35 protein-coding genes are annotated in these 42,770 nt (G+C 68.4%); 15 read left to right on the top strand and 20 right to left on the bottom strand.

Annotated features, from left to right (window positions below; all coding sequences use genetic code 11):
- Positions 1-485: 485 nt before the first annotated feature.
- Both D7V80_RS18090 and D7V80_RS18085 read right to left on the bottom strand, forming a co-directional pair.
- Positions 486-890 carry a hypothetical protein gene (locus D7V80_RS18090; RefSeq protein ID WP_147447132.1) on the bottom strand — a complete coding sequence of 135 codons (405 nt, stop codon included), beginning with the start codon at positions 888-890 and terminating at the stop codon, positions 486-488.
- Between the two features lie 94 nt (positions 891-984).
- Complete coding sequence (locus D7V80_RS18085) at positions 985-2,958, bottom strand: ATP-binding protein (protein WP_120589350.1); 1,974 nt, start codon at positions 2,956-2,958, stop codon at positions 985-987.
- Positions 2,959-3,232: 274 nt separating this feature from the next.
- Between D7V80_RS18085 and D7V80_RS18080 the strand changes: the two genes are divergently transcribed.
- The 5 genes from D7V80_RS18080 (at position 3,233) to D7V80_RS18060 (ending at position 7,680) form a co-directional block, all read left to right on the top strand.
- Positions 3,233-3,685 (top strand): Fur family transcriptional regulator, encoded by a 453-nt coding sequence (locus D7V80_RS18080; protein ID WP_120589349.1) that lies wholly within the window; start codon positions 3,233-3,235, stop codon positions 3,683-3,685.
- Positions 3,686-3,868: 183 nt separating this feature from the next.
- Positions 3,869-4,246, top strand: a complete 378-nt coding sequence (locus tag D7V80_RS18075; protein WP_014400342.1) for a response regulator transcription factor — start codon at positions 3,869-3,871, stop codon at positions 4,244-4,246.
- A gap of 44 nt (positions 4,247-4,290) precedes the next feature.
- The gene (locus D7V80_RS18070) at positions 4,291-4,776 is read left to right on the top strand and encodes a hypothetical protein (RefSeq protein WP_120589348.1); all 486 of its coding nucleotides are present in this window, start codon (positions 4,291-4,293) and stop codon (positions 4,774-4,776) included.
- A 209-nt stretch (positions 4,777-4,985) separates the two neighbouring features.
- Positions 4,986-6,548: a hypothetical protein gene (locus D7V80_RS18065; protein WP_120589347.1), complete on the top strand. Its 1,563-nt coding sequence runs from the start codon at positions 4,986-4,988 to the stop codon at positions 6,546-6,548.
- A 223-nt stretch (positions 6,549-6,771) separates the two neighbouring features.
- Positions 6,772-7,680: a metallophosphoesterase gene (locus tag D7V80_RS18060; protein WP_120589346.1), complete on the top strand. Its 909-nt coding sequence runs from the start codon at positions 6,772-6,774 to the stop codon at positions 7,678-7,680.
- Positions 7,681-7,707: 27 nt separating this feature from the next.
- Here D7V80_RS18060 and D7V80_RS18055 read toward each other — a convergent pair whose 3' ends face one another.
- On the bottom strand, positions 7,708-8,145 hold the full coding sequence (locus D7V80_RS18055; RefSeq protein ID WP_014400346.1) for a DoxX family protein: 438 nt from the start codon (positions 8,143-8,145) through the stop codon (positions 7,708-7,710).
- Positions 8,146-8,363: 218 nt separating this feature from the next.
- Here D7V80_RS18055 and D7V80_RS18050 point away from each other — a divergent pair, with 218 nt between their 5' ends.
- The 4 genes from D7V80_RS18050 to D7V80_RS18035 all read left to right on the top strand — a co-directional run bounded on the left by D7V80_RS18050 (position 8,364) and on the right by D7V80_RS18035 (position 11,852).
- Positions 8,364-9,254 (top strand): transporter, encoded by an 891-nt coding sequence (locus D7V80_RS18050; RefSeq protein ID WP_120589345.1) that lies wholly within the window; start codon positions 8,364-8,366, stop codon positions 9,252-9,254.
- Between the two features lie 68 nt (positions 9,255-9,322).
- Positions 9,323-9,991, top strand: a complete 669-nt coding sequence (locus tag D7V80_RS18045; RefSeq protein ID WP_233585463.1) for a hypothetical protein — start codon at positions 9,323-9,325, stop codon at positions 9,989-9,991.
- Positions 9,988-11,295, top strand: coding sequence for an ATP-binding protein (locus D7V80_RS18040; RefSeq protein WP_120589343.1), 1,308 nt, complete (start codon positions 9,988-9,990; stop codon positions 11,293-11,295). The genes D7V80_RS18045 and D7V80_RS18040 overlap by 4 nt, the downstream gene beginning before the upstream one ends.
- Complete coding sequence (locus tag D7V80_RS18035; RefSeq protein WP_120589342.1) at positions 11,292-11,852, top strand: response regulator transcription factor; 561 nt, start codon at positions 11,292-11,294, stop codon at positions 11,850-11,852. Before D7V80_RS18040 ends, D7V80_RS18035 begins: the two co-directional genes overlap by 4 nt.
- 10 nt (positions 11,853-11,862) lie before the next feature.
- On the opposite strand, the gene D7V80_RS41450 is transcribed toward D7V80_RS18035, so the two are convergent.
- Positions 11,863-12,375 carry a hypothetical protein gene (locus D7V80_RS41450; protein WP_147447131.1) on the bottom strand — a complete coding sequence of 171 codons (513 nt, stop codon included), beginning with the start codon at positions 12,373-12,375 and terminating at the stop codon, positions 11,863-11,865.
- Positions 12,376-12,531: 156 nt separating this feature from the next.
- On the bottom strand, positions 12,532-13,464 hold the full coding sequence (locus D7V80_RS18030; RefSeq protein ID WP_120589341.1) for an Imm5 family immunity protein: 933 nt from the start codon (positions 13,462-13,464) through the stop codon (positions 12,532-12,534).
- A 584-nt stretch (positions 13,465-14,048) separates the two neighbouring features.
- Between D7V80_RS18030 and D7V80_RS18025 the strand changes: the two genes are divergently transcribed.
- Both D7V80_RS18025 and D7V80_RS18020 read left to right on the top strand, forming a co-directional pair.
- Entirely contained in the window at positions 14,049-14,630 is a 582-nt protein-coding gene (locus D7V80_RS18025) for a type IV toxin-antitoxin system AbiEi family antitoxin domain-containing protein (protein ID WP_120589340.1), read from the top strand.
- On the top strand, positions 14,627-15,532 hold the full coding sequence (locus D7V80_RS18020; protein WP_120589339.1) for a nucleotidyl transferase AbiEii/AbiGii toxin family protein: 906 nt from the start codon (positions 14,627-14,629) through the stop codon (positions 15,530-15,532). Before D7V80_RS18025 ends, D7V80_RS18020 begins: the two co-directional genes overlap by 4 nt.
- Before the next feature lie 189 nt (positions 15,533-15,721).
- Here the strand turns inward: D7V80_RS18020 and D7V80_RS18015 are convergent, their stop codons facing one another.
- The 6 genes from D7V80_RS18015 to D7V80_RS17985 form a co-directional block, all read right to left on the bottom strand.
- On the bottom strand, positions 15,722-15,988 hold the full coding sequence (locus D7V80_RS18015; RefSeq protein ID WP_120589338.1) for a hypothetical protein: 267 nt from the start codon (positions 15,986-15,988) through the stop codon (positions 15,722-15,724).
- Positions 15,966-16,334, bottom strand: a complete 369-nt coding sequence (locus tag D7V80_RS43950) for a cysteine peptidase family C39 domain-containing protein (protein WP_120589337.1) — start codon at positions 16,332-16,334, stop codon at positions 15,966-15,968. The genes D7V80_RS18015 and D7V80_RS43950 overlap by 23 nt, the downstream gene beginning before the upstream one ends.
- 79 nt (positions 16,335-16,413) lie before the next feature.
- A complete protein-coding gene (locus tag D7V80_RS18005; protein ID WP_120589336.1) occupies positions 16,414-16,725 on the bottom strand; it encodes a hypothetical protein in 312 nt (103 codons plus the stop codon).
- A 109-nt stretch (positions 16,726-16,834) separates the two neighbouring features.
- Positions 16,835-17,125 carry a hypothetical protein gene (locus D7V80_RS18000; protein ID WP_120589335.1) on the bottom strand — a complete coding sequence of 97 codons (291 nt, stop codon included), beginning with the start codon at positions 17,123-17,125 and terminating at the stop codon, positions 16,835-16,837.
- A gap of 939 nt (positions 17,126-18,064) precedes the next feature.
- A complete protein-coding gene (locus D7V80_RS17990) occupies positions 18,065-18,346 on the bottom strand; it encodes a transposase (protein WP_370452508.1) in 282 nt (93 codons plus the stop codon).
- A 488-nt stretch (positions 18,347-18,834) separates the two neighbouring features.
- Positions 18,835-27,372, bottom strand: coding sequence for an RHS repeat-associated core domain-containing protein (locus D7V80_RS17985; protein WP_233585461.1), 8,538 nt, complete (start codon positions 27,370-27,372; stop codon positions 18,835-18,837).
- A gap of 1,089 nt (positions 27,373-28,461) precedes the next feature.
- Between D7V80_RS17985 and D7V80_RS17980 the strand changes: the two genes are divergently transcribed.
- The 3 genes from D7V80_RS17980 (at position 28,462) to D7V80_RS17970 (ending at position 30,851) form a co-directional block, all read left to right on the top strand.
- Entirely contained in the window at positions 28,462-29,958 is a 1,497-nt protein-coding gene (locus D7V80_RS17980; RefSeq protein WP_120589332.1) for a hypothetical protein, read from the top strand.
- 89 nt (positions 29,959-30,047) lie between these two features.
- Positions 30,048-30,479, top strand: coding sequence for a VOC family protein (locus D7V80_RS17975; RefSeq protein ID WP_120589331.1), 432 nt, complete (start codon positions 30,048-30,050; stop codon positions 30,477-30,479).
- A 9-nt stretch (positions 30,480-30,488) separates the two neighbouring features.
- Positions 30,489-30,851, top strand: coding sequence for a helix-turn-helix transcriptional regulator (locus D7V80_RS17970; RefSeq protein ID WP_120589330.1), 363 nt, complete (start codon positions 30,489-30,491; stop codon positions 30,849-30,851).
- Between the two features lie 17 nt (positions 30,852-30,868).
- On the opposite strand, the gene D7V80_RS17965 is transcribed toward D7V80_RS17970, so the two are convergent.
- The 3 genes from D7V80_RS17965 to D7V80_RS17955 form a co-directional block, all read right to left on the bottom strand.
- Positions 30,869-31,810 carry a hypothetical protein gene (locus D7V80_RS17965; RefSeq protein ID WP_120589329.1) on the bottom strand — a complete coding sequence of 314 codons (942 nt, stop codon included), beginning with the start codon at positions 31,808-31,810 and terminating at the stop codon, positions 30,869-30,871.
- Positions 31,811-32,003: 193 nt separating this feature from the next.
- Positions 32,004-33,572: an ATP-binding protein gene (locus D7V80_RS43655; RefSeq protein ID WP_158616656.1), complete on the bottom strand. Its 1,569-nt coding sequence runs from the start codon at positions 33,570-33,572 to the stop codon at positions 32,004-32,006.
- A gap of 207 nt (positions 33,573-33,779) precedes the next feature.
- Entirely contained in the window at positions 33,780-36,725 is a 2,946-nt protein-coding gene (locus D7V80_RS17955) for a TonB-dependent receptor domain-containing protein (RefSeq protein WP_120589327.1), read from the bottom strand.
- A gap of 362 nt (positions 36,726-37,087) precedes the next feature.
- Here D7V80_RS17955 and D7V80_RS17950 point away from each other — a divergent pair, with 362 nt between their 5' ends.
- The gene (locus D7V80_RS17950) at positions 37,088-37,507 is read left to right on the top strand and encodes a hypothetical protein (RefSeq protein WP_120589326.1); all 420 of its coding nucleotides are present in this window, start codon (positions 37,088-37,090) and stop codon (positions 37,505-37,507) included.
- A gap of 9 nt (positions 37,508-37,516) precedes the next feature.
- Here D7V80_RS17950 and D7V80_RS17945 read toward each other — a convergent pair whose 3' ends face one another.
- The 6 genes from D7V80_RS17945 to D7V80_RS17920 form a co-directional block, all read right to left on the bottom strand.
- Entirely contained in the window at positions 37,517-37,987 is a 471-nt protein-coding gene (locus D7V80_RS17945) for a helix-turn-helix transcriptional regulator (protein WP_337459953.1), read from the bottom strand.
- A 252-nt stretch (positions 37,988-38,239) separates the two neighbouring features.
- The gene (locus D7V80_RS17940) at positions 38,240-38,848 is read right to left on the bottom strand and encodes a putative glycolipid-binding domain-containing protein (RefSeq protein ID WP_120589324.1); all 609 of its coding nucleotides are present in this window, start codon (positions 38,846-38,848) and stop codon (positions 38,240-38,242) included.
- Between the two features lie 13 nt (positions 38,849-38,861).
- A complete protein-coding gene (locus D7V80_RS17935; protein WP_014400371.1) occupies positions 38,862-39,686 on the bottom strand; it encodes a hypothetical protein in 825 nt (274 codons plus the stop codon).
- On the bottom strand, positions 39,646-40,032 hold the full coding sequence (locus D7V80_RS17930) for a hypothetical protein (protein ID WP_233585459.1): 387 nt from the start codon (positions 40,030-40,032) through the stop codon (positions 39,646-39,648). The genes D7V80_RS17935 and D7V80_RS17930 overlap by 41 nt, the downstream gene beginning before the upstream one ends.
- Positions 40,033-40,196: 164 nt before the next feature.
- Positions 40,197-41,357, bottom strand: coding sequence for a metallophosphoesterase (locus tag D7V80_RS17925; RefSeq protein WP_120589323.1), 1,161 nt, complete (start codon positions 41,355-41,357; stop codon positions 40,197-40,199).
- A 184-nt stretch (positions 41,358-41,541) separates the two neighbouring features.
- A partial coding sequence (locus tag D7V80_RS17920) for an MYXO-CTERM sorting domain-containing protein (RefSeq protein ID WP_233585457.1) occupies positions 41,542-42,770 on the bottom strand: 1,229 nt, incomplete at its 5' end.

The following is a 42,770-nucleotide window of genomic DNA, read 5'->3' as shown; positions in this document are numbered from 1 at the left end:
CCTCTGCCAAGGGCGGCCCCCACCCCCACCGCATCTTCGGAAACGACATAGGCACGGGGCTTCACGGGCTGCGCATGGGAACAGCCAACGGCCAACAACAGCGCCATGGTAAGGGTTTGGCTCCGCATGCGCCCTCCACAAAAATGGTCCAAGCATGGCGAAATCTTCACTCCGCGAACCATCACGGCGGGAGCCAGTGTCGTGGACCCATCATTTTGTCAGCGCTGGTGGCCCATTACTGAGAACTCCTCGCATTGACAGCGCAGTTCCCGTTGGACCGCTTTGGGGCGACCCATCTTCGCCCGAGCCTATGTTGCGAAGGGGCGCCTATCAGGATCGCTGTCTCGATTAGACGAAGTTCAAGACCGCATTCATTGTTTCAGAGGAGGTCAAGAACGCACTTGAGAGGACCGGGAACCTGGGCGTGATGTTCGAGCGGCTGACGGGACCTCGTGGAGTGCAATGACCAGCGGGGCCAGCGGGCCTCAGCCCGCCACGGCAACGCCCCGCTTCGCGGCCTGGCCCACCGCGTGGGTGAATTGGTCGATGTCATAGGGCTTCAACAGCAACTCGATGACATCTGGCCCCGTGTATTCCGTCGCGCCCTCGCGGTTGGTGGTGGTGAGCACGAAGGGGATGCCCGCGGCGGCCGGGTTCGCGGCCAGCTTCTGGAACGCGTGCCAGCTCAAATGGAACGGCACGCTGATGTCGTAGACGATGACCGCTGGCGCCGTCTCCTTCACCAGCGTGGCGAAGTCCAGGGGGCCGCGAACGACGTCCTGCACGCGCACGCCCTTCGTCTGGAAGCCCGCCTCGTCGAGCACCTCCTCCAGCGCTTCGATGAGATCTTCACTCCCGTTGAGCACCAGCACGGTGGGTCGTTTTCCCATGCGGGAAGGTTGCGTCCTCCCGCCCGGGTGAAAAGCGCTCCGGGACCCGCGGATGTAGCGCATCCGACAGAGCCGCCGGTCGCCTGGATGCCCGTCAGGCGTGGCCCACTGAAGGCCCCGCGCGAGGCAGCCGCACCCGGAAGGTGGCCCCCTGCCCCAGGGTGCTCGTCACCGCAACCTCGCCGCCGTGCGCCTCCACGATGCGGTGCAGGCGGTACAGCCCCAACCCCAACCCGCCGTAGTTGCGCGTGGGCACCGCGCGCTCGAAGCGGCGGAAGAGGCCGTCCACCCGGTCCGGCGCGATGCCGATGCCGTGGTCCCTCACCACCAGCCAGGCCGTGTCCTCGTCCGCCCGGACCTCCAGCTCCACGGGCTTGCCCGGACCGAACTTCACCGCGTTCACCAGCAGGTGCGTCACCACCTGCCCCAGCCGCAGCGCGTCCCAGTGGCCCACCGCGGACGCCACGTCGCGCACCACCAGCAGGCACCCCGCGCGCGCCGCCAGCTCCTCCCAGCGCAGCACCACGTCCCGCACCACCTGCCCCAGGTCCACGTCCTCCAGGTTCAGCCGGGGCGCGTGGCTCTGCATCTGCGACACGTCCAGCAACCCCTCCACCAGGTCCGCCAGCCGCTGCACCTGCCGGTCCGCCGCCACCAGCGCGCGCTCCAGCCGCTCCGGCGCCACCTGCCGCTCGTGCTTCAGCGCCGCCGCCGTGCCCTGCACGCGCAGCCGCAGCGCGGCCAGGGGCGTGCGCAGCTCGTGCGCGGCCACCGCCAGGAACTCGTCCCGCACGCGCACCGCCTCGCGCGCCTCGCGGTACAGCCGCAGCTGCTCCGTCACATCACCGATGATGCCCGCCATGCGCACCGGCCGCCCCTGCGCGTCGCGGATGGCCCGGCCCCGGCTCACGCACGAGCGGTAGCCCCCGGCCTCGTGCCTCAGCCGGAAGGACACGTCGTAGGGCGCGCCCTGCTCCAGGTGCAGCGTCAGCGCGGACGCCACCGCGTCCCGGTCCTCCGGGTGCACCCGCGCGAGGAAGGCCTCGGAGGTCCCCGGGAAGTCCTCCGGCTTGAGCCCCAGCATCTCCAGGAGGCGCGGGCTCCAGTACATGCTCTGGTTGCGCACGTCCCAATCCCACACACCGTCATAGGAGCCGGACACCACCAGCCGGTAGCGCTCCTCGCTCTCGCGCGCGGTGCGCTCGGCCTGCTCCAGCAGTCCCACCCGCCGCTCCAGCTGGCGCACCATCGAGTACAGGTGCGTCTCCGTGGACAGCTCGCCGGGCACGGGCGCGGGCAGGGGCCCCTCCGCGCGAGACTCGCGCAAGAGCATGGCCACCAGCTCGTCATCCCCCTGCGCGCGCCGCACGAAGCCGTTGGCCCCCACGTTGGCCGCCATGCGCAGGTCCAGCTCGTCCGGCGACGTGGCGTGCGTGAGGATGACCGGCACGCGCGCGAGCTTGGGGTCCTGGCGCAGGGCCAGGCACAGCCGGAAGCCGTCCAGCCGGGGCATCAGCACGTCCGCCAGCACGACATCCGGCGGGTGCCGCCGCGCCAGCTCCAGCGCGGCCAGACCATCCTCCGCCTCCATGATCTCGAAGCGAAAGGGCGCCAGCGCCAGCTGCAGGAGCTTGCGGTAGACGGGGTCGTCCTCCGCCACCAGCACCCGCAGCCCGGCCCGGCGGTCCTCCGCCTCCCGCGCCTCCCGAGGCAGGGCCTGACGCACCGCCTCCACCCGGGCCCCCAGCGACATGCCCGGCGCGAGGAACCCCGCCACGGGCAGGCCCGACCGCCGCAGGGCCTCCTGCTCGGCCGGCGGAGCCTCCGCCCAGAGGGACGCACCGGACGCGGCCAGCGCCTCACGCAGCGCGTCCAACCGCCCCGCCGCCGAGCCCAGCAGCGCCCCCGCCGCCAGCACCAGATGCACCGGCGGGGACTCGCGCAGCGCCTGCACCAGCGGCTCCACCCCCGCCGCCAACAGCACCCGCCAACCCTGCCCCTGGAACGCCAGGGACAGGAGCTCCCGGTGGGGACCCGGGGCCTCGACGAGCAGCAGGGTGGGCTTCATTTGGGGGGCGGGAGGAGGAAGACGGGCGCGGGCGACAAGTCGTTCTGGAAGGCGGGACCCCAACGGCCCGCCACCAGGGTGTGGAAAGGGCGCAGTCTGGTGACAGGGCCCTCTGAGTCAAGGCAACCCTTTGGAAGTGTTGGAAGCTGGAAGGCCACGGGCCAGGGGAACCCGCCGCTGGCCTGCCGCGTCACTGGTACAACCGGGCTACAGGTACACTTCGTTTGCACGGGCGTGGGGGACGCGAACGCGGCGGTGTGTTATTCGACCGCCCATGGGTGCCAAGAAAGTCACGGCGCAGGAGAAGCTGACCGGGTTCCAGGACCGGATTCGCGCCGCGGGGCTGCGCAGCACCGCCCCCCGCGTGGCCGTGCTGCGCAAGCTGGAGACCGCCACCGCCCCCATGAGCCACGCGGACCTGGTGGAGGAGCTGGGCGGCGAGGGCTACGACCGCGTCACCATCTACCGCAACCTCACCGACCTCACCGAGGCCGGCCTCGTCGTGCGCGCCGACCTGGGCGACCACGTCTGGCGCTTCGAGCTCAAGCGCCCCGGCGCCACCGAGCACGCCAACAACCACCCCCACTTCACCTGCACCGACTGCGGCACCGTCGCCTGCCTCCCCGAGGAGTCCGTGCGCCTCACCACCGCCCGGGGCGTCCCCCGCGCCGTGTCGCAGCGCGCCGTGGAAGTGCAGCTGCGCGGTCTCTGCGACCGCTGCGAGTAGTCCCCCCTCCCTCCAGCCAGCCAGGCGAGCCCCCGTTGGGATGTGCTCACTGGTAGGCACACACCTACATGTGAGCTTCCGCTCTCCTGCCCCCGGACACAGATTCGTCCTGGCGAAGGCGGGGACCCACCGTTCCGGCTCGGGGAACGGCGCGGGCGCTCCAGGGTTCGCAGGGGGATTGGGATGGAAGCCCATCACACGTTGCTGGTCGTCGACGACGACATGGACATCCGGGATGCGCTCCAGGACGCGCTGGAGCTGGAGGGCTACGCCGTGCAGCTGGCGGCGGACGGGCTGGAGGCGCTGGAGCGGCTGCGCTCGTCGGAGCCCCGGCCGCAGCTCATCCTCCTGGACCTGATGATGCCGCGCATGGACGGCATCGCGTTCCGCGAGGCGCTGCGCCACGAGCGCGCGTGCTCGGACATCCCGGTGGTGGTGGCCAGCGCGGACCTGGACGTGCGCGACACGGTGGATGGCATGGGCGTGGCGGGCTACCTGCGCAAGCCCCTGGACCTGTCCGCGCTGCTCACCACCGTGAAGCAGCTGTGCCTGCCTGTCTGAACAGAGAGCACCACCCAAACCCATACACGAAAGGGAGCGCAACCATGAAGAAGCTCATCATCGCGGCAGTGATGTCCCTGGGAACGGCTGCCTTCGCGCAGGAGGCCACCGGCACGCCGGAGAACCCGGCGCCGAGCGCGCCCAGCTCACGGCAGATGAACGGCCCCTCCACGGGCATCGAGGCCCAGGAGGTGGGCCCCGCCATCGGTGACACCGCCAAGAAGGCCGTGGGCGCGCAGACCTCCAAGGAGGAGGCGGCGCAGACGGGCGTGTGGAAGGAGAAGCACGCCTTCAGCATGGAAGGCACCGTCAAGGCCAAGGACGACGACGACATCACCCTGGCGCGCAAGGACACGCTGCCGGAGGTGAAGCTGGACGTGCGCGACAAGACGAAGGTGACCCTGGACGACAAGCCGGCGAAGGTGAGCGACCTGCCGGAGGGCGCCAAGGTGCGCGCGAAGTTCCAGCTGGAGGGGGATGACTCCGTCGCGCTGGAGCTGAAGGCCACCTCGCCCAAGCCCAAGAAGTAGTCCGGCGGTCGGACAGACCCTTCAATGCCTTTCACCGGGCCCGCCTCCCAGCAGGGAAGCGGGCCCGGCTTTTTTACTGCCCCTTCAGGGTCGGCCGGTGCCCTGGCTGGGAAGGAAATTGCCCTCTCCCCAGGGAATGCCGCACGGACAGCCTGCTCTCCGGGGCGGGTACGCCGCTTGCTTAGGTGGCGCGTACGCGTAGGGAGACCATGGTGAATCGACGACTGCTGGGGCTGGGCGTGTGTGCGGGTGCGGTGATGCTGTCGGCGTGGGGTTGCGGCGGGACGGATTCGCCCACGACGCCCATTGATGACACGGACAAGGTCGACCCGCGGGTGGAGGTGGATGCGGGGACCGGCGGTGACACCGACGCCGGGACGGAAGTGGACGCGGGCACGGATGCCGGCACCGACATCGACGCGGGCACGGATGCGGGGACCGGCACCGACGCCGGAACGGATGCGGGCACGGACGCCGGCACGGATGGCGGCACGGACGCGGGCACCGGGGTGGACCCGTGGCCGGCGGATCCGGTGACGAACTATTCGGACCGCTACGGCATTGGCAAGGTGAAGTCGGTCGGCATCGACCTGGGCAAGAACATCTGGGTGCTGGACGGCGCCCGCATTGGCGTGGTGCGCGCGGACACGCAGAAGCTGGTCTGGGTGGCGGGCCCCGTGGGCCAGGCGGCGGATGGGCAGCCCTCCAGCGTCATCTGCGGCGGCGAGGCGGGCCGCGCCTACGTGGGCTACTACGCCCAGGACCTGGGCGTGGATCCGGAGTGGCCGGACATCCACACCAACTTCATCGTCACCGCGAAGCCGTGCGAGGTCCCGGTGAACGAGACCACCTGCTTCCCGTTCAGCACGCGCCGGCTCCAGTTCTACAAGCAGGGTGACGTGGACGCGGTGAAGCTGGACGCCAGCGGCCAGGTCGTCTTCGAGAACCACATCAACCAGTCCCGCCGCGCCAACAAGGACGCGAACGGCAACCCCTTCATCCAGACGGGCCCCACCGTGGTGGACGGCGTCAGCCTGGGCATCCGCAACAGCAACGACCACCACTTCGACGAAGACCGCGCCATGTACAGCTGCGCGTCCGTGCTGCGCGGCCCGAACAAGGGCGACGTCTTCTTCGGCTCCAACCACGGCGTCACGCGCATCCGGGGACTGACCTACAACGCCCACCGGCACCCGGTGTGGTTCGACGCGAAGGGCTCGCAGTACGCCGGCTACACCTACGGCCTGGGCATCTCGCCGGACGGGGACGTGCTCATCGCGAACGAGTGGAACTTCGGCACCGTCACACCCGACACGAAGATGGAGAACTGGGACGACACCACCACGCCGGGCATCAACCAGCAGAAGGTGAAGTCCTCCTACCTCCCGGAGGTCAACTCGCAGGAGGCCTTCGATTCCTGGCGCGGCTTCCAGCAGACCACGGACAAGAAGTACTACCTGGGCAGCAAGGACCTGGGCCTGTGGGAGATGACCATCCTCTCCGCCAACAACCCCTTCCAGAAGGGCACCCGCATCGGCGCGGACGTGCCGGCGCTCAGCAACATCAACGCGCTGGCCTCCACCAATGACGGCTCGCTCTTCATCGGCACCAACACGGGCGGCCTCTACCGGCTGACCCCGGGCAAGGTGGTGGAGAAGGTGGCGGGCGTGCGCGGCAACAAGGTGGAGCAGCTCGTGTACGACGGCTCCGGCACCTCCGGCATGCTGCTGGTGCTGACGTCGGAAGGCCTGACCGTCCTGCGCGGCTACTGAGCAGGACTCCCACCCTGACGCCGGTGCGGTGCGCATGTCGCACCCGGCGCCACGGGGGGGAAGGCCGCCTGGAAGGCGCGGGAAATGTTCTGGAAGGAGGCCCGGTTCTGCTTCCGCCCTCTTGCCTTCGTGCAAGGGGGCAGGCGGGCCGGGCCCCCGGGCTTCACGGCCCTCCGGACTGCTCTCTACAATCGCCCTCGCCCCGCCGGAGGAATCCGAACGCATGCGCCTGAGACTCGCCCGCCGCCGTCACGCCGCTGGTGCCACCTCCTCCCTCGCCATCTCCGAGGCAGTGGAGCCCCCCGGTCGCAACGAGCTCCAGGCGCGAGGCCCCGACCCCTTCCGGCCGGACCAGCGCCTGCGCTGGAGGGACCACTTCGTCCTCACCGAGCACCTGCTCCAGCTGGACAGCATCCACCCGGGGCATGACGGCCTGCGCATCGCGCAGCTGTCGGACGTGCACGTGGGCCAGGCGACCAGCGACGTGCGCATCCGCCGCGCGGTGGCCGCGGTGAACGAAGCCGCGCCGGACCTGGTGTTCCTCACCGGCGACTACGTCACGCACAGCCCCAAGCCGCTGCCGCGCGTGCGCCAGCTGCTCCAGGGACTCAACGGCCCCGTCTTCGTGGTGCTGGGCAACCATGACCACTGGGTGGACGCGCCCTACCTGCGCGCGGGCTTCGAGGACCTGGGCTACACGGTGCTCCAGAACGAGCACCGCGTGGTGCACGTGAAGGGCGCGCCGGTGACGGTGCTGGGCATTGACGACGGGCTGACCGGCATGGAGGACGTGGAGGCCACCTTCCGGGGCGCGCCCACGTCCGGCACGCGGCTGGTGCTGGCCCACACGCCGCCCACCGCGGAGAAGCTGCCCGCGCACGCGGGCCTGGTGCAGTTCTCCGGCCACACCCACGGCGGGCAGTTCATCGTCCGGGGCCTCACGGAGGCCCTCTTCCGCCGCGCGGGCCAGCCGTACATCCGCGGCCACTACCGCGTGAACGGCAACCACCTGTACGTGAACCAGGGGCTGGGCTTCGGCTTCGGCGGGCCGTACCTGCGCCGGGGCAGCACGCCGGAGGTCGCCTTCTTCACCCTGCGTACGCAGCAGGCCGCCCACGTAGGGACGACCTGATCCACGAGCAGGACGGCGCGCCCGCCTTCAGCGCAGGGGCGCGCCCAGCTTCATGCCGCCCAGGGCGTTCTCGCGCTTCTTGCGGGACAGGCTGAAGGGGCCGGGCCCGAAGTAGACGATGAGCAGGGCGCCCCCCGCCATGGAGAGGTTCTTCATGAAGTGGATGAGGTTGTTCTGCGCCTGGACCGGGTCATCCATCTTCCAGAAGTGATGGACCATGATGGCGGACGCCACCAGGAACACCGCGAGCATGGCCGCGCCCAGGCGGGCGAAGGTGCCCAGCAGGACGCACAGGCCTCCCACCACCAGCACGCCGCCGGACACCAGCACCGCCGTCCTCGGGTCGGGCACGCCGGACGCCTGGGCGTAGGCCGTGAGGGCCTGGAGCTGGATGAAGTGATTGAGCCCGCTGGTAATGAAGATGACCGAGAACAGCAGCCGTCCCAGCGGTGCGAGCAGCCCCATGAATGACCTCCATGCCTCCGGCGTGTCCTCCCTCAACGCGGACGGGTCGGTGTCATTCTCCAGATAGGCACGGATGGGCGGGCGGACAGCCGTCCCTCGCTCCCCTGCCCGCTCCCCTGACGGGTGGACAGCCGGTCCGTTCCCCGGGCGACGCACCGGCGGGCTGCGACAACACGCCACAGGGTGCCGGGACGGGGGGACGTTAGGGTGCCCACGCCTTGAGAACCCTCACCCTGGCCCTCCTGAGCGCCGCGCTCCTCCTCGTGCCCACGGCCCCTGCCTGGGCCTGCGCGAGCTGTGCGTGTGGCGACCCCACCCTCACGTCCATGGGAGGCGAGCAGCCCTTCGAAGGGCGCCTGCGGCTGTCCACGATGCTGCGCGCGTGGGGGCACACGGAAGGGGTGACGGGCGTGGACGCGCAGCGGCTGCGCGAGCTGCGCATGGACGTGGCGGTGGCGTACGCGCCCCGGCCCTGGTTGGTGCTGGCGGTGAACCTGCCGCTCCAGGCCCGCGAGGTCCAGGACGTGAGCCTGGGACTGGAGCGAGGCTGGGGGCTGGGCGACATCGACGTGACGGCGAAGGCGTTCGTGTGGAAGGACAAGGAGTTCTCACCGGACCACCTGATCAGCGTGGTGGGCGGAGTGAAGCTGCCCACGGGCCCCAGGCTGCACGCGGGGGACGGCACGACGCTGGGCATCGACGCGCAGCCCGGCAGCGGCTCCGTGGACCCCATGGCGGGGCTGGCGTGGCAGGGCTTCCGGGGCAACTGGTCGTTCCTCGCGAGCGCCCTGGGCTTCCTGCCCTCGCGAGGGCGCGACGACTTCCGGATGGGGGCGTCGCTGCGCACGCAGGTGGCGGCGCAATACCAGCCATCCCCCACGTGGGCGGTGCGGCTGGGCGTGGACACCCGGGCGGAGCAGGCGCCGGACACGAACGGCACGCCCGAGGAGGCCGGCGGAGGCTTCATCGGGTACCTGTCGCCGGACGTCCTCTTCAGCCCGGGCATGGACGTGGTGGTGCAGGCCGGGGTGCGCATTCCTGTCGTCAACCAGCTGCGCCGGGTGTCGTCCACGCCCATCGCGGTGCTCTCGCTCGCGTACGACCTGTGATGATCCGCGCTTCCTTGGTTCTTTGGGCCCTGTGCGGTTTGAGCGCATGTGGCGAGCGCGTGGACGGAATGACCGTCACGCTGGGCCTGGAGCACCGGGCCACCGCGCAGGGCGTGCAGGCCGCGGGAGGCGAGCGTTCCTTCACACGAGCGGATGGCCAGGTGCTCACGCTGACGCGAGGCTACGTGACGCTGGGCAGCGTGGAGTTGAAGCCGTGTGAGGAGGCGCTGGGGTGGCGGCTGTTGAAGGCGCTGTCGCCCATTGGCACCGCGCACGCGCACTCGGTGGGTTCGCCATTGAGGCTGGGCACGCCGCACGTCAGTGGCCTGGAGCGGCCGGACGGGAGCGTGCTGACGCTGGGGACGGTGCGGCCGCCGCCGGGGCGCTACTGCCGGGCGAGGCTCACCTTCGAGCCCGCGGACGCGGACGCGGAAGGGCTGCCGGGAGCGGACAGCGGCGTGGACATGGTGGGGCACACGTTGTGGCTGGAAGGGACGCGGGTGCCGGCGGGCGGCGGTGAGCCCCAGCCCTTCCGGCTGGTGACGTCCAACCTGGCCACGGTGGACGTGGTGTTGGACGGGCTGACGCTGTCCGAGGACGACCCGGCGGCCGAGCGCACCTTCGCGCTCGCCTGGGACACGTGGCTGGCCACGGTGGACCTGGAGTCCCCCGGGGCAGCGGCCTCGGCGCTGGACACGGTGGCCCGCTCCGTGGCGATGTCCTCCGTCGCGCCATGACGTCCTCTCCGCCGCCCTCCTCTGAACCCTCGCTCCGGGCCCGCATCAATCTCGTGTGGCTCTTGAGGCTGCGCTGGGGCGTGCTGGTGGGCCAAGCGGTGCTGGTGGCGGTGGCGGTGTGGGGGCTGAAGCTGGCGCTGCCGGTGCCCGCGCTGGTGGCGCTCTTGGGCGTGGAGGCGGTGACGAACGCGGCGGTGCGCGCGGGGCTCGCGAGGGCGAGGCCGGTGGCGGAAGCGGCCATCTTCGGGCTGATGCTCTGGGACACGTTGGTGTTGACGGGGCTCTTGGCGTTGAGCGGAGGGACGCACAATCCCTTCACGGCGCTGTACCTGGTGAACGTGGCGCTGGGCACGGTGCTGCTGCCGCCGCGCCGCACGTGGGCGATGTTGGGCTTCACGCTGTTGGCGTTCGGGTCGCTGTTCGTGTTGCAGGACGTGACGCTGCCGGGGCTGGAGAGGCCGGACCACGCGGAGCTGATGCGGCTGCACCTGAGCGGCATGTGGGTGGCGTTCGCGGTGGCGGCGGGCTTCATCGTGTATTTCATCCAGCGAGTGACGCGAGCGCTGGCGCTGCGTGAGCAGGAGTTGGAACAGACGCGGGCAAGGCACGCGAGGCAGGAGAAGGTGGCCTCGCTGGCGACGCTGGCGGCGGGAGCAGCGCATGAGTTGTCCACGCCGTTGTCCACCATCGCGGTGGTGGCGAAGGAGCTGGAGCGAGCACTCGCCGCGGCCCAGACGTCCGAGTCCGTGAGAGAGGACCTGAAGCTGATCCGCCAGCAGGTGGACCGCTGCCGGGACGTGCTGGTGCAGATGTCCGCGGATGCGGGCCAGACGACGGGCGAGCCCTTCCAGGCCATTCCGCTGGAGCGGTTGGTGGAGGAGACGCTGTCGGAGCTGTCCGGCCGTGAGCGAGTGAAGGTGGAAGTGCCGGAAGCGCTGAAGAAGCACGATGTCCACGGACCGCCGCGAGCATTGGCACGAGTGCTGAGGGGCCTGGTGAAGAACGCGCTTCAAGCAACGCCCGTGGGTAGGGGTGTGGAGCTGCGCGTGTCGCCGGAGGGCATGGGCGCGAGGCTGGAGGTGCGCGACGAAGGCCAGGGCATGCCGGAGACAGTGCTGACCCGCGCGGGAGAGCCGTTCTTCACCACGAAGGCGCCGGGTGAGGGCATGGGGCTGGGATTGTTCCTGGCGCGTTCCCTGGCGGAGCAGCTGGGCGGAGCGCTGGAGCTGCGCTCGAAGGCGGGGGAAGGCACGACGGTGAGCCTGAGCCTGCCGAGCGCGGACGCGAAGGAGGCAGCGGCATGAGCAACACGGCTCCAGTGGATCAACGTCCCAGCCTGCTGCTGGTGGACGACGACAGCACGCTGCGAGAGCGATTGGCGCGAGCCTTCCGAGAGCGCGGCTGGGACGTGACGACCGCGGGCAACCACGACGAGGCCATGGTCGCGGCAAGGCGCGAGTCACCGGAGTACGCGGTGGTGGATCTGCGCATGCCGGGGCAAAGCGGCCTGGAGCTGGTGCGTGACCTGCTGGCGGTGGACACGTCCACGCGAGTCATCGTGCTGACAGGCTATGGAAGCATCTCCACGACGGTGGATGCCATCCGGCTGGGAGCGGTGAACTACCTGCCGAAGCCCGCGGACGCGGACGACATCCTGGCGGCGTTCGCGAGAGCGGAGGAAGCGCCCAACGTCGCCGCGCCAGAGACGCTCCAGGCACCGTCCCTGGCCCGAGCGGAGTGGGAGCACATCCACCGGGTACTCGCGGACAGCGCCGGCAACATCTCCGAGGCCGCGCGCAAGCTGGGCATCCACAGAAGGTCGCTCCAGCGGAAGCTGCAGAAGTACCCGCCATCGCGCTGACGCAGGGCCTTCACTTCCGTTGCCGGACTCCGAGATTCATATTCAGGCGTTCTACGAATCGACCGGCTGCTTCTTGGCACCCCCACCCATCTCCTCGCACCCCAACCTGATGTAGAAACCCTTGAACAGTGTTCTCATAAGCACCTGACCAGGCTTTGGTCTCATCGACAATTCCAGCCCCAGAAACTCTCGCCAGCGAAATCGCCAACGCCGCGGCCAAGACGTACCCCATCGGCTCGAGCTCGCCTCCCACTTCGAGCATTGCTTCGAACTCTCCATCAGGCGCTTCGACCACCGTACAAAACACCAGGCTTTGCGGAGCAACCGTGGCAAACCGCCAGACAGCCATGCCGCAACCAAGCTCGCGCAAGCTCGCGTACTCGTCTTGATTTCCGAAGCCATCGAGCACCACCACCTCAGGAGGTGGCGCATCAATCAATTCGGCAATGGCTCTCGACGCACCAACAACAACATCCCCAAGACCCACCTTTCCACTCGCACGAACAGCCAACGAACTCCCCATCACCACCCCCAACCAGGAAGTACCACGACGCCATCCCCAGCAAAGACTGTGATCCTACCAATGACACCTTGATTTAGGATCTGGCCCAAGCCTCCACCCGGAACAACGCCCAACAACTGCGCTCGCGAGCATCTCCTTCTGCAGAGTGCAAAGAGCTTACGGCACATCCCCTTTGAGCACGTCTCCCTGCACGACACTCCCCGCACCATCGCCAGACAAGACCAACTCGGCGGTCATCCCAGCATCAAGCGCCTGGAGGCTGTAGCCATAAGCGTGGATCTGCTCGATGCAAATCGAAACTGGCCGATCGCCTGAGCGAATTGGCGGAGCATACCCATCGGGTGTTCGCACGTGCGTCCGCTTGAACGCGACCGAGAAGACATCGCCGACGCAGATGATGCCTTCGATGAGGCGTCCGGCCGCGCGTACGCCACCCGGCCGTGGATTGACCATCAACACTTCGAATTCGATGGGTCTGCTCGCCACGGCTCGATACGCATGGGGTACAGCTTCGGACAGCCACCACTCCCAGAACTGAAGTCGGCGCTCGGGGTCGGATGATGCGTCCCAGGGAGGTCCGCCCGCAGAGGCAGCCGCTGCGAACATGGACGCATCCATGTCTTCTGCATCGACCTGGTTGTCGCGCAGGTGCGCATCGTCCTCAGTCAGCGGGAAGGTCTCGTCGTCGATGCAGGTAAGCAGGGCCTGCACCGCGGAGAATCCCGCTGCGGCTCCCTGCGAATCCTCATCCGAAGACGACCACTCCACCATGTGGTCCCAGGCCCGCTGCCAGAGTGCCTGGGCTTCGATCTTGTCGAGCCGCCCCACCCTCACCGCTTCCGCCGAATCCAGCACGGTGTGCGGCGTGCGGTCCTGTGAGGACTTCAACTCCCAGAGAGGAAGCACATGCCGGGCAGTCGTGAGCGCCAGCGCCACACGCCGGGCATACCCTGGTCCACGCCCCTGCTCACGCCCCAGCGACAGCCATATCTTCCGCCGCAGGCCCAACGAAAGGTCATGCACGGGGTCCGCTCGCACTGACTCAATCGCCCGTTGAAGCAGGGACTTCAAAATCTCGGGCTCACCCATCCTCAATCTCCACGTTCGGCCTCCCCTGCATCGATTCAAGGGGCATCAGGCGGCAGATTCCCCCATGCGTCCGGATTCTCCGGCTCGGGTGTCAGCGCGAGCCGGGTGAACCGGCCGTCCCGGACCTCAACCACCGCCCACAATTCGGCCAGGCAATTCGGGCAGCGGCCCAGTCCGTAAGCCCAGACGTCGCGCCCTACCGTCCCTGGATCAGGCCCCACGGGCGACCGCGGCATCCTGGGTGCAAGCCCCCAGACAATCTCACCGGCAGAAAAACGCCTGTGCTCCAGGACCCCGATGTCCGCCTGAAAGGCGACCTCGCCCAGGCAACCGCAGGCACTGCACCCCACCACCCCCAAGAACTCATTGTACCTGCCCATCGCGCCGCCTCCCCCCAGCTCCACTGCCAGGTAGCTCCAGAAGTATCCGCCGTCGCGTTGACTCCGTTTCGTCGGTACGACGGTGGTCTTCGCGCGCCATGGAGGAGGCGGCTTTTCCGCACAAAACTAAAACCCAGTACGATCTTTGCGCAGCGCATCATGGTCAGGCTTGCACAAAACTAAAACGGACCTATAGTTTCGTGCATGAGTACCGAGCCCCCACTCAAGCCGGACTGGGACCAGCTCTACCGTGTGGCCGAGGCCCAGGAGGGCCACTTCACGACGCAGCAGGCTGCCCAGGCGGGCTACTCGCCCCAACTGCTTGCCCACTACGTGCGCATCGGCCGGGCTTCGCGAATCCAGCGGGGCATCTACCGGCTGGTGCACTTCCCAGCGGGCGAGCACGAGGACCTCGTCGCGGTGTGGCTCTGGTCCGAACAGATGGGAACCTTCTCCCATCAGACCGCACTCGCGCTTTACGACCTCTCCGATGTCCTGCCCGCGCGGATCCACCTGACGCTCCCGGAGGCGTGGAAGACGCGTCGTTTGCGCGTGCCCAAGCTTGTCGTGCTCCACTTTGCCGACCTGCTCGACTCCGAGCGCCAGTGGGTGGGGGCCGTGCGGGTCACGACTCCCTCCAGGACATTGGATGACTGCGCGCGGGGCGCACTCACTCCGGACCTGATGCGTCAGGCCGCGCTGCAAGCCCTGCATCGCGGCATGGTCAGGGGCTCCCTGCCAACCGTGGAAGAGGCACTGAAGCCTTTTGGAGGCCTCAACGCGTGACGAGCCGCACCTATGCATCGCCCGCGGCCTTCAAGCAGGCGCTGGAGCAGCGCCTTCGCCAGGAGGCCCAGAAGCGCAACCTGCCACTCGAACGTCAGCGCGAGCTGCTGGTCTTCAGCCGCTTCCTCGCCCGCGTCTACGCGAAGCTGGGCTCCAGCGTCACCCTCAAGGGAGGACTGGTGCTGGAGCTCCGCATCGAAGGGGCGCGAGCCACGAAGGACATCGACCTTCGCATCCAAGGTGACCCCAGCGGACTGCTGCTCCAACTGCAGGACGCTGCAAGGCACGAGCTTGGCGACTTCTTTTCGTTCGAGGTCCGCCCGGATGACGAGCATCCCAAGCTCCAGAACGAGGGCATGCGCTACGAAGGGCTGCGCTTTCGCGCGGAGTGCAGGCTCGCACAGAAGATCTACAGCCGCCCTTTCGACGTGGACGTCGCCTTCGGGGAGCCCATGCTGGGAACGCCAGATGAGGTCACGGCCCCCGACGTGCTCGGCTTCGCGAACATCGCGCCGCCCCGCCTGCGGCTCTACCCCGTCGAAACCCATCTCGCGGAGAAATTGCACGCATACACGATGCCCCGACTGCGGCAGAACTCACGCGTGAAAGACCTGCCCGACCTCGCGCTGCTGGCGCAGACACGGAAGCCACTGGAGGCAGTGCGGCTGCGACAAGCACTCAACCTGACCTTCGACTTCCGTAATACCCATCCACTGCCAGGCGCCCTTCCCCTCCCGTCCAGGGATTGGGAGAGGCCCTACGCGGACATGGCCCAGGACAACCAGCTCCCCTGGCCCACACTCGAGAAAGTGACCGAAGCCGCGAAACGCTTCCTCGATCCCGTCCTGGAAGGGGCATCCATCACCCGCTGGGATCCGGAGACCTGGAGTTGGAATCACTGAACAAGGGCTGAGGACAGACCACGAACGTGCAGCCCCTCCTCTGGCCTTCCCGCCGCGAACAGGCTCTACTGAGAGGTGCTTTGCATTTCTCTCAGGGGGACGTCAAGCAGCAGGACGACCCCACCATTTCGGGACAGCCACGCTCGGAATCGCAAGGCGCCACCTACAGCCGCCCGCTGCAAGCGTGAATCAGTCTTCCGCTCGAGCGATAGAGACGTACTCAAGAGCCAGCCGGACCAACTCCTCCATGTCGGCCACGGGGCGCTCGGTTATCATCTGGCCGGGCCCCATGTGGGAGAACGTCCGCGTCTCCCTTCTCTTGCGTAGCGCGAACGCTACGTAGTTCCCGGTCGCGGGGTGCCTGTAGCGGCACATAATCATTGAGTCAGCCCCCCCCATGTAGCGGACCTCGATACCCCTGCTCCGCAGGAGTTCAACCGCCTGCGCCAGGTTCACTGACTCCCTCCTTCCGAGCTGCCTCCTGCGCCTCTGGACGTCCGAGTAACGGTCCAGAAGTGGGCCGGTCTCCATGGGCGGGGCCATAGGAGCCTCGCATGAACGCAATGTACGGGTAGCTCTGCTGTTCAAGCTCGTCAGGATGCACAGGTTTTGCCACCCACTGGGTACCGGAGTCAGGCTCGTACTTGTTCATCGCCCTGGCGAGACCTGGCGCATCTGTTCCCATCTCAGGCGAGAAGTTTGAGGCATCGCGAAGGTCTGTCTCAGAAACTTCGACCCCGCGCTCCTTCAGTAGCTGCCGTGCACAGGCAGGGCCGCACCCCATCTTCGTCTCTTGCTCCAACTGTCCGTCGGATGCGCCATCATGGCTTCCCTACAGCATCGGTCCGTTCTGTTCCTTCTGTTGTTTCCAACCACGGAGATCAATGCGGATCCGGAACGAAGTTCATCCCCACGAATCTCCTGGCGAAGTCATCCGGATCAATTACCTCTCCATGCTGCCGTGCGCGTTCCTCGTTCTTCTTCCAGATCATGATGATTTCTGCGGCGGGATCGGTGTCCCACTGCATTGCGGCCCGGAGCACCTCCTGCCAGCTTCCCTCTGCGTGGAATAGAGTTCGCAGCTTCGGACAAGCCACTTCCAGCTTCGCTTCGTCCTCAGCACCGAGGCGCCCGATAGCCCAAAGGACATAGCGCTCCAACAACCAGATCAGGATTTGGCGTGAGGCGTCCACTACAGGGTTCCTCTTGGTTGGTCAGGTGGTGCTCCGTACCGGGCCAGGGGAGCATCAGGAGTTCAAGCGAAGGAGCAGACCCGCATCCACGAGGCAACGGGCCACCCTCTCAGCCCCATAGACCGCGGCGCAGCTCCTCGAACGAGAGAACCTCGCGCCCTGCCTGCAGGTCGTAAATGCGCATCCCCCTTCGAGTCAGCGCGCCGAGTATCACGACCAACTCTGCCCATACATCCTCGGAAGCGGCACGAAGAGGCACAGAGATCCCGATGGCGTCACTCTCGCCCGCCTCGGCGGGGACAGGGAACAATTCAACAAGCCTTCTTGCGCTTGCGAGTTCGGAATGGAGGTCCTGCCACTCGGCCTGCACCTGAGCCTCAGCGATGAGATTGAAAGACACCTACGACCTCTCCGACGCAAAGGTGACGCCCACCACGCAAGGCGCGAGAGCGGACTTGATGCTCTCGCGGGCAGTACTCGCAAGCACCTGCCCTCGGTCATCGAACCGGACGGCATGCCTCGTGCCCTCGGGCAACTGGCGCCTGAACCACCGGACCCGCCCGATTGCAAAGCGGATGCTCTTGCGCACGGATTCTTCGCTCGTGAGGTCATGACTGAAGACGTGCACGGCAAGCTCGCGCTCCGAGCTGTACAGCTCAACGGTAGCGGGCCCCCACTCCATCGCCAGCGGGTCAACGTTCATTGGGCACCCCGGCCGTCGACTCTGATGACGATGTCATCCGCACGGATTCCTCCCAGTCTTCCTCTCGCTGCGGGTCTTCAAGGCCTTGAGTCGCTCCAGCTCGAGGTAATTCTGAGTTCACCTCTAGACTTAGCGCTCTGGTAGCTCTCCCGTTCGCTTCGCCGCCCGCTTAAAGAGCGCATCCAAGTTCACCTGATTCACCGATTCGCTCCATTCCAGGAGATGAATCTGGCATCTCCGTCGAACCTCAACTGGGTACTCATCAATGCGTTCTGACTGCTTCAACTTGGCAAACTGGCGAGCCACCACCAAGCACCTCTCACAAAACAAATACCCCTCCCCATAATCATCAAAAACATAATCCAACACACACACACACACACACCCCAACTCCAGCCCCGAGCAAACATGCAAACAGCAATACGAGGCTGACTGCAACCCATGGACACCACACTCAATCACAAGTCACCTTGAACCTGGCTTCCCCGCCGAAGGAAACAACCCATAAACATAACCCTGCCATTCCGAACGATTCTTCGGCACCCAGCCCCCGCCGGCTGCCCGGAGGCAGCTCCGGCGTTCTGTCCGCCACCTGCTCGACAACATTGCGGACCAGCCGCGCACGCCCCAGAGGTGTCACGTACGAGAGGAAGACACCCACCTGCGCGTTTCCGCCTTGCCCGCCGTGCCCGTGTACTGGCGCGCAACGCCCGCGGACTTCTCTCCCTTCTTCAGGAAGCCCGTCTCATCCACCGCGAGAATGCCGCCTTCGCCCAATGCCCTGCGTGCGTACTCCAGCACTTCGTCGCGCAGCGCATCTTCGTCCCACTTCGCACGAAGCAGCAGCAGGTCATAGGGCGCTCGATGCCTCGCATCCTCCGAAAGGCCCCACACATTCTTGCGCCGTGCCCGCCCCAGCAGGGCCTTTACGTACTCAACGGCGGGTGCATGAGCCGCGCGCCTGCGGAAGTGCGGCTGCCGCTAGGCGCCTGCCTTCTCCAGCTCCGTCACGAGACGGCCAACAAGCCGGACTTCCGGTGCCTGCGCTGCTGTGTCCGATGGTTGCTGCATGGGAAGCCTCGCTCCTCCCCCTCCTGTTTCTTCAACAGGAGGAGGACTACGGAGCCTTCCGGACTACAGATGTAAGAATAAGCACCGGCCGCTACGTTTCCTGCTCCAGTGACGCATTCACATCGATGGCCTCAATCAGGCCCGTATTCGAGAAGAATCTCAGTGCATCCTGAGCCGCAATAGATACCAGGGTGGCGTCCCGAGCCAGGCCCGAAGAACTCAAGCCGTCGCTGACACACACTACAAAACACGGGCTCACCGCGCTCAATGGCCGCCATGATCCGCTGCTGTTCCTCAAACGCCCTCAGTGCCCGCTCTCGTTTGTCGTCGCTCACTTAGTAGTTTCCCTCTTCTGGACGATTGACCCTCCAAGGAAGCTCAGCGTAGTCCCTCCGCACTCTTCGTATGATTTCGCGGATCTTACCGAACGTCGCGATCTCAGTGTGCTTGAGTGCCCGGATGTTCGCAATCACTTCGGCACGCTGTGACCTCATAATTCCCGCAGCATGTGTCACCTCATGAATCACCGTTGCCGCAGATCTTTCCACGGACTGTGTTCGCAGAACATTCACCGTCGCAAGGTTCATGCTTGGCCAGTACGTACCATAGAGGCGCATTCCTTCTCTCCCAAGCATAGGCGTTTGGTTATTCAGCAAGACCTGCACGTCAAGATCTTCAATCAGACCAAGCGTCTCCCTGCCAATTTCTGATGACCGAAGCTCCCGGTACAGGTTGAGGGGACGGATAGCTTGGCCAGGCACCGCATCCGCGCCTTGCTGGAAAATTTGGCTCGGCGATCGTGACTCGATCACTTCTGCTGCATTTGCGAAAGGCCGTAGGCTTGGAACGGCAACCACACTGCCCTCTATAGCTTCGAAAACAACGCCCTCAGCAGGCTGAGCTGATTGACCAAACGGATTGGCGGCAGCCCCCAACTCACCCAGCTCCCACTTAGGCAGTCTACTCGCAACGGAATTCAGGACTCGTCCACCCAAGGCCGAGGCTCGCTCTATTGCTGCCGTGCCTCCGGGTACCTTGCTGGTGACCCATGCAGCACCGGCGCCTACCACGGGCAGCGCCTTTCCGAGGCCGTAGCCAAGAACTGCCCCCTTGGTTCCTTCAATTACCTGGTCATCCGCATGCTGCTGCCAGCTCTTTGCCGAGCCATCAAACGTCAGAGCGTCGAATCCCGCGTTCCCAAGAGCCCCACCGACAAAGTACGCCGTTCCACCTGAAAGCACCGTGGCGTCGATGCTCAGACCCAGTTCGACCCCCCCAATGGTGTTCTGCGCCACGATGGAAGCGTAGTCGCCAAGACTCCTGCGCTGCCCCCAGAGCAGGTCGTTGCCTCCCGCTCCAATGGCCTGACCCACGCCCCACGCGAATCCCAGCGCTGTGCCAACTGCTGTAGCCGAATGGCCGTCGTCATCGCGGTAGCTGAGTGGATTTCCGTGCGCATACGCATACCGGTGCAGACTCGGCGCATCGTCCAACTGTCCTTCGTACGAGTCCCGCGAGATGAACCGCCCCAGCTCACTGTCGTAGTACCGGGCCCGGGCATACGTGAGCCCCGTCTCCACGTCGTATTGATGCCCCGTGTAGCCCAGCTTGAACTCACCGGCCGTGGGCGCGGATCCACCGCGGAGGGTGCCCCACGCGTCGTACTGACGGGCCGCTGTGACGTCGCCGCTCGTCGATAGCGCGTCCGTCACGCTTCCCAGCGCATCCGTTCCCAGGAAGTTCGTCGCAGCGGAAGCCACCTCGCTGACAGCCAGCGGGCCCCCGCCGTAGTGGTAGCGCCGCTTCGACGGGTGCGTGGACAGAGCTCCATCCAACTCCTGCAGGATGAAGCCATCATCAAGCACATACGCGACGTCCTCAGACGCCGTGTGCCTTTGCGTCCGCTGGAGGCTGTTGTCGTAATCGTACCGTCCCACCTCCTGCCCGTTGTCATAAACGGCGGTGAGAGTGTTGCGGATGTCCCAGGCGAAGGTGCGGGTGCTGGCCTGCGTTACCTTCTCCACCAGGTTGCCCGCGAGGTCGTAGTTCAGCACCGTGTTCCGCGTGGCGTCCTTCGCGTCCTCCAACCCACGCAGCCAGTTCACCCGATTGAAAGTCGCGGTGACGTCGCGCGTGATCCATTGGGGCCGCACATTGTCGTAGTCATCGGGACCGAGCCCCGTTGCAATAAATCTAAACGAACCCCGGCGCTCGCCCGTGCGATTACCCACGGCGTCCAGCCGATACAACGCGGCTTGTCCGTCAGGCAAGACCACTCCTGTGAGCCGGTTCAAAGCATCGTAGCCGTACACGCTCCACCCTATGGCGCCCAGCACCTGCGTCGAGGAGGACGTGCGCGTCTCCGACTGCCGAAATCGATTCCCGTTGGCGTCATAGGTGTATGTAAACCGGCTGACCACCGGTCCACTCGCCTCACACGTATCGCTGACCGTGCCCCGGGCAGTGACCTGCTCAACCAACCGCCCGGCCGCGTCATAGCAGCGCCCTTCCGACAAGCCGTTGGGCCACACCACGCCCTTGAGCAAGGAGTCCGGCCAGTACCGGTACTCCACGACGCCGACCGGAAGTGTCGCTTGCTTCAGGCGCCCCAAGGCATCGTACGCATACCCCGTTGCCACTCCGTCCGAGTCCGTCACGCTCGTACGGTGCCCCATGTCGTCGTACTCGAAGGAGAGCTGCTTTCCGTCCTGCTCCCGCAGCCGCGTCTTCACGCGATCGAGCGCGTCATACGTGTACGTCGTCGCCTCCTCCACCACGCCGCCGAGCGTCTGCTTGAGCAGGGTCGCACGCTCCAGGTTCCCGTTGCCGTCATACGCGAAGCCCTCAGCGTCCACCGATGGCAGCTCTCGCGGCTGCGCATGCTGCGAATAGGTGCGTACCGCCAGCCGATCGAGAAGCCCATACCCAGGCACCGTCACCTGACCCTTCGGGTCGGTCATGGAGTCCGGATTCCCGTTCGCGTCATATAGGTGGCGCCACGTCAGCGTGCCCACGCTGCCCGACGGCGTCGCGCCTACTTCGAACAACGGCACCTGGCTCCGCTGGGCCGCCGTCAACCGCGCATGCGCGTCCAGGTGCTGATGCTCGGCCGTGCGCAGGTTGCGCGCATCGTACTCATAGGTTGTGAGGTTCCCGTTCGCGTCCTGCTTCGCCACCAGGTTGCGGTTCGCGTCGTAGACATAGGACGTGAGTCCACCGGCGGCATCCGTGACTGACAGCAGCTTGCTCTGCTCGTCATAGGCGTACCACGTCACGTACGTGCCCGTGCAGCTCTCCTCCTCCACCTGCGCCAGCGTCAGCCCGACCGCACCACCATGTGAAAGCGAGGGAGCGCCGAGCGGCTGCTTCATGCACACACGGTTGCCCGCGGCGTCATGGGCCCACGCCGTGACCTGCCCGAGCGCATTCTCCTCGCGCACGCGCCGTCCCAGGTCGTCGTAGGTGTAGCGAGCATCGAAGAGAACGCCCGTGGTGCGGGGTCCCTTCTCCTGCGTCAGCTGACCGGCAGCGTCGTACTGGAACGCAGTCGTCGCCGCTTCCGCCGTTCCGGCGCCCTGGGTCTCCTCCACCAGACGCGCCGCGCCATCGTAGAGCCGGGTGGTCACGTAGCCATTCGCGTCCACCGCCCGCACCGCCTGCCCCGCGGCGTCATAGGTCCAGGATTCCTCCGCCACGTCCTGGCCCTGCCCCCGCGAGGAGTGCACCTTGCGCTCCAGGCCATCCTCCCGGTGCACCGTGGGCACCTGACGCCGGTCCCAGTGTGTCCGCTCGCGGGTCGCATCTTCGTACTGCCAGCTCTGACCGTAGGCCGCCGGGCCGCTCGCCGATGCGGCGTCGGACTGGCTCAGCACCCGGCCCACGGCGTCGTAGGCGAAGCGGGTGAGGTGCCCCTTCGCGTTCTTCTCCTCGCGCTTGTAGAGAGCATCGAACCAGGTGTCCGAGGCATATCCCGCCGCGTCCGTGCGGCGGACGACACGCCGGAGTCCGTCGCGGAACATCACAGTGGGCTGCCCCCGCGCGTCCCGCACCTCCTCGCGCGTCAGCGCCTCCGTGTCCGGGGCATCCACATACGTGCGCTCGCTCACCGTCAGGGCCTGTCCCCCCTGGGACAGGCTCTCCATCAGGGTCTCCCTTCGCGGCCGCCCCAACGCGTCGTAGGTGAAGCGCCGCTCCACGCCACGCCCATCGGTGGAGTGGATGACGTGGCCTTCCCCGTCGTGCTTCTGGCTCTCGGAGACGCCCATGGGCCGGTACACTTCCAACAGGCGGCCCAGCGCGTCGTGTACCGTTTCCGTCCGCCGGCTCAGCGCATCCACTCCGGCGGACTCATGGCCGTACCGGTCGTACTCCACGGTGTGGATCAGGTTGAGCGCGGGCCCCACCCTCGGGTCGTCCGGCTGGCGCGGCAGCGGTCCATTCGCGGCGTCCCCCACCACCTTGAAGACGCGTCCCAGCCCGTCCAGGTGCCGGGCCTGGACGAAGCCCCGTGCATCACGCGTCCACTCGACATGCGCCGCGTCGTCATGGACGGTCTGCGTCGTGTAGACAGTCTCTCCTGAATCTGTCGCCACCCGCTCCGTCACGGACAGCACTCGGCTCAAGCCGTCATACGCCGTGATGCGCATCCGCTGCTGGACGCCTCCCGCATCCCAGCGCGCTTCCGTCACGTTGCCCCGTCCGTCATAGACGCGCCGCTCTACCCTCCCCACGGCGTCCGTCTGGACCGTGGCGCGCCCCAGCAGGTCGTACTCCACCGTCCCAGCGTGGCCGTTCCCATCCTCCTGGCGCACCCGGTGACCCGTCAGGTCATAGGCAAACGTCTGCGTGTAGCGAACGGAAGACGCCTCATGACTCGCCCCCTGCACTTCAGGGCTCTGCTCCTCGACGACACGGTAGAGCGAGTCCAGCCGGTAGCTCCGGTCGAAGCCATGCATGTCCTCGTCCGCCACCTTGTTGCCCACGGCATCGTAGGTGACATGGGAAAGCGTGTAGCTCTTGCTGACCTCATCGCTGCTTCCACCCTGGGACGTGAACCGGGGCCCGTCCGCAACGGCCACCTGCACCTCCACCGGACGATCCGCGAAGTCGTACACCGTGGTCGTGCGGACACCGCGCCGGTCCACGACAGACGTGCGGTTGCCCGCGTCGTCATAGCCATAGCGGGTCTCCAACGAGGCGGAGAGACCGCCACCGGACTCCACTGTTCGCGTCCGCCGTCCAGCGGCGTCCAGCCAATGCTCTCGGACGAAGTCCGCTCCCAGGGTCTCGTAGTGAGGCTGGCCGCCCGGGTAATACAGCGCGGTGCGCACCTGTCCCTCACCGTGAGGATTCACCCACTCCTCGCGCTTCACCCGATCCAGTCCGTCCCACGCCTGGATCCGATGGCGGCCCAGGCCATCCTGCTCGTCCTCCAATCGTCCGCGAGCGTCGTAGACGGTCTGCACCGTCACCGTGGACGTGCCGTTCACCTGGAGCGTCTTGGTCCGCAGCTGACCGTAGACGTCGTACGCCGTGGCCTTCTCCCGGTGCCCGTCCGCCCCCACGCTCTCCACCCAGTCGCCGGTAACTGCCATTGGCGGACAGGCCGCGCCTTCAACGCCGCAGTAGCGCCAGTTCAGCACGACGTCCTGGGGAGACTCCTGCAACGAGGTCACGGCCTCCTCGCAGGTCGCGGCGGAGGTCAGCACGGCGCGCGGCACCCGGTTCACGTACCGCCGGGTCTCCAGCAGGCGCCCCGTCCCCCAAGGCAGCACGTCCTCGGGCGCATCCCCGGAGGAGTCCACCCGGGACACGGTGGCGTAGCCTTCCGCGTCCACATGGCAGACCTGCGCGTTGAAGCCCGCCTCGTAGCCCCACTTCTCCACCACCTCCGCGACAGGCTGCCCCTGCGCGTCGAGCACGGGCAGCGTGGCCGCCACGGTCCCCATGGCCGGCAGCGCCGTTCCCTCGATGCGGCGCTCCACCAGGTTGCCTCGCGTGTCGTAGGCGAGGTGCGTGACACGCCCGCGCGCGTCCATCTCCGTCTCGCGCACCCGGTGGACCGAATCCCATAGCGCCTCGGTCCGCGCCACCACGCCCTCCGACAGGGGCTTCTCCGTTTCCACCACGGCCCCGGTGGCCATCATCCAGTAGAGGGACTCGGGAACTTCGGTCCGAGGGCCCTTCACCGCCGTGCGATACGTGGTGAGGGACTGCCCCAGCAGGGTTCGCGATTCCGGCGCGATGGAATAGGTGAAGGTGGTGGTGGCCTCCCGCAGCGGCGTGGTTTCCAGCACCTCCACCACCTGTTTCACCCGCGCGTCCTTGTCCATCAGCAGCAGGAAGGCGTCCTCTCCAGGCATTGACTCCGTGCTGCCGTAGTAGCTGTAGCGGATCACCTCACCGCTGGGCCCCGTGTATCGGGCCAGCCGCGTCCGCCCCGCCTCCGAGGCCCCCTCCGCGTAGGCATAGGACTCCGTCCGCAGGGGGTTTCCGCTCCCGCACGCACCGTCATAGCGAGACACGGAAGCCAGGCGCTGCTGGCTGTCGTAGCCGTACTGCACGCAGACGTTGAGGAAGGTCGTGGACGTCGCATCCGCCGAGGCGGCGTGGCGCAGCTCCACCGTGCTCAGTCGCAGGTGGCCCGCCTCGCGCGAGTAGCCCAGCGCCAGGAGCCGTCCGCTCGCCTCGTCGAACACCCGCGTCAGCGCCCCGTCTACCGAGGCATCACCGTAGTTCATCAGCACCCGGTGTCCCGTGGGCGCCACAACCGAGGTGAGGCGGTACTTCACGGGGAAGCTCGCGCTGTCGAGCCGGCCGTGGCGGTACTCCGTCCCATCTTTCGCGCGGAAGACGTACTCCCGCGCGGCCCCCACGCCCTCCACTCGCAGCGTGCCGTGGTAGCCGCGTTGGGCCACGCATCCCGTGCCATCCCCCGTGCAGGTGAACACCTGCCCGCCGCCCTCGCCGCTGGTGACCGCGTAGCGGAACCCTCCCCCCAACAGCGGCTGCACAGCGCCTTCGTATGCGTGCGTCCAGCCCAGGCCCAGCGAGCCCTCCACGGAGTCGCCGCTGGCGTAGGCACGCTGCCATGAGAGTGCCAGGCCCCGGCTGGGGGCCTCCACGTCCACCGCCTGCTTCACCAGGTGGCCGTCCACCACGCTGACCCCCTTCACGAAGGTGTGGCCCACGGGCAGCTTGCCCACCGTCCCCACCGTGGTCGTGAGAGGGGCCTCCCTGTTCAGGGATGCCTGATTGGGATTGTCCGGAATGAGCGTGACCCGGACCGTCTCCTGTCCCACCGCCCCGGGCGGGACCTCCATCACCGCGAAGCCCTCCTGCCCCAGCACGATGGCGGCGCCCCCCAGCGAAGAAACCTGGGTGATGCCCGTGGCGTTCGCCATCACCTGCGCGCTCGCCACCTCCGTCTCTCCGCGGCGAACCACCAGCCGTCCGTTCGCGAAGGCCTTCATGCCGAGCGGAGCGCCGTAGGCAATGGGCGGCTGCGCGTCGTCCGGCGGCGGTTCGCCGGGCGCCGGCTTCCACGCGGACACGAAGTCCCACACCGGCAGCACCCAACGCGCCCGCAGCGGGAGCCCCGCCACGAACAGGCCCGGCTCCGGGGAACGGACGTCCACGTCCTCGGTGGCCTGCAACACCTTCACAAAGGAAGTCGCGGAGTAATCCTTCGCATACAGCTCGAAGCGGACCCTTCCCCCCTGCGTTCCCGCCGCCAGCGACAGGATATTCTGAACGTTGGAGGACGCCGGCAGCACGATGTCTCCATCCGAGTCCCGTTGCTGACTGGCGCCCAGGACCAGGACATCGTCTCCAGGCACGTTGGGCTCGAGCGTCACCCGGACATACAGATTGTCAGAGCTCTGGTTGACGACGAAGTACCCGAGTCCCGAGTCAGACGTCGACGCCTGACCTCCAGCCACGACCACCGATCCATCCTGCAATCGACGACGGGCCTGCAAGGTCGGAACGGTCGAGGTCTGCCGGGCGTAGAGTTGCTGCCCGCAACACACCTCCACGAGCTGTCCGTTCGCGTTGCGCTCGGACACCGCCGCGACGAAGATCACCCACTGCGGCCCATTCTCCACCAGGTACCTCGGCCGGAATGCCACCGAGTCCTCATCGTCCAGGGGTTCAGGGCCCGTCGCGACCGGAGTCGCCACGAAGAGATCCAGGATGGTGTCGTCTTCCGCGACCGTATAGGCACCTACCGCCACGCCCTCGAGCCCGGCCTCGTCGCCACGAACCGGCACCCAGCCAGGGGCCCCCACCGGCCAGCGAAGAATCTGCGCGACCAGCACCTCGGGACCGGCCGTCTGGTAGACGCCGTTGAAGTCACCGTTGTACGTCGCGCGCAAGGTGTATCGAGCCGTGGGGACGGTGGCGTAGACGCCGAACGTACGCGAAAGGCCTCCCACGGAGGCTGTCACGGCGTAGTACCCTGCGGTCATGCCTGGGATGTAACCCGCGCTCAGCCATCCATCGACATCCGAGCACTCCTGCATCGTCAGCAACTGCATGGGATTGCTGGGATCCAGGGCCTGAGGAGTCACCGAATCCTGATGCCGGAAGAATCGCCCGGTCGCAGGGGACTGGGTCCACGTCACCTGCTGATTGGCCAGTGCATTTCCATAGCGATCCAGAACCTTCCCCGAGAAGGGGGCGATCATCTGCAATCCCACTTCGGTCGAGGGCGGAACGGCAAACGCTTGAATCTGGTACGGCGCGTCCGGCAACCCCACCTCGACAAATGGCGCATCCAGCACGAAGGTCTGGGTGCCGTTGGAGGTCTCCGCCGTCACGGCGTTGTAGCCCAGCCGCTGGGGGAAATGCGTTCCCTGCCGCAAGAAAGACAAGCGGGAGATGTTCGTGTCAGGCAGCACCTGGACCGCGGCCAGACCATTCTCATCCGTAGTCGCCTGCATTTGGGCCTGGGCTTGTCCCGTGCCACCGACGGGCCGGAACCCGGGTTGGGAGCCGCTCGCGCGCGTGAAGGTCACGACCGCCCCGAGCACGGGTTCCCCGTTGGCGGTCGTCACTCGTACGGCCACAGGTTGGGGAAGGGGCTGCCCGACCACACCTTCTTGCAGGTCAGTCATCACCACCTTTTCGATGCGGGCAACCTGCGTCACGTCCTCCACGGCGAGGCCCGCATCCAGGAGGGAATTCCTCTCTCGCAGACGCGCGACTCCGTCCTGAGGGAACTGTCCGAAGGCCATCTCCCATGCCCGGGAAAAGCCACCCTCCATCAGCGCTTCGAGCGACTCCACCTGCTGATCGAGTTCCAGCAGCATCGACTGCTTGCGCGCACGGGCCGATTCATCCGCGAACTCGACCTTCTTCAGTTGCCTTCTGGCTTGCAGCAATTCATCCCTGGAGCGCCCAAGGGCCGCCTTCTCGGCCTCACCCACCGCTGTGGAACGCCAGAATCGCCTCCACCACGCAGGCCTGGGACCGAGTTCGGCACGTGCTTTCAACAGGGATTGCGCCAGGTGCTCCTGCGGGGTGTCCCGCTTCGCCTCCCATGCAAGCCGGGCAGCCTCGAAGGCTCGTGTCTGGTCGTTGGCCACAACGGTGGCACGCGACTGCAACTTCCTGGGGGCCTCCCGCACCGCAGCGTCTTCATGAAGTGCGAGTCGGCTTTGCCATCCCATGGCGTCGCCTTCCGCTCTCGACACCCACGCCACCCCCAACACCAGCAACACGACAACCCATCGGCCCGCTTGCATCAAACGCTCCCTCATGCGCCTTGACTCAAGGCACCTGTATGGATTTCCGCGCCCTTCACTGCAACCTCCTTGCCTGCGTTGGATAGCGGGGCGCCGTCTTCGAGGAGTCCGAGAATCCGGACCCTCTGTCCACCACGTGGGATGGACCCCTCTATCCTTCCCGCCGCGGAACAGGCTCTACTGAGAGGCGCTTTGCATTTCTCTCAGGGGGACAGAATGCATTGTCGTTGGCTCATCGTCGCAGTGCTCCTGCTGTCTGTCGGATGTGCCCACTCGAAGCGTGGCCCCGAAGCGGAGCTGCCGAAGTACGAGCACGTCTTCCAGAAGCCGCTGGCGGAGGCGCTCGCCGCCACGCGCCAGCTGCTGGAGGAGCAGGGCTACACGTTCGAGGAAACGGAGGACCCCAACCAGCTCGTCACCACCTGGTCCGAACCCGACCGGGCCGGCTCGCGCAACACCACGTACACGCGCTACCTGGTGACTGGCATCGCCGTGGCCCCACGCCAGTCCGTCGTGCGCATCTTCCGCATGACGCAGCAGACGACCGGCAACGACGTCGAGTGGAAGAAGCTGTGGTGGAAGACGTACCTGGAACGCTGGGAGCAAGAGGCCAATCCCTTCGTGAAGGAGGCGGACTTCAACCAGGACGACGCGATGACCAAGCGGCTGTCCATGTTGCGCGGCGCCCAGCACGGCACCCGAGACCTGGACCTGGAGCAGGCCCTCACCCTTCGGCTGGAGTCCGCGCCCTCCGTCGAAGTCCTCGCCGGCAACGCAGCGGAGGAGAAGCGCCCGGACCCGGTCCGCGCACCGGAGTTCTATCTGGAGCGCTGGAAGGACGAGGCCGTCGCGGAAGGACCGTGCACCACGTCCGTGCGCGGCCTGCCGGAGCTGCTGCACCCGGGCCTCACGCTGCTCATCGGCGAGCAGCTGGGTTCCTACCAGGTGCCGGACGTGGTGGGCCACGTGGTGTGCCAGGCGGCGCAGACCGGGCTCGCCGTGGTGCTGGGCCTGTCGCTTCCCGAAACGGAGCAGGCGCGCGTGGACAAGTACCTGTCCAGCCCCGGCGCCCCGGCGGACCAGGACGCGCTGCTGGAAGGCCGCTTCTGGACTCGCACGTACCAGGACGGCCGCAGCAGCCGCGCCGTGATGGACCTCATCGACCGCATGCGGGCCCTGCGCGCGGCGGGCCTGCGCGTGACGCTGGTGGCCTACGACACGGACGTACTCAACGGCAGCGAGCGCGACGCCGCCCAGGCCCAGGTCTGGATGAAGCGCCGCGCCGCGAAGCCTGACGAGATCCAGGTGGTGCTCGCCGGCAACACGCACACGCAAGTGGAGAAGGGCACGCAGTGGGACCCGGCCTTCACGCCCATGGCGCACCTGATGAAGGCGGACCGCTCACTCGTCGTGCTGGACATGAGCTACGCGCAGGGCACGCGCTGGGGCTGCGACCTGGACCGCGACAGCAAGCTGGTCTGCGGCATCGTGGGCGCCACGCCCGCTCCGGCGGTGGCCGCCCGCCCCGGTCTGAGCCCCTACATCCAGCTGCGTGAGACCGCGCCCAACGAGCCCTTCCAGGGCCTGCTGTACGTGGGGCGGCTCACGGCCTCCCTGCCGGCCATCCTCGGACCACAAGCGGCGCCGCCCACCGACCCCGCCCAGGCCCCCCGGATGCCCGGCCGTGACATCCCTCTCCCGGGCGTCTTCTAGCGGCCTCCCTGGAAGATTGACGACCGTTAACGTCAGGGTTGATCATTCACCCTGACGTTAACGGAATCCGTCCGCCCGGAGTCACCGCCATGAAGCCCATCCCCCAGGACTGGCCGCGCATCTCCTCCAGCCTCTTCTACGTGGACGCTCCCGCCGCCATCGACTGGCTGGAGCGCGCGTTCGGCTTCCAGACGCGCCTCAAGGTGGAGGGCGCGGACAACACCATCGTGCACGCGGAGCTGGCCTACGGCGACGGCGTCATCATGGTGAACTCCTCCGGGCGCCACGGCCTCCACCAGAGCCCGCGGCTGCACGGGGGCGTCAACACCCAGACGCTCACGGTCTACGTGGACGACGTGGACGCCCACTGCGCCCAGGCGCGCGCGGCCGGCGCCGACATCATCCAGGAGCCCGAGACCAAGAACTACGGCGACGACTGGGGCACCAACCGCACCTACGGCGCCCAGGACGTCGAAGGCCACCGCTGGTGGTTCACCCAGCGCGTCTTCACGCCGAAGTAGGCTCCCGTCATGGCCACCCCGTCCGCGCTCGACCGCACCCTGGCCGCCCTCGCCGACCCCACGCGCCGGGGCGTCGTGGACCGGCTGCGCCGCCGGCCCCACCCCGCCGGAGAGCTGGCCGCCGCATTCGACATGAGCCCCCCGGCCATGTCCCGCCACCTTCGCGTGCTGCGCCAGACGGGGCTCGTGGAGGAGCGCATCGGCGCGGACGATGCGCGCGTGCGCGTCTACTCGCTGCGCCCGGAGCCCTTCGCCGCCCTGCGCGGCTGGCTCGACGAGGTGGAGTCCTTCTGGGGAGACCCACCGGGTGCATTCAAGGCCCACGCCGAACGCACCCGAGGCACGAAGCCTTCCGGGAGCCGCAAGTCATGACGGCCCCTGCCCGCTGACTACTTGCAGGGGCCGCAGTCCGAGCAGCTGTCGGCCGTGTTGCCGGTGCCGCACTTCTCCGTCAGCTGACACACGCCGTCGCCGCAGCGGTAGATGTCCTGGGGCAGCATGCGCGTGGTGATGGGCCGGTAGTTCACCCCGTTGTACGTGCAGCGCGTGTAGTACGTCCGCGTGGCGTCCAGCGTGCAGTAGTAGCGGCACGCGCCCACGTGCTGCATGGGCGTGCACGCCGTCGTCTCACTCCAGGACGACAGGCCACAGGTGCGCACCGTGCTCTCGTCGTAGTCCAGGTACGCGCCGTCATTCGCCGCGAACACGCCCTCGCCCGTGAAGAGGTTGCCGAAGAAGCACGCCTCCTTCTCGCTATAGGTGCTCAGCTCGTCCTGGGTGTACGGCACCGCCCCGCCCACCGCGTCGCGCCCCAGCACGGAGATGTTCACGTGCACGCCGTACTTGTTCGCGTGCGCCGCCAGACACGCGCTCACCACCTGCTGCTCCGCCACCGACATCGGCTGCCCCGCGGACCAGTCCGGCGCCAATCCCAGACCCCCGCCCCAGGTGTAGGGCTTGCCCGTGGACGGAGCGTGGTACCTCAGCGTCGTCCCCGCCGCCATCGAGCACTTCACCACGTAGCCCATCACCATGTCCGACAAGGCAGCGTCCTGCTGGAACCAGGTCCGGAACGCGTTCGTGGCCAGGCCATTCACCGTCAGGCCATTCACTGTCAGCCCATTCACCGTCAGGCCATTCACTGTCAGGCCATTCACCGTCAGGCCATTCACCGTCAGGCCATTGGTGGAGGCCAGCGCTTCCGAGGACTGGCCCACCGCCTCCGTGGCTTCGTCGATGGGAGCACCGCAGCCCACCAGGACCGCGGCCAGACAGAGCGCCGTCCAGGGGGAGGAACGGAGCAGGGAGCTGCGAGGGGGATTGAGATGCATGGGGACTGCCTCCGCGTGAGGGCCTCACGAGCCGTGCGGCCTGATCAACCGGTAAACGCACTCCGATGAAGCGCGCAGCATCCCTGCCCTCCCGGCCCATCCCCTTCGGTCCTTCGCACAACACGCGCGGCGTGCGGCGGCGGACGCTCCCTCCCTCAGCGCATGGCGGCGAACGCTCACCCCTTCCAAAAGATCAGGCAGTCCGCGTCCGGCTCCGGCCCGCCTTCGCCTTCGCCTTCGGGCGCGGCGGCCGCGGCAGCCGCACCGTGAACGTCGTGCCTTCCTTCTGCGTCGACGTCACCTCCACCGTCCCCCCGTGCGCCTGGACGATCTCCTTCACGATGAACAACCCCAATCCCAGTCCGCTGTTGCGCCTGCCTCCCTGCTCGCGCTCGCCTTCGCCCTGGCGGAACGGATCAAACAGCCGCTCGCGCAATTCCTCCGGGATGGGATTGCCGGGGTTCTGCACCTCCAGCACCTGGTGCTCGCCCTTCGCCCAGCAGCGCAGGAACACCGGCGCGTCCGGGCTGCCGTGCTCCAGCGCGTTGCCCACCAGGTTGGAGAGCACCTGCGCCAGCCGCTCCGAGTCCCACTCCCCTTCCGCCTTGCCGTCCACGTCCACCGCCACCGCGCGGTCCGGGTACGCCGCGGACAATTCGTCCACCACCTGCTGACACACCGCCCCCAGGTCCGTGGGGCCCTTGCGCAGCGGGATGCCGCCGGCCAGGCGAGCGCGCGTCAAATCCAGCAGGTCCGCGATCATGTTCCCCATGCGCGTCGCGGACGCTTCAATCCGCTGCGCATGCTGCCGGTGCTGCTCCGGCGTGCACTCCAGCGGCCCCCGGCGCTTCTGCGCCCGCGCGGACAGCACGATGGCGTTCAGCGGATTGCGCAGGTCATGCCCCAGGATGCCGATGAAGCGCTCACGGAAGCGCGCCTCCTCCACCATCGTCTCCATCTGGCGGGTGCGCTCGGTGACGTCCATCATCGAGCCAATCATCCGCACCGGGCGCCCCTCGTCGTCGCGCGCCAGCACGCCCCGGTCCAGGACATGCGCCCAGCTGCCGTCCGCGCGCTGGAAGCGGTACTCCTCGCTCCAGACGTCACCCGTGGACGCGACGAACTCCACCAGCCGGTCCACCACCCGGTCCCGGTCGTCGTCGTGCACACGCTCGCCCCACCAGCCCAGCTTGTGCTCCAGCACGGACGTGGCGTGGCCGAACGCATTGCCCGTGCCCGGGTCCCACCGCACGTGGTCCGTGGCGAAGTGCCAGTCCCACAGCACGTCATGCGTGGCGCGCGTGGCCAGCCGGTAGCGCTCCTCCGCCTCGCGCAGCGCGCTCACCGTCTGCTCCGCCCGGGCCAGCGCCGCCTCCACCTCCTGCCGCGCCGCCCGCTCCCGCTCCGCCTGATGCGCGTCCGCCGCCTGCCCCTCGTCGCGCGGCAGCAGCCACAGCGCCAATCCCTCTCCGTGCCGTACCACCACGTACCGCCGCCCCGCCGCGTCCCCGGGCAGGAGGCCCACATGCGGAACACCGCGCATCAGCACGCGCACGAGCGTCGCCACGTCGAACAGCGCGGCGCCCTCCCGCGTCCACAGGGACACGTGACGGCCCAGCTCCAGGGAGCGCACCCAGCCCTCCGCCGGCACGTTCATGGACGTCCACCGGAAATCGAGCGCTTCGCCCGTCTCCCCGTGCAGCGGCTCGAGGAGGATGCAGGGCGTCTCGCTGTCAGCGGACAGTTCCCATGCCGGAGCCATTCCCGGCCCCCAGGACAAACCCATCATCGTGCTCCCCCCGACGCTACAGGTCTGTTCCCCCACCCCTAACGTCGGTGCCGGGCAGGCTGGAAAAACCCGCGTCTCACGGAATACTGACACATCTGGCCACGAGTGGAGCAGCCCTGGAGGGCAGGGGGCGCGAAATTCGGTTCACCCCCGAGCAGTGGACCTGCCCTGGAGGGCAGGTCAGTACCGGCCCTTGACGCCGATGATGGGCAGGGCGATGGGCAGTCCCACCGCACTCTTGGTCAGGGGTTGCCGGCTGTAGCCGCCGCCCAGGTAGTCGAAGCCCAGCGTCTCCGTGTTGAGGGTGACGTTGAGCATGTCCAGGTAGGCCTCCAGGCTGAATGTTTCATAGGCCCAGGCCTTGGAGACGCGCAGGTCGAAGCGGAAGAAGGCCGGCAGCCGGTCCACCTGATCGCGATCCACCTGCACCCACGTGGGGCGGCCGTCGGTGTCCACGCCCTCGCGGTGCGTCTGGCTTCCCAGGGTGCCGTACTCCGGGCGTCCGCTGTTGAAGTGGAGCACGCCTCCCAGGGTGATGTTGTTGGAGAACTTGTGGCTGACCACCAGGTTCAGGATGTGTGTCTGGTCGAACGCGAAGGGCAGATCCGCGGTGTCCTCGGAGACGGCCCGACCTGACGAGTCATATCGATAGAAGGTGGTGCGCCGCGTGCTGCGCTGGAGGCTGTACGAAAGCCAGCCGAACCAGTTGTTCCCCAGCGGGTAGCGGATGAGCAACTCCAACCCATACGCCAGACCCTGGCTGGTGAAGTCCGGGAAGTCCCAGTCGTCCCGGCTGAGGGGCGGTCCATCCACGTTGATTTGCCGCGCGCGCACCCGGCGGAAGCCATCCTGGCGGACGCCCCCACCTCCGGGCGCGGGCGGCGGCCCGTCTGGCTCACCGCCGATGTCGTCCAGGTCGTCCGTCAGGCCCTCGTCGGAGAAGGGCGTGAGTTCAATGGTGCGCAGCATGGGGTTCACATAGACATCCAGCCCCACCTCCCACTTGTCGAAGGCCTTCCACTCCACGCCCGTGGAGAGCTGCACGCCCTCCTGGAGGCCCAACAACAGACTGCCCACGTCCACCACCGGCAGGCTGATGAGGGTGGTGGGCGGCTGGTGGAAGATGCCCGCGCCGCCCTTGAGCGTCACGGTGTCGGTGAGCTTGTGGCGCACGGTGAGGCGCGGCTCGAGGACCTTGTGGTCGAACCCGCCGGACAGGTGGTAGCTGTCCAGGCGCAGGCCGGGCACCACCGTCCATCTGTCATTGGGCGTCCACACGCCTTCCGCGTACGCGCCGGTGAAGGTGGCCAGCGCCACGGGCACGCGCACCGTGTCCTCCTCCACCTCCTGGCCGTTCTCCACCGAGAGCACGTCCACGATGGCGCGCTTGTGCTCCAGGTCCGCGCCCGCGCGCAGCAGGAGCCGCTCATCCAGCGGCACGCTGTAGCCCAGGCGCCCGGAGAAGTTGTCCTGGTCGATGTAGATTTCGTTCCCGTTGTCCGGCCCGCGCGACACGACGGCGAAGCGGTCCATGCCCCAGGTGCCGCCAAGCTCGAACTCCCCCTTGCCCAGCGGGTGGCGGCCGCGCAGGTCCACGCGGTGGAAGGCGACGGACTGGAGCGCCGTGTCGCCCTGGTCGTCCTGCGCCTCCGAGCCGAAGGTGTCCGACGAGCCAAAGGCAAACAACCGCAGCTTGCCCCGCCCCACGTCCTGCTCCACGCGGGCCTGGTAGTCCCAGAAGTCCAACACCACCTTGGGGTTGGTGCGCCCCGGCGGCGGCGGGTCCTGCAACTGATTGGCCGCGAGCGCGATGATCCACGGCGTATAGGAATAGCGGCCCGCGAGGCTGACGCTGGTGCCGGTGGACTTGAAGGGCGTCTCGATGAAGAAGCCCGCGTTGATGAAGTCCGCGTAGGCGCTGCCGTGCACGCGGTCGTCGCGAGGCCGGGTGAGGCGCCCGTCGATGGCGCCGCCCATCAGCCGGCCGTACTGCGGCGGCGGCGAGCCCGGATAGAAGTCGATGGCGTCCAGGAAGTCCGGGTGGATGACCGCGGGCCCCAGGAACAGGTGGAAGAGGATGGGGATGCGGATGCCATCCAGGAAGTAGCCCGTGGACGCGGGCTGGCTGCCGCGCACCACCGGGTACGCCACGCCGGACAGCATGCTGCCCACGCCCGGCAGCAGCATCACCACGCGGAAGGGGTCGCCCATGGTGCCGGGCACCTCCCGCAGCTCCGCGTCGTGCAGCGTGATGCGGCTCACCTCCGTGCGCTCACGGTCGCCGCGCACCACCGTCTCGTAGGGGTTCACCACGAGCGGCTCCAGGCCGTAGACGACCTCCAGCGACTCGCTGGCCTTCAGCGCCTCGCGGAACAGGCCGGGCTTGTGGCCGGGGGCGAACACGCGCACCGCCTGGCCGCCCGTGGGGAAGCGCGCCTCGAAGCGGCCGTTCTCGTCCGTCTGCACCGGCGAGTCCGGCGCCGCGTCCGACACCAGCGTCGCCCCAATCAACGGCCGGCGGTTGCCCTTCTGCCGCACCAGGCCCTTGAGGGTGATGGGACCTTGCGGCATCAGCGTGCCGCCGTCCGTGTCTGTCGCTACCGGGACGGGCGCCTCGAAGCGGTACTCGAAGGACAGGCGCACCGCGACGGGCTGGCCCTCCATCATCGCGGGAGAGAAGCGCAGGGAAGGCGCCGCGTGCAGCGCGGCCTCGTTGAGCAGCGGGTGCACGCCCTCCACCAGCGTGGCGGTGTCCACCTCGCCCGCCTCGTCCACCAGCAGCTCCAGCTTCACCGTGCCCGCCACGCCCTCGCCCACCAGCCGGGGCGGGTACGGCGCGGGCGAGTCCCCCACCAGCGCGGGCGGCACGAAGGCGGCCAGCGCGGGACCTCCGTCCGCACCCGCGGCGGCCTCGCCGGGCTCCACCACCCAGCCACCGTCCGGGGTGCGCTGGAGGTCCGCCTCCTCCGTGACAGGCAGGCCCGCGTCCAGGGTGTCGCCCAGGCGGGCACTGCCAGGGTCCGCGTCAGGGGATTGGGCCCGAGCCGGGAGCGCCAGCCATGACAGGCACAGGGAAAGCGCCAGCGCGGCGGCGTGCCAGGGCGTACTCCTCTTCGCGAAGGTCATGGTCGATGGCGTTCGTGCAAGGCAGGTCCCGGCCAGCATCCATGAGGCCAGGGGATGTCCGCCCTGACAAGCGTTGCTCCGTGACGCATGCCATCACCGCCCGACCAGGGCCGTGCGGGCGGCGCACCCTTTCCGCTGGAGGACACTTGCCCTCCGCGTCACGTCTCGCCGTGGATGCCGGCGTGGGTCCCCGGGACGGGGCGCCCCATTTCGGATCCATCCCCACCTTCCAGGAAGTCGCCCTTTCCCATTTCCCCGGACGCCATGCCCATGGTGGAACGCCCCAACCCTCCCAGAGCACTCTCCAACGACATGCACCAAGGCAGGGTTCGCGCGGCGCCCGGCGTCACGCGAGCCTGCTTATGATTCCCCCGCCGTCCCTGCGCTACCTTCCCCACGGACTGCTCGCGTCACTGCTGTTGGGCCTGATGTTGATGCCGCTGCTCTTCCCGCCGTCGCTGGCGCGCGCGGGCAATGAAGGACCGGACACGTTCATCGACGAAGGGCCTCCCGGGGCCACGCCCTCCAGGGAGGCCACCTTCGTCTTCACCGCCACCACGCTGAAGCCCGTGTTCTGGTGCTCGCTGGACGGCAGCCTCTACATCCCCTGCGAATCCCCGTGGCGCCTGAAGGACCTGCCCGTGGGCGAGCACACCCTGGACGTGTACGCGGTGGACGTGAACACCGCGCAGCGCGACCCCACCCCGTCCGGCTGGGTGTGGAGGGTGACGAAAGCCGACCCGCGCGCGGGCACGGCCCGCCCTCCCACGTCGGCTCCCTGAGAGGCCCCTTCAGCGGCGCGTGGGCAGGATGGCGCTGGCCACCAGGCTCATCAGCTTGAGCTGGGGGCGCGGCAGCCGGCGCACCGCGCGCAGCAGGCGGCGCATCTCCGGCAGGTCGTCCTTGTCCGTGGAGTCCTCCTCCCACAGCCCCGCGCCCGCCGCCGCCGCCAGGGCCAGTCCCAGGGACGCGTCCGCGGACAGCTGCAGCGCCAGGCACAGGCGGAACAGCGTGGGGACGCTGGGCATCATCTTGCCCCGCTCCAGCCGGCCGTAGACCTCCGACGCGATGCCGACGCGATCCGCCACGTCCGCCTGCGTGAGGCCAGCCCGCAGCCGCGCGGCCCGGGCCGCCGCCCCCACGCTGACCGCCAGCTTGCGCTCCAACTGCCGCCGCGACAGCGCCGCCGCCGACGCGGGCGCCGCACGGGGCTTCTTCCGGACGCGGCCGGATGCGAGAGGACCTCGGGGGTGGGTTTTCACCACATCAACCTTGCACGTGACGTCCGGTGGGGTGGCCGCAAGGCTCGCGACCCCTCCACCGCCGGAACGGTTCAGAGGTCGTTATAACCCGCCACGTCACCCGGGCCCATCCCTATATGGGAGGTAGTCCTGCATTCCCCCGTCCACGGGAAGCGCGTCGTTCACGGCTCCATTAGCCCACATGAAACGACATACGAACGCAGGAAGGACAGGGAGATTGTCCGGGTTCGGGGCCCCAGGTTGCGCCGGGGCTCAACCGTCCGTCGTGGCGACGCGTTCCCATCCGTCGGGGTAGTGCGTGACGAGCCCCAGGGCGTCGGTGTCCAGTTCGGCGACGAAGGAGCCTCCCGCGCTCTCGTAGCGGTAGCGGGTGGAGGACAGCCGCGTGTAGCGCTGCTCCAGCCGCTCCAGGGACAGGTCCGGCAGCCGCACCCACGCGGCCGTCACGTCCCGGTCCTGGCCCGGCTCCAGCCCCAGCCGGCGGATGGGCAGGGTGTTGGTGGCGGGGGTGACGCTCAGGTCCACGTCCACGCACCCGCGCAGCTCCGGCACCTCGCGCCCGTCGCGCCACCAGCGCTGGTGGTCATCCACCTGGAGCACCAGCGTGCGCCGCGTGCCGCCCTGGTGCACGGCCAGCCGCACCTCGCGCGTGTGCCAGTCCGGGTCGCATGCCACGGTGTAGCGCACGAGCAGCGGCAAGCCCTCGCCCACTCCCACCACGGTGCCGGTGAGGAGGGGCCCTTCGGCGGACTCCCACAGCTCGAAGTGCTCGGTGCCGGGGGACTCCAGGCGCCGCCAGGTCAGGGCCTGCAGGCAGCGGCCCTCGGGCGCTCCGCCGGGCCGGGCGGTGCGCGCCGTCATGGAACCGGCGGCCTCACGGCGCGCCCCGTCCGGCGTAGAGGCAGTCCAGGGCCTCGTCCAGCAGGCAGAGGGCGGCGTCGCTCCAGCCGCGCAGCCGCTGCTGGGGCGTGGGGCGGCCCACGTGGGGGATGAGCTGCGCGTCGGCGGCGTCCTCGATGAACTGGGCCTGCTGCTCCGGGTTGAGCTCCGCCCAGCGCCGGTGGCCCACGGCCTTGCGCCAGTCGTAGCCGTCCCCCAGGTACTGGGCGGCGAGCGCGCCGCTCAGGTAGCCCGTGCCGCCGTGCTGGTGCTGCCACACGTGCGTGAGCTCGTGCACCAGCAGCCGGAAGCCCACCGCGCCGTAGCCGGGCGGGATGAAGAGGACGTCCCCGTGAGCGAACGCGCGGCCCGGCAGGCCCAGCAGGCCCAGGGCGCCTTCCTTCACGCGCACGCAGCGGTAGTCCAGGCTGTCGCCGAAGATGGGACGCAGCCGCTCCACCTCCGCGTCCGTCAGCCGGCGGCCCACGGGCTCCAGGCCCGTCACCACCTGCACGGCGGACAGCACGCGCCCGCCCAGCATCAGCACCAGGTCCACCGGCACCTGCGCCACGCGGAACAGGCAGCGCTTGAGCTGCGGCAGCCCGTCGCGGGAGCGCCCCGTCGCGCAGCGGGCCATGCCGCTGGCGAAGAGCATCAGCGCCAGGTACGCGCTGCGCGCGGCGCCCGCGGACGCCCCGGCGATGCCGGTGAACAACCCGTGGCCCGCGTCCGCCACCCGCGCCGTCAACGGCGCCAGGCGGGGAGCGTCACGGCGGGAGTCACGGACAGCTTGCGGATTGAGCGAGGTGGGAGACCCCAAGGACCCTCTCCAGGAGCGAGCGCAGCTCACCGGCGCGCCAGGGCCGGCCGAGTGCGAAGTGGGTGTCACAGGCCGTCAGGAACGTGGCGCTCGCTTCAGGACGGAAACTGGAGGACAGGAGGATGCGCGGACCGTGGAAGCCCCGGTCCACCAGACGGCAGAGGAAGTCGCTCACGACGCGGCGATCCGCGTCCAGGTCCAGCACCAGCCCGTCCACCGCCACGCCCATGTCCAGCCGCCGGTCCGCCGACGTCGCCCCCAGCGCCGTCACGATCCGGCACCCCAACCCCACCTCGCGCGCCACCGCCAGCCGGACCTCGGGGGCCTCGGAGACCACCAGCAGCACCGGCGCCGCCGTCCCCGTCCGGGGCGAAGCGACCGGGACCCGGGCCCCGCGCCGCGCACCCGGGACCGCGGGCGCCGTGGGCCGGCTGAAAGCGAATTCCGGGACAAGGAGGGAAGACAGTGCGGTGGACACGTCCCGAACAATAAGCAGCAAGAACGGAAATATCAAGCTTGGCTTGAATCACCGGCAGAACGGGGAGCTCCTACCAGGGTGAGGGCTGCGATCTCCGGGGCGGGGCCCAGGCGCAAGGGGGGGCCCCAGTAGCCAGTGCCGCGGTGCGTATAGACCCGGGTCCCGGCGACAGTGGCCAGGCCCTGGACGACGGGCTGCTGGAGCTTCACGAAGAACATGAAGGGGAAGATCTGCCCGCCGTGGGTGTGGCCGGACAGCTGGAGGTCCACGCGCAGGCCCTGCAGGGACAGGGCGGTGCGGGGCTGGTGGGCCAGCAGCAGGCGGGGCACGTCCGGAGGGGCACCCGCGAGCGCGAGGTCGGGGCGGCTCTCCAGGGGCGGATCCATGTGGCCGGCGTCGTGGTCGGTGACGCCCGCGACGACGAGCTTCGCGCCGCCGCGCTCCACGACGCGGTGTTCGTTGGTGAGGACGGTGATGCCCAGCCGGGCGACCTCGGCCATCCAGGCGCGGGCGCCGTGGTAGAACTCGTGATTTCCGGTGACGTAGTAGACGCCCAGCGGGGCCTTGAGGGCCGCGAGCGGCGTCATCTGGCCGCGAAGCTCGTCCACGGAGCCGTCCACCAGGTCCCCGGTGATGGCGACGAGGTCCGGCTTCAGGGCGTTGACCTGCTCCACCACGCGCTGGAGCCACACGCCGTCCAGGGTGGGGCCCACGTGCACGTCGGACAGCTGCACGACGCGGATGCCTTCCAGGCCCGGGCCCAGGTCCTTCAGCGCCACGGTGGTGCGCTCCACGCGGGCCCTGCCGCGCGCGGTGACGAAGGCGAAGGCCACGGCGGGCACGACGGTGCCCAGCACGGCGGCCGCGCGGCCCCGGGCGAGCGCGTGCATGTCCGTGACGGTGCCGGACAGGGACAGCGCGGCGCCGACGACGTCCGAGGCGAGCACGGCGGTGAGGAACACGCCGAACGCGCCCAGCCAGAGGTACGCGCCCCACTGGATGATGCGAGAGAGGCCGGTGGCCTCGCGGCGGGCGGCGCGGAAACCCGCCAGCAGGACGAGGAAGCAGAGGCCCAGGAGCCCCCAGCCCACGGCGGTCCAGGGAGCGGGCCAGCCGGGCGCGGTGAAGAGGCGCAGGCCGATGTAGACGTGCAGCGCGACGGGCAGGCCCAACCCCAGGAGGAGGGACAGCACCCACCGCCAGCCCGGAGCCCCAGCCGAGCGCCGGGCCCGCCGCGAAGAACCTTCTTTCGAGGACACGTCCGTCGTCACGCGCGCCACCCTGTCGTCCCGGGAGCCGGGACGCCTTCGAGCGCGGGAAGATAACGGCCACTCCCCCGCCGCGCCCGCCGACCCGGCCGGACGCCTGGCGGGCCCCTCAGCTCCGCATGCGGCGGCGGCGCACCAGGGCGCCCAAGCCCACCAGCGCCCAGAGGCTGATCATCCCCGCGGGCGCCGAGCCGCAGCCGCAGCCCACGTCCAGGTCGGTGGGGCCTCGCACCTGGAAGCCCACCTCCGGTGAGCGCGGCCCCGCCTCGCCCTGCGCCGTCACCACCTGCGCGACGACCTTGTGCGCCCCCTTCGCGAGCGCCGTGTCCGCCGTCAGCACGTGGCGGAAGACGCCTTCGTCATCCGCGGTGGCGGTCGCGAGCGCCGTGCCGTCCAGCTCCAGCCGCACGGACGTGCCGGGCAGCGCCACGCCCACGAACATGAAGGTCGGATCCACCGTCGCGCCCTCCTCGGGCACGAGCACCATGGGCGTCGCCGGATCCGCCGTGCCCGCGTCGGTGCCGCCATCCGTTCCGCCGTCCGCGCCGGCCACCACCACCTCGAAGCCCACGACGTCGGAGAACGGACCGTCCTCGCCCGCCTCGTTGTGCGAGTGCACCGTGACCTTGTGCGTGCCCACGCTCAGCGGCGCGGAGTCCGGCACCTGGAAGCGGAAGCGCCCCAGCAGGTCCACCGGCACGATGTTGTCCGGTCCGTCGTCGATGACCACGCCCACGTTGGTGCCATTGGGCGCGGTGCCGGCGAACAGCGGCGTGGGCCCCACCGTGTCCCCGTTCGAGGGCACCACCAGCACGGCCATCTGCACGACGCCACCGTCCGCGAGCACCACCTCGGGCGTGGTGAAGCGCACCGGCGCGGAGGGCTTGCTCGCCACGCCCAGTGACTCCGCCCAGGCGACCACGTCGTGCGTGCCCGCGCTCAGCGGCGCGGTGGGGTTGTAGGTGAAGCGGCCATCCGACCCTGGCACCGTCGCGCCAATCTCGCGCCCATCCACGACGATGTGGACGACCGGCCCGTTCGTGCCCGCGGTCCCTTCGAAGCGCGGGCGCGTGGTGGTGGACGCCTCGCCCGACACCGGCGCCGTGATGACGGGCGTGACGGGAACCTGGAAGGGCTGGGCCACCTGCTGCACCGTCCCCGTGGACGTGCCCCCGTCCGGCCCCGCGCCGTACGAACCCGCGCCCGGATAGGCGGACACGCCCGCGCTGCCCGCGCTCACGTTGGGCACACACGCGAGGGTCTTGCCCTCGAGCAGGATCCGGCCCCCGGCGCCACCACCGCCCGGCCCGAAGGGCTGCTTGTCCAGCTGGGTGTTCC

The organism is Corallococcus sp. CA054B, assembly GCF_003611625.1.
Taxonomy (GTDB): Bacteria; Myxococcota; Myxococcia; order Myxococcales; family Myxococcaceae; genus Corallococcus; species Corallococcus coralloides.
Note: the sequence above shows the minus strand (reverse complement) of the source record. Positions and strands in the feature narration are given on the sequence as shown.

Excerpts from the sequence above, each read along its gene's own strand:
- D7V80_RS18090 (WP_147447132.1), bottom strand. The coding sequence starts at position 890 with ATGGGAAAACGACCCACCGTGCTGGTGCTCAACGGGAGTGAAGATCTC.
- D7V80_RS18085 (WP_120589350.1), bottom strand. The coding sequence starts at position 2,958 with ATGAAGCCCACCCTGCTGCTCGTCGAGGCCCCGGGTCCCCACCGGGAG.
- D7V80_RS18080 (WP_120589349.1), top strand. The coding sequence starts at position 3,233 with ATGGGTGCCAAGAAAGTCACGGCGCAGGAGAAGCTGACCGGGTTCCAG.
- D7V80_RS18075 (WP_014400342.1), top strand. The coding sequence starts at position 3,869 with ATGGAAGCCCATCACACGTTGCTGGTCGTCGACGACGACATGGACATC.
- D7V80_RS18070 (WP_120589348.1), top strand. The coding sequence starts at position 4,291 with ATGAAGAAGCTCATCATCGCGGCAGTGATGTCCCTGGGAACGGCTGCC.
- D7V80_RS18065 (WP_120589347.1), top strand. The coding sequence starts at position 4,986 with ATGGTGAATCGACGACTGCTGGGGCTGGGCGTGTGTGCGGGTGCGGTG.
- D7V80_RS18060 (WP_120589346.1), top strand. The coding sequence starts at position 6,772 with ATGCGCCTGAGACTCGCCCGCCGCCGTCACGCCGCTGGTGCCACCTCC.
- D7V80_RS18055 (WP_014400346.1), bottom strand. The coding sequence starts at position 8,145 with ATGGGGCTGCTCGCACCGCTGGGACGGCTGCTGTTCTCGGTCATCTTC.
- D7V80_RS18045 (WP_233585463.1), top strand. The coding sequence starts at position 9,323 with ATGACCGTCACGCTGGGCCTGGAGCACCGGGCCACCGCGCAGGGCGTG.
- D7V80_RS18040 (WP_120589343.1), top strand. The coding sequence starts at position 9,988 with ATGACGTCCTCTCCGCCGCCCTCCTCTGAACCCTCGCTCCGGGCCCGC.
- D7V80_RS18035 (WP_120589342.1), top strand. The coding sequence starts at position 11,292 with ATGAGCAACACGGCTCCAGTGGATCAACGTCCCAGCCTGCTGCTGGTG.
- D7V80_RS41450 (WP_147447131.1), bottom strand. The coding sequence starts at position 12,375 with ATGGGGAGTTCGTTGGCTGTTCGTGCGAGTGGAAAGGTGGGTCTTGGG.
- D7V80_RS18030 (WP_120589341.1), bottom strand. The coding sequence starts at position 13,464 with ATGGGTGAGCCCGAGATTTTGAAGTCCCTGCTTCAACGGGCGATTGAG.
- D7V80_RS18025 (WP_120589340.1), top strand. The coding sequence starts at position 14,049 with ATGAGTACCGAGCCCCCACTCAAGCCGGACTGGGACCAGCTCTACCGT.
- D7V80_RS17980 (WP_120589332.1), top strand. The coding sequence starts at position 28,462 with ATGCATTGTCGTTGGCTCATCGTCGCAGTGCTCCTGCTGTCTGTCGGA.
- D7V80_RS17975 (WP_120589331.1), top strand. The coding sequence starts at position 30,048 with ATGAAGCCCATCCCCCAGGACTGGCCGCGCATCTCCTCCAGCCTCTTC.
- D7V80_RS17970 (WP_120589330.1), top strand. The coding sequence starts at position 30,489 with ATGGCCACCCCGTCCGCGCTCGACCGCACCCTGGCCGCCCTCGCCGAC.
- D7V80_RS17965 (WP_120589329.1), bottom strand. The coding sequence starts at position 31,810 with ATGCATCTCAATCCCCCTCGCAGCTCCCTGCTCCGTTCCTCCCCCTGG.
- D7V80_RS43655 (WP_158616656.1), bottom strand. The coding sequence starts at position 33,572 with ATGGCTCCGGCATGGGAACTGTCCGCTGACAGCGAGACGCCCTGCATC.
- D7V80_RS17955 (WP_120589327.1), bottom strand. The coding sequence starts at position 36,725 with ATGACCTTCGCGAAGAGGAGTACGCCCTGGCACGCCGCCGCGCTGGCG.
- D7V80_RS17950 (WP_120589326.1), top strand. The coding sequence starts at position 37,088 with ATGATTCCCCCGCCGTCCCTGCGCTACCTTCCCCACGGACTGCTCGCG.
- D7V80_RS17940 (WP_120589324.1), bottom strand. The coding sequence starts at position 38,848 with ATGACGGCGCGCACCGCCCGGCCCGGCGGAGCGCCCGAGGGCCGCTGC.